Here is a 56,498-nt window from a genome sequence, read left to right as displayed (position 1 = left end):
GGCCGCCGAGGAAGTGCCCCCCGAGGTATCTGTCCACGCTGCACCCTGGCACGGTTCCCTCGAGGCCGTCGCGCGGGAATTGGCTGGCAGCAACCCCTTGGCCGAGTCCGAAGTTGCAGCACAGCTGCGGGGCGCCCGCCAGGCCTTCCTCCCGGCCGAAAGTACCCGCTACGCCCAGCTCAACGCGGACACGGCTGCAGTCCTGACGGATGTCCTCTCGCGTGCCACTCCCGGGACAACTGAGCTCGAAATCGCCGCCCAGCTTGCCAGCCGGATTGTGGCCATGGGCGCGGAACCCCTGGTGCTTCTCTGCAACGGGACCACCCGCAGCACATTCCGGCACCCTCTTCCCACCCACAACCCCCTGGGCCGCAGGGCAATGGCAGTGGTGTGCGCCCGCCGGAACGGCCTTGTTGCCAACGCCACCCGCTGGGTCAGGTTCGACGGCGGCACCCCCGCCGAGCTCGACGCCGAGTCCCGCCTTACGGCTGTTGAAGCGGATATCTTTGATGCGACAGTTCCCGGCGTCAGGCTCAACAGCATTTTCCGGGAGATCCAAAGATCGTACGCACGGAATGGCTTTGGGCCGGAGCAATGGACACTGCATCACCAGGGCGGCGTGGCCGGCTATGCGGGGCGCGACCCGCGGGCTACCGCAGCTACGGAGGACGAAGTAGTCCTGAACCAGACGTTTACGTGGAATCCCTCCGGGCCAAGCGTCAAGATCGAGGACACCGTGCAATTGACCGAATCAGGGATCGCCATCCTCAGTGTTGACCCGCGTTGGCCCACAACGTCAGTCAACGGGCTTCAACGGCCCCTGACGCTGGAACTGTAAGGAGGTTGCAGATTGAGGAACCTGTGCAGCCCTAAACGTAAACCCCTTCTACGCTGACGAGAACCAAACATGGTTTGGATCCATGTTTGGCTGCTCCACACGCTGGGGGCCGGCTGCCGCCTGGGCCTTCGGCGGATCAGACAGCACCACATCCAGCGCCTCAACGTCCAGGAGGCGCCGGGTTCCCGATGTGAGGTCTTCCATCCAAAAAAGCCCGGTGGACGGAAGCACCCTTGTCACCCGTCCGCGGTGAAATAGTCTTCCTTTATGCCACGCCTCGATGTCATCACCTGCTGAGAGCTCCGCGCAGTCCCGGACACGCACTTTCCCCTGCCCTGCCATGGTCATTCCTCCCCTGAAGCCGCATCACTAGGTTTCATCAGCATGGCGTACCGACGTTGCTGCTTCGTTTCCGCCACATGATTTTTCTGTGTCACCGTGACTGCAGTTTCGGCCGGGTCTCGGACGGCTGAGGGAGGTCTCGAACGCATAACAACCTTGTTATTTCCCATCAAAGGACCTGTTACGCGGCATTACAATATTGGTGTAAAAACCACACCGGGTAGAAGGAATCGGCAAGGAGCATGAGCAAGCCTGAAAAGGCGACACAGCGCTTCTGTGACTACTACTCCTTTATGTCCTATTCAGATTTCGCCGCCTGGGTGGATGCAGATGACGACTCGGATCCTGTGGTTGTGTACTGACCGCGCAAGTTCGCCACAGACGCGCTCCACTCCTGCGCGTAGACTGCGAACATGCCGGAAGACAATCCCGAGGTCCCGCTGCTGGGCTACGCAGAGATAGCAGCAGCCACGGGCCAGGACATCGGGCTGATCCGGGTCTGGATGAACCGAGGAAAACTTCCCAGCCCGGACTTCAGGCTAGGCCAATCGCCGGGCTGGCTTGAAGAAACCATCGATCCCTGGATCCGCGCGAACCGGAAATAAGGCCCACCAGAAGTCACCAGCAACTTCCCGCGCAACAATACACGTGCCGATGGAAGCTCTCCCGCCCCTCTTACGGGAGAACAAGACGTCCATCCACCCGCCGCGGAATGTTCAGTGGGTTGTCTTCCTTCAATGCCGGGTGCAGCACGGCCTCGGGAGCATCCTGATAGGCCACCGGCCGCTGGAAGCGGCGAACCGCCGTCGCCCCCACAGAGGTGAAAAGAGTTGTAGTGGCGGGGTACGGGCCGCCATGCTGTTGGGCCCAATTGACGGCGACCCCGGTGGGCCAACCAGCGAAAAGCACCCTGCCTGCAAGGGCGGACAACTGATCAACGAGTCCTGCAACGTCTTCCCCAGGCTCGGAATGCAGAGTGGCTGTGAGGCTGCCGGGCACCTTGGCCAGGACCGCCGCGAGCTCCTCACCGCTGCTGTACTCGATCAGCATGGTGGTGGGTCCGAAGCATTCTTCGAGCAATTCAGCGGGGTGATCCATAACGTTCGCAGCCGTCGTCGAGAAGACTACTGGCGCGGCGCCGTCGACCTCGGCATTCTGCTCCACAGCGCCGCTGATCACCGACACATCGGGTAGTTTCGCAACGCTGCGGAGGCCTTCAGGGTAGGCAGCGGCGATGCGTTCCGTCAGCATGGGGGAAGCCGGTGCGCCGGCAACGGCCTGAACAAGATCGGAGCCGAAATCGGTACCAGCCGGAATGAACACGAGTCCGGGCTTGGTGCAGAACTGCCCGGCGCCCATGGTGAAGGACGCAGCAAGTCCGCTGGCGAGCTGTCGGGACCGGGTTTCAAGGGCTTCGGCCGTGATGACAACGGGGTTCAGGCTTCCCAGTTCCCCGTAGAAGGGGATGGGGTCAGGCCTCGAGGTCGCGAGGTCGAATAACGCGCGGCCGCCCGGGATGGAGCCAGTAAAGCCAACGGCCTTGATCGCAGGATCCTGAACCAGCGCAGTACCCACTTCGCGTCCGCTGACCAGTGAAAAGAGGCCCTCGGGGGCGCCTGCAGCCTTCAAAGCATCTGCGACAATTTCAGCCGTCCGCAGCGATAACTTGAGGTGGCCGGAGTGGGCCTTGACGATCACAGAGCTGCCCACCGCCAGGGCCGAGGCAGTATCGCCGCCCGCCACCGAGAAAGCGAACGGGAAGTTGGACGCCGAGAACACTGCCACCGGACCGATGGGCTGCAGCATCCGGCGAAGATCAGGGCGGGGCGGAGTCGCGGTGGGATCGGCGTGGTCGATAACGGCTTCGAGATAGGAGCCCTCCGTGATCACCTTGGCGAAGAGCCGCAGCTGGCCCGAGGTCCGCGCAACCTCCCCCGTAAGCCTTGTTTCGCCGAGGTTTGTCTCCTCGTTCGCAATGGAAACCAGTTCAGCCGCGTTTTCATCAAGGGCAGCGGCGACGGCGTGGAGCCAGGACGCGCGCTCGGCATCACTCGCTCTCGAAGACTCTTTGGCGGCCCGGGTGGCCGCCGCCGTCAGTTCCGTTAAGTCAAGAGTTGCTGTTGTCACTGTTTGATCCTGTTCTGCGGTTGATGCGGTGCCGGCAAATACGAGGCGAACATGTGCCGGTTTACCGTGAAACGAAGCTGGGCTGGTCTGTGTTGCTGGGCTGTTCCGTAAACGTGAGGCCGAGCCCGGGCTGGTCCGTGGAGTTGAGGAGGCTGTTGCGGACGCGGACGGGCGACGGTCCGCCCAGCACTCCGAGCTGTTCAAAGGAGGCGTCCTCCACGTCCTCGACGAGGGTTGGCTCGGCCATGGTGAGCGCCAGTTGCCCGGACAATTCTGGAAGCAGGTGCGGCATCACCTTTATGCTGTTGGTCCTGGCCAATTCCACGATCCGCCGGAAGGGCGTTATGCCGCCAACCCTGACGATGTTGGGCTGGATAATATCCACAGCCTCCGCTTCGATGAAGTCACGGAAGCGGTAGATCGTGTGGAGGTTTTCTCCCAGTGCGATGGGTACGGGTGAGTGCTTTCGAAGCCGGCGGTAGGCCCACAGATCGTCCGCCCGAATGGGTTCTTCCAGCCATTCCAGCCCGTAGCCTGTCAACACATCAAGGGCCCGGAAGGTTGTGGGAAGATCCCATCGCTGATTGGCGTCAATCATGAGTTTCCGGTCCGGCCCCAGCACAGACCGGACCGCCGCCACTCGCTCTGCGTCCTCCTTGATATCCGGTTTCCCCACTTTGATCTTGACGGCCTTGTGGCCTGCCGCCACCCAGCGCTGGACCTGCCCGACCAGTTCGTCCAGGGTGTAGTGCAGGTTCACTCCGGAGCCATAGACCTCCACTGATTCCTGACGCTGGCCCAGAAGCCTTGTCACCGAAGATTCCGCGCGCCTTGCCTGCAGGTCCCACAGAGCCAGGTCCACGCCAGCCATCGCGATGGTGGTCAGGCCTCCGCCGCCGGCTTCATGCAGTCTCTTCCAGAGCTGGTCCCACACCAGCTCCGGGTTGGGCTCTAGCCCGGTGACGAACGGCGCGATGTCATACTCAAGCAGTGCCTTCACCGCCTGGGGGCCGATCGTGGGGGTCCACGAAAAGCCGTGCCCCACGCCGCCGTCGTCCGTCCTGATTTCCGTTACGATCACGTGGTTATCCGGGGCGTCCCCACCCCAGCTGCGCCGCAGCGGAACAGTCAGGAGCCGGGCCGAGAGCCCCGTGATCCTGGTGGTCATTGCCCTGCCAGCTCGTAGCCCTTGACCAGGATGGACTTCAGCTGCAGCAACTGATCCTCGCTGGGGTCCACGAGCGGCGGACGTACGGAACCCACTGGCAGCCCGCCCAGGCGCAGCCCGGCCTTGATCAGGGAAACGCCAAAACCGGGGGTCTGGTCCCGAAGCCGGACCAGCGGTGCGTAGAAACCTTCCAGCAGGGCGTTGCGCCGGACCTCGTCGCCGGACATGTAGGCGTCGTAGTATGCCTTGGCGATCTCCGGAGCCATGGCAAAGGCTGCAGAGGAATACAGCGGAATGCCGAGGCCGCGATAGGCACCCTGGCTCAGTTCGGCCGTCAGCAGGCCGTTGAACAGAGCGAAATCGCTGCGTCCGGTGGCTTTAATGGCGGAGACGATCTCCTGGGCGAGCCCCACATCCCCCAGCCCATCCTTGAAGCCGATCACTTTGGGGTTTGCCGCGAGGCGGGTCATGGATGCCGCCGTGTACTGGGCGTTTCCCCGATGGTAGACGATGACAGGCAGGCTGCTGGCCTCGGCCACTGCCTCAATGTAGGCAACCAATCCCGCGCTGGGGCCTGTGACGAGGTACGGCGGAAGAACCAGCAGGGCATCGGCTCCTGCTTCCTCTGCGGCCCGGGCAGCCGCCAGGGTATGGCCCAACGGTCCGCCCGCCCCCGCGACGACCGGCACTTGCCCCGCCACCGCTTCCACAGCGGCGGTAACTACAGTGCGGACTTCTTCGATGCTCAGGGCATGAAATTCCCCCGTGCCGCAAGCAGGAAAAACGCCGCCCGGTCCGAACGGGAGCCGGGAGGTGATGTGCTCCTTGAGGATGGCCACATCGACATCACCCTCGGGAGTGAAGGGTGTGACCGGGAAGAATAGAACGCCGTCGAATTTCACTTGTTCTCCTTGGATCCGGTCCCTGCCGTTATGAGGTCGGCGGCACCTTCTGTCTGTGTGGCAGCGGGTGGTTCAGCATTGCGGGGTGGTTCATCATTGACTGGTTCATCAACTGGTGATCTGTCGCTAAGGGCAGGGCTGAGCTCGGTCCGCCAAGTGCGTCGAGGCTCCCAGCCGAGCATCTCGCGCGCCTTGGCGATGGAGAACGCCGGGCTGGTCCCCGTCAGGCCACTTGCTGCTTCGCCGCTGCCTGGCAGGAATACCGGCATCAGCGTGGCGAGCGGCTCTGTGGCCAGCGCGTCCGCAGCCCCTACAAAGAACGTTTGGCCGTTGGGGATGGAATCCATCTTGCGCAGGAGAGCATCGAGGAAGTCGGCCACGTCCCGGGCATCCACGTAGTTGAACAAGGCTGGAGCGGACAGTGCAGGATCCTCCAGCCGCTCCCGGACCGTGTGGCCCTGCTGCGTTGGCGCTCCTTGCCATTCCTCGGGAGAAATGACGTAACAGGGCCGGAACGCCGCATACCGGATGTTCTCACCCTGCGCAGCGGCGAACATCTGGACGGTCTGCTCAGCGATCAGCTTGGACAATGCATAGGCATTCCAGGGCCGCGTCACCGTTTCCTCATCCACCGGGAACCGCTCAGGCAGCCAGCCGGCGGGAGAGCCGTAGCCCAGGACCGTGGGGCTGCTGGCTGTGACGATCTTGCGCACGCCCAGCTCAGTTGCGGCGCTTACAACGGCGAACGCGAGCCGGGTATTGGTGCTGAAGATAACCTCCTCAGGGGCGCTGAACGGTACGGCAATAGCCGCAAGGTGGACGACGGCGTCGGGCAGGGTTGCGCTGATGATCCGGCGCGCTTCCCCCGGAGCAAGGAGGTCGGCAGTTTCCTGCTCAACGCCGGATGGCAGCTGGGAGGAGGGAACGGCGTCGCGGTCCACCGAGATAATCCGGTGTCCGGCCGCGGCAAGGCCTGCGACGACGCTGCGGCCCAGCCTGCCCGAGCCACCTGTGACAAGTATCCTCATGGCTGACGCCGCAGATCGACGCCGAGGTCCAGATCCTCAATGCGGACCGGCAGTGTTGACTCAAGGGACCGATTTCCCGCAATGCCCACCGAGACCGAACGCAGGCCGTCCAGGTAACCGGACGGACGTCCCAGTGGATCTGCGCCCGGTCCATTGAACAGGTCTGACAGAAGCAGGATGTCTCCCCCGCCATGGCCTCCTTCACCGTTGATAATTGGCACTTCATACGCGGCTTCCCAGTGGCGCTGGATCACCAGGCGCTCACCGTTCCGGCGAACGGCGTCATCCTCCTCCACCGGGGTCGCGCTCGGATCGACTACGGTCTTTTTATCGGTGCTGCTTACGACGGCGGCACGCTCCACCACTTCCAGTTCCGCGCGGCCTTCGGTGCCGTTCACCGCCACGCGGTACCCTTCCCAAGGGCTGTGTGCGTTGAGTGAGTAGCTGAGCGTGGGGCCACCCTGGTAGTCGACGATCAGGGCGAGATTGTCCTCAATGGTAATCCCGGCCGTAAAGACGTCCTGGTCGCGGCGGTAGCCGTCGTGGTGCTCATTTTCGTAGTACAGCTCCCGCAATTTCTCGTCGTCGCGAAGATCCAGAACAAACGGATCCTTCGCTCCGCCGTCGGCAGGTGAAGCCTCCAGCGTGCCGCGTTCAGGACGCGCGCCCAGCCCGCGTTCGGCTGCGTTCTTGTCACCGTAAAATTTGAGCCCGCCCGAAGCGAATACGCGCTCGGGGACGTCGTCGATCCACCAGTTCACGAGGTCGAAGTGGTGGGACGCCTTGTGGATCAGCAGCCCGCCGGAGTTCTTCTTCTCGCGGTGCCAGCGGCGGAAGTAGTCAGCACCGTGAACCGTATCCAGCACCCAGCTGAAGTCGATGGATGTTATTTTTCCGATCACTCCGCTCTGGATAATTTCCTTCAGGGCGCTGTTGCGGGGGGAATAGCGGTAATTGAAGGTGACCACTACATTCCGTCCCGTTGCAGCCACCGCAGCGGTAATGCGGCGGCAACCATCGGCGTCGATCGTCAGGGGCTTTTCGACGACGACGTCGGCACCCGCCTCGAGCGCCTCCACGATGTAGCCGGCGTGGGTGTAGTCAGGGGTGGTGACGATGACACGGTCGATGCCGTTTTCCTTGATGAACGCCGTCAGCTGTGCAGGCTCAAAGGACCGGACAGGACCGGTTCCGCCCAGTTCTCCGATGAGCTTCTGGTAGTAGTCCACCCGTCCGGGGTTCACGTCGGACAGTGCGACGAGTTCTGCGGTGTCCGAGTGAGTGCCCAGGATGGCGCGGATATACATTTCCGAACGCCCGCCGGTGCCGATAAGGGCGATCCGGGCCCGCCTTTTCTGCTGCCCGTGCTCCTTGGCTGCCGCCCGTGATCCGGCCGGCTGCGAAGCCGGCGGTAAATCGGCGGTGTCAACGTTGACCATTGGGATGCGCCCCTTTCGAAAGGCAGGAAGCCTGGCCGCTTGACGGCCGATGATGATGCGGGAAGAATTATGAGAAAGCGTTTTCTCAGTCCGTTATAAACTTTGTACCAAGACTCCGGTGGTCACGTCAACCATCAGCCAGTACGGCCCGGATCTTAGATTCCCGGAAAGGGGCCCCATGGGCAGGAGATCCACCACACGGCGAATCGGAATAGCCGACGTCGCACTACTGGCTGGGGTTTCACATGCCACAGTTTCGCGTGTAATGAACGGCAACTTCACGGTGGATGCAACCATCGCGGAGCGGGTTCGTGCGGCTGCGGTTGAGCTGAACTACCAGCCGAATCCCGTGGGCCGCAGCCTCGCGCTGGGTAAGACCGACACCATCGGCATCGTGGTGCCGGACCTGTCCAACCCCACGTTCCAAGCCATCCTCCGGGGCCTCAGCATGGCCGCCGCCCAGGACGGTTATCGCGTGCTGATCGCCGACTCCTCGGAGGTCTCCAGCGAAGAAGCGATCCTGGCCGGAGAGGCCAGGCGTCGCTGTGATGGCCTGGTCCTGTGCGCCCCGCGCATGAGTGACGCAGAGCTGGAGGAGCTTGCCCCCTCGCTCCACCCCATGGTGCTCATCAACCGCAGCACTGAGTCAACGCAGGCACCTAGCCTCATGGTGGACTACGGCCAAGGGATCCAGGAGCTGGCAGAACATCTGGTCAGCCTGGGGCACACCCGGCTGGCATTCCTGGCCGGTCCTGCCCGCAGCGCTTCAAACGGCATGCGGCTCAATGGCCTGGAGAAGTTCTCCGCGGCCCATCCGGACATTGAGCTGCAGATGCTTGAAGGCGGCTCAAGCTTTGAAGCAGGCCATGAAGCGGCGGACAAAGTCATTGCAAGCGGAGCCACAGCCGTCCTTGCGTTCAACGACCTTGTAGCAATGGGACTTCTGAGCGGGCTGCACGAGAAGGGTGTGCGGGTTCCCGAAGATATCTCCGTGACAGGCTTCGACGATATTCCCTTCGCCCGCTACACCACGCCCCCATTGACCACTGCAGCAGTGCCCATTACCGAGCTTGGCCAGCAGGCATGGCACAGCATGCGGGCCCTGATCCAGCAGGCAGAGACTCCTGCGACGCCCAGCACATTCCAGCCGCAGCTGGAGGTCCGGGGCAGCACAGGGCCAGTGAAGGGGTAGGTCCCACCCACCTCCTCTGGCCTCCCCTGCCCCTCTGGCCTCTACCTCTCTGCCCTCGCTGCCTCCACCCCGCCCCTCTGCCCTCTACCTCTCTGCCCTCAAGCCCTCCCACCTCTCCCGCGAGATGACATTTCGCGGCAGTGTTGGCGACGGACACTGCCGTGAAGTGCCATCTCGCGTAGGGGGTGGTGTGCCGGCGGGAGGGGGTGCGCTGTGCCCGTTCCGGGTCAGCGTCCGGAGCCCAGGCCGGCTTCCTCGTAGTACCCCTGAATGTGGTCGGCAACCAGCTTGGCCGCAGCGGCGCCGTCGTTCTTGTTGATGGCGGCGAGAATCGACCGGTGCTCGCCCCGAAGCCGGTCGGCGGTGGCATCCCAATCCGGAAGATTCGCCGTCAGGCGGCCGGCATAGCTCTGGATGGCTTCGCGCAGGGAGCCCATCATGGCACTGACCACGGCGTTGCCCGCAGCTTCAGCCAAGGCGAGATGGAAGCGCACATCCAACGCCAGGAACTGGTCCGTTTCCGTGCTTTTTTCCATCTCGTCGAGCAGCGCCGCAGCCTCCGCCAACGCGGGCGAACCAGGGGTGGCCCGGGCCACGGCCCAGGACTCGAGGAGCACGCGGGTCTGGACAATGTCCGCCACAGGAAGGTGCGAGGTTGCAACATGAAGCCTCAAGGCCGAGCCAAGGGCTGTGGTGGGGTCTGCAATAACCACCGTGCCGGCATCGGGTCCGGAACCCACCCCCGCGCGGACCACCCCCATAGCTTCCAGGATCCGAATGGCCTCCCGCACGGAAGTACGCGAAACCCCGAGCTGTTCTGCAAGGGTCCGTTCAGCGGGAAGTCGCCCGCCCAATGCAAGGTGGCCGCCGAGGAGCTGGCTTTCGATCCACTGCAGGACAAGCTGGTGCGTGCGCATGGAGCCATGGTACTTGATGTGGTTGGACCACATGCCCTACAGTGTGGTTAGACCACAGCAGCTTTCCTTCGCCCAAACCCTGGCCGCGGATGATCTACCGCCCTTATCCCTTGACGAGGCACCACATGACGCAGACTGTTCAACCCACAAATCCAGAAGCACCCACCACTCCTGATGCCACCACACCCGGCGGAAGTGCGAACGCCGTCGAAACCTCCAGCTCAAGGGAGCGCGTCCCGGCGGCCCTCAAGCGACGGGTACCTAAATACTCAGACCTTGCTCCGCTCATGCAATTCAAGAAGCCTGAGTTCAGCCGGGAGGCCAAGCTCCGCCGGGCAAGCACCATCTGGGAGCTGCGGGATATCGCCAAGCGCCGCACCCCGCAAGCTCCGTTCGACTACACGGACGGCGCTGCCGAAGCCGAGATCACGTTGCGCCGGGCCCGGGAAGCGTTTCTGGATATTGAGTTCCGTCCGGGCATCCTGCGGAACGTTTCCAGCATCGATCTGAGCACCGACATTCTGGGCAAGTCATCCCGGCTGCCTGTCGGTATTGCTCCCACCGGCTTTACCCGGATGATGCAGTCCGAGGGCGAGTATGCCGGATCCCGGGCCGCCGAAGCCGCAGGTATTCCCTACACCCTCTCCACCATGGGCACCGCCTCCATCGAGGACGTGGCCGAGGCCGCCCCGAACGGCCGGAACTGGTTCCAGTTGTACCTGTGGACCGACCGTGACCGCTCACTTGAGCTCATCGAACGGGCCGCCAAAGCCGGGAACGATACGCTCATGGTCACGGTGGATACCGCCGTTGCTGGAGCCCGTCTCCGAGATGTCCGCAACGGCATGACTATCCCTCCGGCGCTCACACTCAAGACCGTCCTGGATGCCTCGTACAGGCCGGCGTGGTGGTTCAACTTCCTCACCCACGAGCCCCTGACCTTCGCCTCGCTCTCCCGCTACACCGGAACCGTCGCGGACCTGATCAACTCGATGTTCGATCCGACGCTCACATTCGAGGACCTGGACTGGCTGCGCGAAACCTGGAAGGGCAAGCTGGTGGTCAAGGGCATCCAGACCGTCGACGACGCCCGCAAGGTGGTGGACCACGGAGCCGACGGCGTGGTGCTCTCCAACCACGGAGGACGCCAACTGGACCGCGCACCGATCCCGTTCCATCTGCTGCCTGAGGTTTCCGCGGCATTCAAGGCTGACAACAGCGACGCCGCGATCATCCTCGACACTGGCATCATGAGCGGCGCCGACATCATCGCGGCCCTCGCCCTCGGCGCCGACTTCACGCTGATCGGCCGCGCATACCTTTACGGATTGATGGCTGGCGGCCGCGCCGGGGTGGACCGCGCCCTCCAGATCCTGGAAAAGGACATGACCCGCACGATGGCGCTCCTGGGCGTCACCAGGCTTTCGGAACTGACCCCGGACCACGTGCGGATCCTCGGCAAGTAACCGCTCTCGAAACCAGTCCCCCGCCGAGATGGCACTTCATCGCAGTGCCGATGCCGGACACTGCCGGTAAGTGCCATCTCGCGGGGTTGGACGGCAGGCTACTTCTTTCGGCCAAACTTGGGAAGGTTGGAGAGAAGGTCCGACGCCTTGGCGGCAGCACGCCCCACGGTACGGCCAATCTGTTGAGGCACAGTTCCGTCGGGACCCACGGCAACCGGAATCGCGACGGCGGGGCTCAGCTGACCCTGTGCCGAGCGGGGGGAGATCGATTGGGCCTCGGAACTTACGGCAGCCGCTAGGCCAGCCTCGGAACTTTCCCGCTGGCCAGCTGGCAGCGCCTCCGCCTCGGACAGGAGCGCAGCATCCGCCGCCGGTGACTTTCCGGCGGCAGCTGCATGTCCGACGTCGAAAGTCTCCAGCCAATTGGCGATACTGATCAGCGGTTGCGGGTTCAACGCGTAATAACGCTTCTGTCCCTGCGCCCGCATGGTGACCAGGTCAGCTTCCCGGAGAACTTTCAGGTGCTTGGAAATGGTGGGCTGGCTTGCCTCAAGCTCCTGGACCAGTTCACCCACTGCTTTGTCCCCTGCCCGAAGGGATACCAGAATGTCACGCCGGGTTGCCTCAGCAATGACGGCAAAAACGTCGTCTGTCACCATGGGTCCACCCTAGCGAACATATACCTGAGATGGCATCACTTGCTGTTCATCGAACCGTGAATTCAGTCGAACCAGGGATCCAGCCCGTGAAGTGGGAAGATTTCCTTCCGGGAGGCCATGACGCTCCGGTCTACAGCGTCATTGGGGTCGAAGCCCACTTCCCAGGAGCGCCACCACAGATCGACGTCGTCGCCCATCAGCTCAGGGGCGTGGATGCCATATTTGTCCTGCACGTAGGTGCGCCAATCGTCCGGAACGGGGGCCCGGAGCGGAACGGGGCGCCCGGCCGCGATGGCGATCAGGTGGCTCCAGGAGCGCGGCACAACATTGGTCACGCTGTAGCCGCCGCCCCCGGTAGCGATCCAGCGGTTGCCGCAATGGCGGGCCGCCAGGTTCCCGACGGCGGTGGCTGCCTCACGCTGGCCGTCAATGCTGATGTTGAGGTGCGTCAGCGGATCCAGACGGTGCGCATCACAGCCATGCTGGCTGACGATGACTTCGGGTTCAAAGGCGCCAACCAGTTGGGGAACGACGGCGTGGAAGGCACGCAGCCATCCGGCATCCCCCGTGCCGGCCGGCAAAGCGACGTTGACCGAGGTGCCCAAGGCGTTGGGTCCGCCGATCTCGTTGGCGAAACCCGTGCCGGGAAACAGCGTCATGCCGCTTTCATGCAGCGAAATGGTCATGACGCGGGGATCGTCCCAAAAAATGCTTTGCGTCCCGTCCCCATGGTGAGCGTCCACATCGATATACACAACACGGTTCACTCCGCCGTCGAGCAGTTTCTGGATGGCCAGGGCGGCATCGTTGTAAATACAGAACCCGCTGGCGCGTTCGCGGGAGGCATGGTGCATGCCTCCGCCGAAATTCACTGCATGCACCGCGCTGCCGTCCAGGATGGAGGTTGCGGCCAGCAGTGAACCCCCGGCGATCCTTGCGCTTGCCTCGTGCATACCCGCGAAGGCCGGATCATCTTCAGTGCCCAGGCCACGGTCGAGATCCGGCATGTTTGGGGCTTCGCTGACACGGCGAACGGCGGCAACAAATTCCGGACTGTGGACTGTGAGAAGCTCTTCGTCCCCGGCTACTTCCGGCGCGGCGACCGTGACGTGCTCCAGGTCCAGCAGTCCCAGGCTTCTGGCAAGCCGGGCGGTCAGCTCCATCCGCTCCGGAGCCATCGGATGCCCGAGGCCGAAGTTGTACGAGGTCATGGCAGAATCCCACACCACCGTCGTTGGCAGTGCGGGCAGGCTGAGTCCGGGCAGGAATGTCATCATGGACAGGCTACCCGAGCGTGGCGGGCAGACAGCCCCGCATTCGTGCGAAAATAAGTGGTTTACTACTCAAGGAAGCAGTTTCGACCGAGGAAAAGCCACACATGACGCAGATCCAGCCGAGGTCAACGAGCCCGGCCAACTGGCGCCCCGGCGCCCCGGAGAGCGAACGGCTGGGAGTCCTGGTAAGGCTTCGCGACTTTGTTGACAACATTGCGAATACATCACCAGCCCGCCTGGCTTTAACTGCCTTCGCCTCAGTCGTCCTGCTTTTCACAGGCCTGCTCTCCCTGCCGGCAGCATCGGCCAGCGGTGACGTCACACCGCTTCACCAGGCTTTGTTCACCGCCGTTTCCGCAGTCTGCGTGACCGGTCTAACCGTTGTTACTACTGCCACCCACTGGTCCTTTTTTGGTCAGCTGGTCATTCTGATCGGGATTTTCGTGGGTGGCCTGGGCACCTTGACACTGGCTTCCCTGCTGGCCCTGATGGTGGGCAAGAGGCTTGGTGTACGGGGAAAGATCATTGCTGCCCAGTCGATGAACAATGCTGGCCGATTGGGGGAGGTCGGCACCCTCCTGCGGATCGTTATCACCACGTCCGTGATTATCGAAGGCGTGCTGGCGCTGGCTCTGATCCCTCGATTCCTCATGCTCGGTGAGACATTCTGGCGTGCAGTGTGGCATGGGTTTTTTTATGCCATCTCGGCATTTAACAATGCTGGATTCACGGCACACGCTGAGGGCATCGTGCCCTTTGAGAATGACTTATGGATCCTTGTCCCCGTCATGGTTGGCGTATTCCTGGGCAGCCTCGGCTTTCCTGTGGTGATGGTCTTGCAACAGAACGGGCTCAATTGGAAGAAGTGGAACCTTCATACAAAGCTGACCATTGAGGTCTCCCTTATCCTCTTTGTTGCCGGCAGCCTGCTCTGGGCAGTCATGGAGTGGGATAACCCCAGGACAATCGGCGCACTTAGTTTCAATGACAAGCTGCTGCATTCGGTCTTCGCTTCAATCAACACCCGCTCCGGCGGGTTCAATCTCGTGGATCAAAACCAGATGGAATCCACCACCATGCTGCTGACTGATGCCCTGATGTTTGCGGGCGGTGGTTCCGCATCAACCGCCGGGGGTATCAAGGTCACCACAATTGCCGTGATGTTCCTCGCCATCTTCGCCGAAGCAAGAGGCGACAGGGACGTCAAAGTCCATGGCCGCACCATCCCTGAGGGAGCCATGCGAGTGGCCATCTCGGTGATTGTGGCGGGTGCCACATTGGTGTCCGTAGGAGCGTTCCTGCTCCTCTCCATCACCGGAGAACCACTGGACCGGGTGCTCTTCGAAGCAATCTCTGCCTTCGCCACTTGTGGCCTGAGTACGAACCTGAGCGCCGAAGCACCTCCTGCCGGCGCCTACGTCCTGACAGCCCTCATGTTTATGGGGCGCATCGGCACTGTAACCCTTGCCGCCGCTCTGGCGTTACGCCAGCGCAGCCAGCTGTACCACTACCCCGAAGAAAGGCCGATCATTGGCTAATTCGTCAGGCGCGACTAACCGCCCCGCCCACAATGCCCCAGTCCTGGTAATCGGTCTTGGGCGGTTTGGATCCGCTACAGCGGAGCAGCTCGTCAAGCAAGGCCGTGAAGTCCTGGCCATTGAGCGAGACCGCAACCTGGTCCAAAAATGGGCACCGGTGCTCACCCACGCCGTGGAAGCCGACGCCACCAACATTGACGCCCTTCGGCAGCTCGGGGCACAGGAATTCAGCTCCGCGGTGGTTGGCGTGGGAACGTCCATTGAATCTTCAGTTCTGATCACAGTGAACCTGGTGGACCTGGGGATCGAGCACCTTTGGGTCAAGGCCATCACGCCCTCGCACGGCAAAATCCTGACCCGGATTGGCGCCAACCACGTGATTTACCCGGAGGCCGACGCCGGTGTCCGGGCCGCCCACCTGGTCTCCGGGCGAATGTTGGACTTCATTGAGTTCGACGACGATTTCGCCATCGTGAAGATGTACCCGCCGCGGGAAACAGTGGGCTTCACCCTGGATGAGTCAAAGGTCAGGTCCAAGTACGGCGTAACCATTGTGGGCGTGAAATCTCCGGGCGAGGACTTCACCTATGCCCGGCCGGAGACAAAGGTTTCAGCCAGGGACATGCTCATTGTGTCGGGTCACGTGGACCTCCTGGAACGGTTCGCGTCCAGGCCCTGACGGCCTGCGGGCGGCGTCCGGCTCAGGCGAGCTGCTTGGTGATTTCCGCTGACCGATCGGCAGCGGCGCGGGCTGCATCCGCAATGATCGAGGGCAGGTCGCGCTCGTCGAAGGTTGCAATGGCACGCTCGGTGGTTCCTTTCGGACTGGTGACAGCCTTGCGGAGCTCGGTGGGGTTAGCCCCCGGCTCGGCCAGCATGAAGCCGGCACCGGCAACCGTCTCGGTAGCCAACAGAAGGGACAGCTCCGGGTCCAGGCCGAGCCTGACTCCGGCAGCGGCCATTGCCTCGGCAAGGTAGAAGGCGTAAGCGGGACCGGAACCGCTGATGGCTCCGAGCGCATCCACTTGATCTTCCGGGATCTCAACTACCCTGCCTGCCCCTCGGAGGACGTCCTTGGCCAGCTGCAACTGCTCCGAGGAACAGCTTGTGCCCGGTGACACTGAAACCACTCCCCTGCCAAGCTTCGCAGGCGTGTTGGGCATACTCCGGATGACCGGCTGGCCTGCGGGCAGGGCAGCCTCCAGCTGAGCGATGGACACTGCCGCGGCAACACTGATCACAATGGTGGAGGGAGAAATGGACGGGCTGATCTCCCGCGCCAAGCCTGCAATGCCCATCGGCTTCACACCCAGAATCACGACGGCGGAACCCCGCGCTGCGTCCTTGTTGTTGTCTGGCTCTTCCTCACCGGCGATCGCAGTGATGCCATGGTGGCGCTCGGCGAGTTCAGCCGCACGCTCGCCACGACGGACAGTGGCGACAATATCGGCAGGATCCGTTCCGGCCTCCAGGAGTCCGGTCAGGATGGCCTCGTTCATGGATCCACAGCCCAGGAAAGCAATTCGGTTACTCATTGCTCCATCATTGCAGTTCGCCGGGACGGACGCAGGAGATTACTCTGCCGTGACCGGACGCAGCCGGATGATGACCGCAACATAAAACCCGCATTCCCAGCTCATTCCCACCTTGAGCGCAGGCTCTACACAAGGTGGGCCCCTAACGTAGGAACTACCTCATTGAGGGTGCGAGTGATGCAGCAAGCATGGGGATGCTTGCCTTGGCACCGGTGATCCTGCAGCAGGTTTCCCCCCATTTTCCTGCAGCGGATCGCCGGTGCTTTCGCATTTAAAGCAGTCCCTGGGCAGGCCTAAACCCTTTAGTACGACGGTTAATGTGCTGCTTGGTTCAAGGGCGTGCCGACGACTACGATTCCCAGCCTACTCACAGGAAAATCTCCCCGAACCTCCAAAAAGGGCAAGTAGGTTTATAAGTGCCTGAAAAGGTGCGAGTGATGAAGCCGGTTCCCCCCGAACCGGCGAACGCGCCGGGTGGTTGTAGAAGCGTTCCCCCAACTTCTTCTGCGAAACCACCCGGCGCTTCTCTCGTTAAGGGGCTCTCGTTGCAACGGGAGCCTACGAGTCCTTGTCGGAAGCTCCTACCAGCGGAAGGCCCAGATGCTGGCGGGCAAACCGTAGCGTCTGCTCAAGCCGCTGCTGCCGTTCTCCGGCGGTCCGAACCCTGCGAGTGGAAATCTCCGCCACCACCACACCATCAAAGCCGGTGGCGGCAAGATACTGCAGTGCCTCTGCACAGGGCTGGTTGCCCGTACCCGGAACCAGATGCCCGTCCCGCCTGGATCCCAGCCCATCCGACAAATGCACGTGGCGAAGCCTGGGGCCGAGGCCCTTGATCGCATCAAGACTGTTGGAACCGGCAGTGGAGGCGTGCGAGAAGTCCCAAGTGACGTCGTCGTAATCCTGGTCCCGTGGGTCCCAATGGGGCGCATAGCCCACCGCTTCCCGGCCGCGTACCCTCCACGGGAACATGTTTTCGACGGCGATCCGGACCTGGTACATTTCCGCGAGCTCGCGGATTCCCGCAACAAACTTTCCGGCGTAGTTTCCTTGCCAGCGGAAAGGCGGGTGGACAACGACCGTACCGCAGCCGACTTCCCTGGCCATCCGGCAGGACATCTCGATCTTGTTCCACGCCGTGCCCCACACCTGCTGCGTCAAAAGCAGCGTGGGTGCGTGGATGGAGACAATCGGCTTCCGGTAGCGGTGGCTTAGCTCCAGAAGGGCGTGGGCGTTCTGGCTGGTGGCGTTATTGGTCACCATCACCTCGACGCCGTCATACCCCACTTCCTGGGCAGCAGCGAACGCATCATGAACGCTCAAGGGATAGACGGAAGCACTGGACAGCGCCACCGGAACGGCAGTGTCCTTTCCCTGCGACAGCTCTTCCATCTAGCCCCCGGCCCGGCTGCTGGCGGGCACCGTGGAAGCGGCCATCGTAGCGGACACCGCCTGCCTGGCTTCCACGTGCGGGGCGGGCCCAAGGGGGCCGTCCATGACCAATTGATCCAGCCGGCGAAGGATAAGGCCCTCCCGCAAAGCCCAAGGGCAGATCTCCATGCTGGGGAACTCGAAAAGCTCCAGGGCAGCCTCCGCTACAAGCGCACCAGCAAGCAATTGCGGCGCGCGGGCCTCCGAAACACCGGGCAGGTGCAGGCGGTCCTCCACCTTCATGGCCGAGATCCGTTGCGCCCACAAACCTAGGTCAGCCGCGAAAAGCTCACGTTTAACATAGGGCCCGGCACCACTGGGCGCTGCCCCGGCGATTCGTGCCAGGGACCGGAAGGTTTTGGACGTACCCGCCACCCGATTGGCCCTGCCGAGGGCTTCGAAGCTCCTGACGGCTGGCTTCAGCGTCGAGCGTATGTACCGGCGCAGCTCCTTGACGCTCTTCGCTGTGGGGGGATCCTCGTGCAGCCAATCACGGGTAAGGCGGCTCGCGCCCAGGGGGACTGACAAGGCCAGCTCGGGAAGTTCGTCATGCCCGATGGCCATTTCGAAGGAGCCGCCTCCGATGTCCAGATCGAGGATTGGCCCGGCGCCCCATCCGTACCAGCGCCGGACGGCAAAGAAGGTCATGGACGCTTCCTCGCTGCCGGTAAGTTCCTGCAGCGTCACGGTGGTTTCATGCTTCACCCGGGCCAGGACCTCGGCGCCATTGGTGGCTTCACGGATAGCGGAGGTACAAAAAGCCAGCAGGTCTTCGGCCCTGTGCTTGGCAGCGAATTCCCAGGCTTCCAGAACGAACTCAATCAGTTCATGCTGGCCGTCCTCGTTGATGTTGCCCTCCCCATCGAGGAACTGCACGAGGGACAGTGGCCGCTTATGGGAGGCAAAAGGTACCGGCCGGGCGCCCGCATGGGCATCCACCAGGAGTAGATGGACAGTATTGGAACCGATATCGAGGACGCCCAGACGCATTCTGCCATTATTGCCGGAGATCAGGCGGCAGACCCAACTGCGTCCCTTCGAAGTCTTCGACGCTTACTCCTCCGCGGCCTGGTCCTCCGCCGTCGGTTCGTCTTCCCGTTTGAAGTCGCGGCGGATGTTGGCCACACCTTCGGGATCGATCTCGAAGCCGAAGGCACTGCCGGGGTTGATCACCATGCCCAGCTCGTCGCCGAGATTGCCGATGATGGCAGCGCCCTGGGTGCCGAGAATGTTTGGTGCTGCGGCAAGATACTGCTCGTTTACCCTGCTGGGGTGCGAGAAGACAGCAAGAACAGGCTGGTCTTCCGCATTGGCCAGAACCAGCGGCTCAACCTGCGAATCGGGGCCTTCGACTGTGTCTGCGCTGATGATGTAGACCTCGTTGTTCAGGAAGGACAGGATGACGTCCACCGGGCTTGCGTCCGGCTGGTCCCCCTTTGCCAGCTTCTCCTCAAGGTCGTTCAGCGGCCGGGTATCCATAGGATCAGGCTGTTCAGTCATGTCTCTACTCGATCATGTTGACGAGTGACGCGCAATTCGTCTGATGGCCAGCCGGTCGATGTCCTGTCCCAGGGACAACCATCGGTACAGCATCGGGAGCCCGTGACCCTGTATTTCACTCCGGGATTGCCCGTATCATGCTTTCCATGCTTACGGGGGGAATATTCAGGGGCCGGAGTTTTCGGGCCTTCGGTGGTTACGCAATCGCTGGCGTGGTCCTGCTGCAGATCGCAGTTCCGTCCATCGCTTCCCTGTCACCTCCGTCCCGTTTCGGATTCCAAATGTACTCAGGCCTGGGTGGCCTCAGAGTGACGGGTGTTGATGACCGAGGCCAGGAGATACTGCTCAATGTAAGTGCTGAAGTTGCAGGCACTCCCAGACCGGACCTGGATTGGACAACTTCACTACCAGAGCGGATGTGCGCGGCCACTCCTTCCGTGGCGCAAGTCACAGTGGAACAGTCGGGGCGGCAGAGAACTGTTCGATGCGACTGACGGATATTCAGGCTGATGGCCGGCCCATAGCAGTAGCCCGTATTGGCTTAGGCATAGCCACGGTTTTTAACGCCGCCGAAATGTCCACGCTCCTGACAGAGATCGCAGGCGGCAAGCTGGCGATGCCCGTCCACACGCTCATACCTCCCCCGACGGTGCCGGCAGCCTCCGCTTACCTCCTCCTCGCCGTTCTCGCCGGGATTGCCCTCACCATCGGATGGCGTACGGCAAGCGCAGCCGTTGTCTCCACACTCTTGAATGTCCTCGTGTTCCTTTGGGATCAGCAGACCTACAGCAGTCACCGTTTCCTTGCGACCTCCTCGTGGCGTATCTGGTCTTCGCACGATCCGATGCCGCATGGTCAGTTTCGCGGCACGGGGGCACTGTTCCGTGGTGGCCACAGTTGCTCATGATGGCCCAGCTCTCGGTCTGTTACTTCTTCGCTGCCATCAGCAAGATAAACCTCCCCTTTATGTCCGGCTGGGCATTGTCGCAATGGGTCTGGGCGCCGCTGCCGGGCTGGATGTTCGCTCTTATGTCAGTCGGCACTATCGGGGTTGAACTCGTTTTGGCTCTTGGGCTTTGGTTCCGGCCTTCCAGGAGGGTCGCCATCGGGCTGGGACTTCTCCTGCACGGGTCCATCGTCGTGCTTATGAAAGAGCAGACCTTGCCGCTCATAGCGTTCGCGATCTCCTGCGTGTCCCTCTACGGACTGTTCATTTACCGGCCGGCATTTCAGCTTTTCCGGAAACCGGAGACAGTTGCCGAGGCGCGATCGTCTTAGCTGGCAGCTCCCGGTTGGAGGCGGAGCTTTCCAAACGTCGAAGTTGCAGGAAAAAGCCGGAAACGTGCGGGTTCGCCGGTAGTTTCCGGCGAACCCGCACGTTTCCGGCGAACTCGGCTGCAAAGGTTACTTTTTCGCGGCTGCCTTCCGCGCCGGAGCCTTCCGGGCGGTAGAGGTGCGCTTCACTGGTCCCTTGGCGCGCTTTTCAGCAAGAAGTTCGACGGCGCGTTCCCGTGTCAGCTCCTCGAGCGAGGTGGTCCGAGGCACGGTGATGTTGGTGACGCCGTCGGTGATGTAGGGCCCAAAGCGGCCTTCCTTAACCACGATGTTCTTTTCAGACACGGGGTCCGGCCCGAATTCGGCCAGGGGTGGAACTGCGGCCCGTGCCCCGCGCTGCTTCGGCTGGGAGTAGATCTCCAGTGCTTGTTCCAGCGTGATGGTGAAGATTTCCTCTTCGGAGCCGATGGAGCGCGAGTCCGTTCCCTTTTTCAGGTAAGGACCAAAGCGGCCGTTCTGCACCGTGATGACGTTCCCCTCGGCGTCCTCCCCCAGCACACGCGGCAGGCTCATGAGCTGAAGGGCCTCATCCAACGTGATGGTGTCAACGCTCATGGAGCTGAACAGCGAGCCGGTGCGCGGCTTGGCCTTTACAGGCTTCTTCGCCGGCTTCGGCTTCCCGTTCTTGTAGTACTCAACGGGCTGGTTGGCCAATTGCTCATCCGTCATCTCAGGAATGATCTCGGTGACGTAAGCGCCATAGCGGCCGTTCTTGGCGACGACGGTGTGGCCCGTGTGCGGATCAGCACCCAGCACGCGCTCCTCGGGAGCGGCGGTCTCCATCAGCTCAACAGCCTTCGAGGCAGTGAGCTCATCGGGCGCAAGGTCCTCGGGAACGTTGGCGCGCGCGGACTCAACCACTTCGCCGGTCTTCGGATCCACGGTGGGTATGGAGCTCTCCAGGTACGGGCCGAACTTGCCCACGCGCAGGGTGATGCCCTCAGCAATCGGCACCGAGTTGATCTCCCTGGCATCAATTTCGCCGAGGTTGTTCACGATGCTCAACAGTCCGGGATCGGAGTCTTCACCGTAGTAGAAGTGCTTCAACCAGGCGGAACCAACAGTTTGTCCGTTGGCGATCTTATCCAGGTCGCCTTCCATGTCAGCCGTGAACTCGTAGTCCACATAGTCCGTGAAATGCTGCTCCAGCAGCCGGATGACCGAGAAGGCGATCCAGCTGGGTACCAGGGCCGAGCCCTGTTTCCGGACGTATCCCCGGTCCTGGATGGTGGAGATGGTGGAGGCATAGGTGGACGGGCGGCCGATGCCCTTCTTCTCCAGCTCTGCGGTCAGGGACGCTTCCGTGTAGCGCGGCGGGGGCGAAGTCTCATGCCCGACGGCGACGAGGTCCGTCGCGGTGAGGGAATCGTCCTTGGCCACGTTCGGCAACCGGCGCGCTTCGTCGGATTCGTCATCCCCACGGCTCTCGTCCTTGCCTTCTTCATAGGCGGCGAGGAAGCCGGGGAAGGTGATGACCGTTCCGGATGCGGAAAATTCTGCGTCCCGGCCATCCGATGCCACAGCACCGAGGCGGATCGTGGCGGTTGAACCCTTGGCATCGGCCATCTGGGAAGCGACGGTGCGCTTCCAGATGAGCTCGTAGAGGCGGAACTCGTCGCCGGACAACTGCTTGGCAACCTGCGCCGGTGTGCGGAAGGAGTCACCGGCGGGCCTGATGGCCTCGTGGGCTTCCTGGGCATTTGCTGCCTTGCCGCTGTAGACCCGGGGTGATTGCGGAATGTATTCCGGACCGTAGAGCTCTGAAGCCTGCCGGCGGGCAGCAGTCACGGCCTCGTTGCTCAGTGCGGAGGAGTCCGTACGCATATAAGTGATGTAGCCGTTTTCATACAGGCGCTGGGCTACCTGCATGGTGCTCTTGGAGGAGAACCGCAACTTTCGTCCGGCTTCCTGCTGCAATGTCGAAGTGGTAAACGGAGCGGCGGGACGCCGCGTGTACGGCTTGGTGTCAACGGACCTGACCCGGAAGTCGGCATCCTGCAGCGCTGCTGCCAGGGACGTCGCAAGCTCCTCGTTGAGGTGCGCTGCATTGCGGGACGTAAGTTCGCCGTCGTCGTTGAAGTCACGGCCGCTGGCCACCTTGGCACCATCAACGGAGGCCAGCTTGGCCTTGAAGGAACCGGTGCCTGCGCCGAACTGTCCGGTCAGGTCCCAGTAGGAGGCTGCCTTGAACGCCATGCGTTCCCGTTCACGGTCCACCACCATTCGGGTGACAACTGACTGCACGCGGCCGGCCGAGAGTCCTCGGGCCACTTTGCGCCACAGCACAGGGGAAATCTCGTAGCCGTACAGGCGGTCAAGGACTCGGCGGGTTTCCTGGGCATCAACCAGAGCGGTGTCGACGTCGCGCAGGTTGTCCATGGCTCGGTGGATAGCTTCCTTGGTGATTTCTCCAAAGGTCATCCGGTATACGGGAACCTTGGGTTTGAGCACTTCCAGGAGGTGCCAGGCAATGGCCTCACCCTCCCGGTCCCCATCGGTTGCGAGATAAAGGGCGTCGGCGTCCTTGAGCTGGGCCTTGAGTTCGGCGACTTTTTTCTTCTTGTCGGGGGACACCACGTAGTACGGCTTGAAGCCATTTTCGATGTCGACGGCGAACTTGCCCACGGAGGTCTTCTTGAGTTCCGCGGGGAGCTCTGAAGGCTGCGGCAAGTCACGGATGTGACCGATGGAGGCCTCCACGATGAAGCCCTCGCCGAGGTACTTGGCGATGGTCTTGCTCTTGGCAGGAGACTCCACAATGACGAGTTTCTTGCCGGTTTTGGCCTTGCTTGGCACGGTGCTCCTACAGAAAAAGATTTGCTCGGGCAGATGAGCCCATATTGGCCTAGTTCACCATATTTTCCGGAATGATGCGCATTCATGTGGAAAACGCACGGCAAAAACCGCTGAATGGGAAGGCGTTATTCGACTCAGTCAACCCCGGTCTTCGCCCTGGGTGGCCGCGAAGGAGAGCATCAGGTGGCACGCGGGCGGTCATCAGGAATCATGGACCACAGCGTAGCTATCCGCTCCGCCTGTTCGGGGATGAGGCCCGGATCCTTCAACTCATAGTCCCTCAGTAATTCAAGGATCCTGCCATTCAGCTCCCTCCGCTGCTCCACGGTCAGGTACAGAAGATTGCTGGCCAGAACCACAGAGGTGGGGGCCGCCGGGCCCTCGATGCCTGCTGGCGGATCCTCAGGCTGGGGCTGGGACTGCGTGGACTCCACCTTGGACTTCGCGTAGGCGGTTGCCCGGCGGCGAAAGGCATCGAGTTCCAGGTCGAGAACTGCGAACTCCGGATGGGCCAGGCTGCCGCCCGAGTTGATCGTGACATCGCTTCCGGCTGCCCGCCATCGTCTTTCCCTGGCGTCTCCGGCCGTCTCCGCGGGCACCACTATCCCCCACTTCTGGAGGGCGCGCAGGTGGTAGCTCATGGCGCTTGGCGTCAGCCCGGTCTGGCCTGCAAGCTCAGTTGCTGTCCGGCTCACCTGGGTGGAATACAGTTCGGAGATCACCTCAAGCCGGGCGGCGTGGGCAAGTGCGCGGATGGCCTTGGGGTCGGTGATTTCCACCTTCTCACTGCCGGCCTGAGCCGCAAGTTCGGACCCCAACGCTGGTGTATTCACTGCTCCAGTCTATCCAGCAGCACCTAACCCTGAAATAACCGTTTGATATCTCCCGCTTGTCAGGCGGGCAGGAGGAATCCGTCCCGGACGAGGTTGCCCACTTCGGCCAGGAGCGTGCTTCGGAAGGTCCCGGCGTCGAATCCGTCTTCCCCGCCCAGCAAGGCAATCAATGCCCCGATAATCTGTTCCACACTGAGGTCACCGTCGCATGCCGAAACAAACCCGGCCAACTCCGTACTCAGTAAATTAGTGCGCCGGAGCCCGGCTCCTTGGCGAAGCAGGATCACCCCCGGGTGCTCTGCCCCCGGACGCTGGTGCCGTTCTTCGGTCACGTCGTCAGCCACCACAAGATGGGCAGCGGCAAGGTCATGGGCAACCAGCCAGTCGGAGCGTTCGACGGCGGAGCCAAGGTGGGGACCGACGGGCTGTTCTATCGGGTAAGTGATCTCCTCGAACCGTTCGATCGCCCTGCCGGCCTCTCCCGCCGGCCGACGCAGCCACACCATGCCGAAACCAATTCCGGACACATCGCGGGACGCAAAGTCCTCCAGATAAGCAGAGTAGGCCTCCTGGTACCTCCTGCGGTCCCGGCTTTCGGAGGCATCGCGAAGCCAGGTTTCCGCGTACTGATCTGGTCCCAACTGCTCACGCTGGATCATCCACACATCAGTGTCCGGGCTGACCCAGCTCTGCGGCCTCTCCTCCCAGGACGTACCCGCCGTGATTTCCCAGTTACCCAGCATCTGCGCTGTTCCTCCAGGCGCCAGGATTTTTGGCAACCCTCGGATCAGCGATGACACAATCTGGTCACCGGGAAGTCCGCCATCCCGGTAGGTGAACTGGTTGGGCGCCGAGAGGTCCAGACTCCGGGGCGTGATAACGAAGGGCGGGTTGGAGACCACCAGGTCAAACTCCTCGCCCGCCACAGGTTCCAGCAGGGATCCCAGCCGCAGCGTCACGCGCTCATCCAGGTTCAACGGATTAATGTGCAGCGGCCCGGCGTTGAGCAGCAGGTTGAAGCGGGTAAAAGCGAGCGCCCGCACGGAAATGTCAGTTGCCGTGACGTGCCTGACATGCTGCAGCAAATGGAAGGTTTGAATTCCACAGCCGGTCCCGAGGTCCAGAGCGCGGGAAACGGGACGACGGATGGTTGCCTGAACCAACGTGGTAGACGCCTGGCCGATACCAAGCACGTGATCGTGGCGCAGCACTCCGGGCCGCTGGTGGGCGGCAAGATCGCTCGCCACCCACAGTTCCACATCGTGGGTATCAACGCCGGCATGCCCGACGGAAACCTCCGCACCGCCCTCCCAACCGTACGGCCGCAGATCCACCATTGCGTTCACGCCGACGTCGCCGTGTTGGACCAATCCCAGCGTCACGAGACCTTCCGTCCGGAGAGTGGGGAACGCGGCGTCGAGCGTTGCCGGCTGCTGCGGCTGGGCCAGGAGAAATAAACGGACGACGGCGGCCAGCGTGGCTGTTGCATGCTCACCCTCGGCGGCGGATTCGGTGGCTATCAAAGCGGGGATGAGCTGGTCCCTGTTCAGCGCCTCCGAGGCTGATTCGCCCAGTAAGCGGGCTACACCATCCACGGTGTAGCCGAGGCTTTGCAGGTCGGCTGCAAGTGCCTCAAGAAGGCCAGGCATATCGCTGCGCGGAGCATCCGACGTATTTCCGGAAATGAACGATACGGGCGAAAGGGCAGTTGGTTCGGTCACGGGTGCAAGTCTATTCGCGGCCCTGACAACGCACGGAAACAAAAACGAGGCTCGGAGACAAGAAGGCACGGTCGGATGACCGGGCAGGAAGGGGCGCGCCCTTCCTGCCCGGTTGTGCTTACAGGTTCAGCTCGGCGTAGATCCGCAGCGAGTCCCGTACGAACATGGCACCCTCTGTGCCGCCGTAGTTGGCGCCAAAGCGGGGATCAGCGACGTACATGTCCCCCAGGCCCGTGACATAACCCTTGATGTCGCCACTGTTGACGCCGTTTTGGCCGTTGGCCGCTGCCGGAGTGCCCGGGATGTCCTGAAGCCACTCCACGTGGCGTTCTGCCAGTTCCTGGGCTGCCTCGCTGTCCGGAGCGATGCCGGCCTTAGCAGCAGCGATCCAGTCGCTGCCAAGCTTCTGAGCTCGCTGCTTCCATGCCTGCTTTTCGTCCTGGCCCATTCCCCGCCACCAGGCGTCGCCCATTGCGTAGGCGTCCTTACCCCATCGTTCTTCGACTTCGTCCTTGTAGCGCGTGTGGTCGAAGCCATCCAGTATTTCTTCTGCCATGAGATTTTCACCTCCTTCCACTGCTTTGATGGTCCGGCGGACCGATGCTATTTGCCGGCCCAACCTGTTCTGTTCCTGCTCAAGCCAGCCGAGATGCCCATGGAGGGCCTCCGCGGTGTCCTGTTCACGGTCAAGCACCTGGGCGATGACCGGCAATCCGAGCCCAAGCTCCCGGAGGAGCAGGATGCGCTGGAGCTGTACCAGGGCCGACTGGCTGTAATAGCGGTAGCCGTTGTGACCTGTACTGCTCGGCTTGAGAAGCCCGATGTCGTCATAGTGACGAAGCGTCCGGCTCGTGGTGCCGGCGATTTTGGCGATCTCCTGGATCGACCACTCCATAGCTGCTCCTTTCTGTGCGACGACCCGTACTTTCTCTTTGCGACGACCCGTACTTTCGACTGTAAAGGTTGACGTTACGTCAAGGTCAAGGTTTTTTAACCGGTGTCGGTTCCCCGCCTTTACAGCAAGAGGGTGTGCAGAAGGTCAGCAACGGTCAGTGAGGGACACCGGGTAAGTTGGGAGCATGTCCCGATCTGAAGTACTGCTGCGACGCGCCCTCGCAGCTGCAGCGCTGACCGCACTCATAGCAGGCAGCATTACGGCGTGCTCTTCGGCGGTCTCAATCGAAAATGCTGATGTCCCCGCGTGGAAAGCCACTGCATTGCCGTCTGCCACCGGCGCCGTGCTGGAGGACTCCGGGAAGATTCTGGATCGGCAGGCTTTGATGCAAGAAGCGACCGACGTTCAGGCAGGGGTCTACACGCTGACGATGACGTGCGAGGGCGGCGGCAAGGCCTTTTTCGCAGTCATGCAGCAGGGCCGGGAGATCGTCGATGCCGGAGCCGCCTGCAACGGAAGCCTCGAGCGGGCCAAGGTCTCTGTCCCTGAATCGGGGTTCCTGCAGATCAGCACGTCCAGCGTGGACGCACCCCTGATCTTCGCATATCAGCTGACCCCCGGGAGCTAGCCTGCTCCGGGCGACAGACCGCTCCGGAAGACAAAAGCTCAGCGCAGGTCCCGGCGCATCAGTACCCGCGGGAAGCCATTGATCAGCGAGTCGGTATCGGCGGCCTTGGTGAATCCGGCTGCTTCGAACAGCTTGCGGGTGCCCACGTACGCCATGGTGAGGTCAACGTGTTTGCCTTGGTTATCCACGGGGTAGCCTTCGATGGCGGGAGCGCCATAACTGCGGGCGAAATCCACGGCGCCTTCGAGAAGATGGTGGGAGATTCCCTTGCCCCGATAGCCCGGCCGGACGCGGATGCACCAGACTGACCAAACGTCGAGATCGTCCACGTGGGGAATCTTCCGATTGCGGGCAAAGCTTGTATCTGCACGGGGGTGGACGCCTGCCCACCCAACCACCTCGTCGCCGTCGTAAGCGAGCACCCCGGGCGGCGGCTCCTGCCCGACCAGTTGTTTGACCAGTTCTCCGCGTTCGGTGCCCCGCAGCTCCAGGTTCTGCTTTGAGGGGATGCGGTAGCTCAGGCACCAGCACACGTTCGCGTCAGGCCGTTTCGGACCGACCATCGTCTTCACGTCCTCGAACTGCTTTGCAGGACGAATCTCGATCGCCACTTGGTGGAGTCCTCTCGACTGGTTCCCCGGATCCGATGCTGAAGCCCGCTACTTTCGATTGCGTCTAGGCCCAACGATAGTGACCTCGTCCCGGAATCCAAGAGAGTCCGCTGCTGCATTTGAGGCGTTGACTAGTAGGCTCGTCGTCTACGGCAGCATTTGGGGGAAGGCAGCTCATGAACGAACGTATTTCTATTGCGTCTATGGCGGTGGCGATATCGCTCGCCGGCCGTTTACGTGCCTGCGCATATTCGTCAGGAGATAGCCGGGCGATCGGCGGTTCAGCTGACCAGCCATCCCACTCAACCCCGGCTCCGGTGAATCCAACAGGGATGCCTTGATGAGGGTTCCGGGCCCGCTGACTCCACCGGACTACCCTATGCGACCGGCCCGGAAGCGACCCTTGAGGCCAGCTCTCAGGATGCTGCGTCCGCCGCTTTCAGCGCTGTTGATGGCCGGAGTCCTTCTCCTCGGCTGCGGGGGCTGCGCATACGACGACGGAGCTCCCGTTCTTGCTTCCCCCACGAGCACAGATCCCAGTCTCCCGCCCTCTTTTACCGCATTTCCTACCCTTGATCCGGAGGAAGCAGCAGCTCAGGACAGGAACGCGGCGATCATGCGAAGGCACCTGGTGGCTGCGGCACCTGACTTCGTGGCTGCGGCGGACGGGACCGCGCGTGGCGTTTCCACCAGCACCAGGGCGCTACCGTCGGGCAAGTACATTGTGGCTTCAGAGTGCTTGGGCGCGTCCGAAGCCGAATTGGTTGTTGTGGGGGCAGAGGGTGCTGTGCTTCTCCAGACAACCTACATGTGCGGAGAACCAGTAGTGCACGAGCTGGAAGCGGCCGGGGATCTCTCAATCTCAACCAGGGTGACGGACGAGAATCCCGGGGAACAGGCGGGCGTGAGGGTGGGATTTCATCTCGCCAGAGCAACCGGGGCCCACTCCCGGCCCTGAGCCCAGACGGTTCTTGGAAGGGCAGGGATAGCGCTGGCGTCCCCCAGTACTACCTATGGATTAGCGACTTTTCCGGGCTTAAAGTCAGAGTATGCCCAGAGTGCGGGCACCGCGGGCGACGCTCAAGCGCCGGCCGGGCGCCGCCGTCGTTCTTTCCGTTGCCTTGGCAGCCGCGGCGATCACCAGCGGCTGCGAGTACGTGTACGACGACGGGCGGCCGCTCATCGCGACCCCCACACCGATCTTCACGGATGTAAGGCTCCCGCGGGACCCGAGGATGAATGAGCCTGTGTCGGGGGACGAACTGGAGCTATGGGTGGCGTCAGTCCTGCCTGACACGCAGGGGCAAGTGTTCCACACTGGCTTTGGTTCAATGGAGCGCCGGGCAACCCTGACCGAAAGCACAGCGCAGTTGCCCAGCGGCACCTATGCGCTGACGCTGGCATGCCGAAGCCACTACCGGATGAGCTTTATCATCCGCAACGGGGACGCTGAATTGATCAATCTGAGCCTGCGGTGCGGCACTGCGCGCGTCAATGTGATCCAGCTGACGAAGGACTCAGTGCTGACCGTCCAGATGGAAACAGTTCCCGCCGCAAACTACGCCTATATCGTGAGCCGGATCTGAACTGTCCCACGAGGGGAGTCAGGCGGCGCGGTCGTCAGTTTTCAGGCCGCGCAGCCGTCGGGGCAGCGGAGGGTCTCGGGACTTGCGGCGCACTCGGCGCAATACAAGGTCAGCGTACGGCAACTGAGGTTTGAGCAGTTTTCGAACTTGCTGGTGGGGGCCGAGCAGCGGGTGCACTGTCCGATCGTCTTGGCGTCCTCGCTGAATTCGAGGTGCATGCGCTTGTCAAAGACGTAGAGGGAGCCCTCCCAGAGCCCCTGATCCTTGAAGGTTTCGCCGTAGCGGACAATCCCTCCATCCAGCTGGTAAACCTCTTTGAAGCCGCGGTTGACCATGAGGCTCGAGAGGACTTCGCAACGGATGCCGCCCGTGCAGTAGGTCACGACGGGCTTGTCTTTCAGCGCATCGTATTTTCCGGAGTCCAGCTCCTTGATGAAATCGTGTGTCGTGGCGACGTCGGGGACTACAGCATCCTTGAATTTCCCGATCTGGGCCTCGAAGGCGTTCCGGCCGTCGAAAAACACCACGTCTTCGCCGCTCTGCTTTTTGGCGTCAACCAGGTGGTGCAGCTCTTCAGGCTTGAGGTGGGTGCCACCGCCCACAACGCCGTTTTCATTAACCTTCAGTTCGCCGGGTGCCCCGAACGACACGATCTCGTCGCGGACTTTCACGCTGAGCTTGGGGAAGTCCTCCGAACCGCCGTCGGACCACTTCACGTCGACGTCGTGGAAGCCCTTGTACTCCCGCGTGGTCTTGACGTACTGCTTCACTGCGCCGATCTCTCCGCCGACTGTGGCGTTGATGCCGTCCTTGGAGATGATGATGCGCCCGGTCAGTCCCAGCTTCTCGCACAAGGCACGCTGCCAGAGCCGGACGACGTCGGGGTCCGGGAGAGGGGTAAAGCCGTAGAAAAGTACAATTCGGTTCAAAGCCACGTATTTAAGGGTACTTGGTACGGGAAATCGTCGTTGGTGCGGTGCCCGGTTGTGCCGGTGTTCCGTTGTGCTGGGTGGGGGGCGCCTTGCCTCGGTCACAATTTCATAAGCAAGGCCTTTCTCCTCCGCCTACCCCTGTTGCTTGTGACAGCGCTGGAATACCCTCATCACATGACTCCGGACGCCATGGTTGAAGACATCACCCACTTGCTGGAAGTCTGGGTAGCCGGCTGGGCCGGCTGCCGGGGCTACGAGACCCGCAACGAGGGCCGCTTCCCGGCGGTCCTTAGAGCCGACGCCAACAGGGACTGGGTCTACTTCGCCCATGATCCCTCCCATGCCGAATTCGCCGAGTTGGTGTCCAAGGCAGCGGAATCCCCAACCAGGATCATCACGGTTTTCACCAACGACGCCGCCCGGTACAGTTTCCTGGCCCAGGAGCACGGGCTGAACGTCACCTCGGCGTCGCAGACCATGATGTTCGTTGACATGCAGACCCAGGACTCTGAGGATCCCTGGCTTGCCGATGATGACCTCAGGCTCGAGACCTCCCAAATGGACGGAGTGCACCATGCCGTGGTCTGGGGTGGCGACGACGTGGCTGCCAGCGGCCGCGTCTATGTGGTGGGTAATACCGCTGTATTTGACAGGATCGTCACCGAACCGGGCTACCAGCGCCGCGGTCTGGGAAGCTTCATCATGAAAGCGCTGGCCGCACAGGCCTTTGAGCACGACGTCGAAAATGGACTGTTGCTGGCGTCCCTGGACGGACAGAAGCTGTATTCGCACCTGGGCTGGAAAACCGTCTGCCATGTCCTGATGATCTCCGGCTCTGATGAGGGCGCAGACCTCTCCGTCGCCTAGTCTGAAGGCCTGGTGGAAGCCGGCGATTTGAGCCCGGGTGAAACAATGTTTAGGTGAACCCACATGACTCGCTGATCCCGCTTCTGGGCCGGGGCCCGGACCCCGAGCAGCTGCGTCATGTGCACACCATTCCTGCCCGACAAGCTATCCACGAAACTTGGCCGGAGTGGGCTCACCCTGACCTCATCGCTGCCTACGGCTCATTGGGAATCCATCAGCCTTACCGGCATCAGGTGCTCGCCGCCGACCTCGCCCACTCGGGGGAACACGTGGTGATAGCCACGGGGACGGCCTCAGGAAAGTCCTTGGCCTACCAGCTCCCGGCGCTCGACTCGATCCATCGCTCGGAGCTGGAAGTACTGTCCCAACCGGGAAAAATCCACGACGACGGCGCCGTGACACTGTACCTCTCCCCCACGAAGGCTCTGGCCGCTGACCAGCTCTCCGCTATTCGCGCTCTGAAGCTCCCGACAGTCCGGGCCGAGACGTACGACGGCGACACAGATCCGGCCTCAAGACGCTGGATTCGTGACCATGCCAACTTCATCCTCGCCAATCCCGACATGCTGCACTTCGGGATCCTGCCAAACCATGCCTGGTGGGCAAGCTTCTTCCGGCGGCTCCGCTACGTGATTGTGGATGAAGCGCACAGCTACCGCGGTGTCTTCGGTTCGCATGTGGCCAACCTGATGCGACGGCTGCGCCGGATCTGTGCCTACTACGCCGGAAACGGATCCCCTGGTCCCGTGTTTATTGCTGCCTCGGCCACGGCTTCCGAACCTGGCGAATCATTTGGACGGCTCATCGGCGCTCCGGTCCGGGCAGTAACCGAGGACTCCTCACCCCACGGTTCCACCACAGTGGCCTTCTGGGAACCGGCGCTGATGGAACTCCGTGGCGAAAACGGCGCCCCGGAGCGGCGGACCGCCGTAGCTGAAACTGCAGATCTCCTGGCCAATCTGGTTACCTCCCATGTCCGGACGATTGCTTTCATCAAGTCCCGCCGTGGGGCGGAAACCATTTCCTCCATAACAAAGCGGCTGCTTGATGAAGTGGATCCCAGCCTTCCGCAAAGAGTGGCAGCGTATCGCTCCGGGTATCTGCCAGAGGAGAGGCGTGCGTTGGAGAAGGCCCTCCGGTCCGGCGAGCTCTTGGGTGTCTCCAGCACCTCGGCCCTCGAGCTAGGTATCGATATTTCCGGTCTCGATGCGGTTCTGGTGGCAGGCTGGCCCGGTACTCGAGCCTCTCTGTTCCAGCAGATCGGCCGTGCCGGACGGACGGGTCAGGACGCCATCGCAGCCTTCGTAGCCAGCGACGATCCGCTGGACACCTACCTGGTGAATCATCCCGAAGCCATCTTTGACCTCTCGGTTGAGGCGACCGTCTTTGACCCCTCCAATCCCTATGTCCTTGGTCCGCATCTCTGCGCGGCAGCGGCCGAACTCCCTCTCGGCCACGGCGAGCTGGAACTTTTCGGCGATACATCTGAGAAGCTGCTGGACCAGCTGGTGACCCAGGGATACCTGCGGAAACGTCCGGCAGGATGGTTCTGGACGCATTCCCAAAGTGCTGCGGCCATGGTGAACCTTCGAGCCGACGGCGGCGGGCCGGTGAGCATCGTGGACGCCGACACCGGCTCCCTCCTCGGGACAATGGATTCGCCGCAGACTCATTACCAGGCCCATACCGGGGCCGTGTACGTTCATCAGGGCGAGAGCTACGTGGTGGAGGACCTGAACGAGGACGACCATTGCGTCGTGGTACGGCGGGCGAATCCGGACTACTACACAACGGCCAGGGATGTAACGCAGATCGAGGTCCTGGAGAGTCAGCGTCACGTTCTGTGGGGCGACATTGGGGTGCATTTCGGCGATGTAAAGGTAACCACCCAGGTTGTCTCCTTCCAGCGTAAGGCACTGATTTCCAACGAGATCCTGGGCGAGGAGCCGCTGGAGCTCGGCGCCAGGGAGCTCTTTACCAAGGCGGTGTGGTTTGAGGTGGACAACCGCTCACTCACTGCCGCGGGCCTCATCGAAGCACAGTTCCCCGGTGCGCTGCATGCCGCTGAACACGCCGCGATCGGACTTTTACCCCTTGTGGCATCGAGTGACCGCTGGGACATCGGCGGCGTTTCCACTGCCCTCCATGCCGATACCGGGATGCCCACCATTTTTGTGTACGACGGGCACCCCGGTGGCGCCGGATTCGCGGAACGTGGTTTCGACAAGGCCAAAGTGTGGTTGTCAGCCACCCGCGAAGCCATCAAAGCGTGCGAATGCGAGTCTGGTTGCCCGTCCTGTGTGCAATCGCCCAAATGCGGCAACAAGAACAACCCTTTGGACAAGGCGGCCGCAGTCATCCTGCTCGACGTATTGCTTCGGGATGCCGCCGAGGCCCCTCGTTTGGAGACGCTTCAGACCACCCCGGATCGCAGTTAGTAGGGCGAACCTCACTTTAGGGCGGCGGGCCGGCTAGGGCATGACCTGTGGCTGCCCCAACAACAGTCCGGGCCTCCAGCTCGGTGCGGACCTCGACCGTCTGGCCTGTTCCTTCTGCACAGGCTGTCACTCTTGCGTTGTGGCGGGCCGCAACAGCCGCTGCAACGGCACAGGGTTCCCCTACGGTCAGTCCCCGCGCCGCATCGGCCGCGGCTAGAGCTGCAAGGTCGGCGGCCGATGCGGCCCTGGATGCCATGACTGCTGACTGCGCGAGCAGCAGCACAAGTACCATCGCCGTAATGACTACAAGGCCCAGGGCCGCGGCCAGAACGGTGCCGGAACCACGCTCGGGGTGGGAATCAGGGTGCACTGCCGGACTCTCCCTTGGCCGTTGCCTTCGCCGACAAAGTCCACGGGACCAGCGAACCCACTGGCCCGCCACTCCTGCCTGACACGATGACGCTCAGCCATTCCCCGTCTGTGCTGGTGGCAGCCGAAGCGGAGCTGCCTGCCACTTGCCTGACAATGCCCTCGACGGCTCCGGGATCCTCACCTCTTGCAAGCGCCCTGGCCCCTGCCCTTGCTGCCTCCTCCAGCCTGAGCTGGGTCAGGCCAGCGGCGGAACCGGCCAGCAACATGGCCAACAGCAACAACACGGCGGGCAAGGCGACTGCGAATTCAGCCGTTACAGCACCCCGGCACTTCCCCGCGCCAGGGACTGGGAGCAGTTCCAAGACGGGCGTCATGGCAAGGCCAGAGCCGTACGGATGAGGTTGAGCAGAAAACCCCTGACCTCCTCACTGCGGAGAATAAAGACCAACAGGCCGGCGAAACCCACGGCAGCCAATGTAGCGATGGCATATTCCGCCGTCGCCATGCCCGCTTCCGAACTCCATGAGGTGTCACGGCGAAGCCTGTACCGTCGAAAACCAAGCCGGCGGATGCGACCATGCCGGTTGCGAAGGCCAGCCACGTTGTTCCGGACCTGAGGAGCAGCGCTTGCCCCCGGGTAAATTTCACTGACCTTGGCTTCAGATTGCTCCGCCCGGGCATGCTCTGGCTTTTCGAGGGGATGTGCTGTGGTCGACATGATGTGTCCTTCCGTAGGTAGGGTGCCGGCTGTAGCACCGGCTGCTTCGACTCTTCCGGCTTGATCTCCGGCAGATAAGTGACCATGACGGCTAAGTGGATAACCGCGGAATTCCATCGCTGTGGAGGAAAACTGGAGTACGCCTCTAGCCCGCTGACGGAATCATCGCGAGAAGAACGGGAACAACACCAAGACAGACAAAGGCAGGCAATGAGCACAGCCCCAGAGGGATGACAAGCCTCACGCCCAATGCAGCCGCTCGTTTTTCGGCCGCCCTGAACCGCTCCCTCCGCATCCGGGAGGCCTGGGCATAGAGGATCGAGGATGAAGGGGCGCCAGTGAGCGCCGCGAAGCCCAAGGCATCACGGAGTTCAAGTATTTCCCGGGTCTGAACGGCTGAACTGCGCCACGCCGTATCCCAATCCGCACCGATCGCAAGCGCTGAAACAACCGGCCGCAGGGACAGCGCGTGCTTGGCCGATGAGCAGTCCGCCACAAGTTGAAGTGAGCGCCCCACTCCGGCGCCGGCATCGAGCATCGCGCCAATAAGTTCAAGCATCATCGCGGTGTCTGCCAGGCCGTCCCCTTCGGAGGTGGCGGCACCACCTGCCGGCGGCCCCCGCTTCCCCAATAAGTCAGCGCTGTTTCCCGTCAGATCCCGGCCATTTCCCGCGTGCCTGTATCGACTGTCGTCCTCAAGGGCGGAGCGCTCTTCGCTAAGTGCAAGTAGCCGGGCGAGCCGTCTCCGCACCCTCTCCGGGCCTGCCAAGGCCAACAAAGCAGCCATGGCAACCAGCGCTGCAACCGCAACAGCAGGGAGCAAGGCAACCGTCATGGCGTCCCTGCCGCGTGCTGGACGAGGCGGGCCGACCAAGCTCGTCCTGCCACAGTCAGCAAGATGCCGGCAACGAGGGCGGCGATTCCGTACGGTGTTCCCAGAAGGATCTTTAGCGGATCCACTCCCAGGGCCGTGCCAAGAGCCAATCCCAGGAAGGGCAGCCAAGTCAGCAGCTTCACGGTGGCCTTTGGCCCTGCCAGCGCCGTTTGCCGGGCTGCTTCGGCGTCGTCCTCGGCTTCCAGCTGGGCTGCGAATCGGGTGAGGATATCGGCCAATGGACATCCACTGGCTTCCGCGATGTCAAAGCAAGCGGCGAGTTCGCCCCAAATCCGGCGGTTCCGCGACCTGCCCGGGTAGGCGCTCGTTGTCGCTGACCGGATAGCGTCCGAGACAGGTGACCCCCGAAGCGAAGCCGCCCTGGCTGCGGCCAGGACGAGTTGAAAAGCAGCCCCCGAGACTTCTGCCTTAGTCCGGCCGGCGCCTTCAGGAGCAGCCCGACCAGCAGGAGCAGTCTGGCTACCATGAGGGACCCGGTCAGCACGAGGAGCCCGGCCTGTGGTGAGTTCGGACGATCCTGCCGGGTAAAGAGTAACGAGCTCGTCCCATAACCGGGAGGGAGTTCGGCCGCCCTTCAACAGGGCGGCGAGCTGTTGAACTACCACCGTCATGTGGCGGGACTCCTGGCTGCGGTTCCGGTTCCGAAAGCGGACACTTAAGCCAGGAGCCACTCCATCTGCAGATCGTCCGGGAGACCCTGGAACGGCCGCCCCAGCCCGTCTGCCGGCAGCAGGAAGGGTAAGTCGGAGGCGGTATGCGGAGGTTCGCCCAGGACGAATGAGGAGCCAGAGTGCAGCTCCAAGGGCAACCGCCATCGCGAAACTCACGCCGGTTCCCTACCGTACCCAAACCCAAACCCGCGCCCTTCCAGTCCCAGGCGTTTCGCCAATCCGGACCACGCCGGCCCCGGGCCCAGCTCACTGCCACGGATTTCCAGTGCTGCGGAAACGGTCAACCCGTCCGCCCCATCCTCAATAAGGCCGATGCATGCCAGCTGCCTGCCATGGACTGATCTTTCAACATGGACCACGACGTCCAAGGCGCTGGCAGCCTGCAGACGCACCGCATTCTGGCTTAGTCCCGCCAGCGCACCCAGCGCCGTAAGCCGCGCAGGAACGGCTGCCGCCGCGTTGGCATGAATGGTGCCGCCTCCTCCGGTATGGCCCGTGTTCATTGCTGTCAGAAGCTCACGTACCTCCGCCCCGCGGCACTCACCTACCACCAGCCGGTCCGGCCGCATCCTCAGTGCCTGCCGGACCAGTTCGCCCAGATCGATGGCGCCTCCGCCTTCCAGGTTCCCGTGCCTCGATTCCAGGCAGATCACGTGGGGATGCACGGGATTCAGCTCCGATGCATCCTCGATCAGGACCAGCCTCTCACTGGGATGGCACAAGCCCAGCAGTGTTGAAAGGAGCGTGGTTTTCCCGGATCCTGTGGCCCCGCTGATCAGAAAACTCAACCGGTGCGTCACCATCCGTTCAAGCACCTGCTGGCCAAGGGGCCCGAACATTCCGCCTTGCCTGAGTTCGTCGAGCGAAAACACCTGATCCCGCCGGATCCGCACCGATAAAAGTGTTCCCCTGGTAGAGATTGGAGGAAGAACGGCATGGACGCGATAACCGCCATCGAGTCTGACGTCCACGCACGGAGAACCGTCATCCAGCCGGCGCCCTCCGGCAGCTACGAGCCGCGCGGCAAGGGCACGTACCTGGGCCTCGTTGGAAAAGGTGACCGGAGCCCGCTCGAGGCCCTTGCCGCGGTCCAGCCAGACGGAGTCCGGAGCATTCACGAAGATGTCAGTCACTGCCTGGTCCCGGACCAACGCCTGCAGCGGCCCGAGTCCGTTGAGCTCAGCGCTGATGCTTTCCACGGCCGCCAAGGAACCTGCTGTTCCGAGCAGCCGCCCCGAAGCCTGGACTGCCGATGCCACCCGCAAAGGGGTGACGGGTCCGGAATCGGCCATGACAGATTCACGGACGGATTCAAGCAGCCGGGCATCGACCAACCGGCTTTGCCTGCGACGACTGAGGCCACCATCCGAAATGATGGGGGCAGAAGGAAAACCGGGCTGGTTTCGGCGGGGGGTCATGCCCCCTCCTCGTCGAAAAGCTCCAGGACCGATGCCACAAACCGGCGGACATTCCTCCGCTGCCCGACTTCCAGTAACCGACCCTGTTCAGTAGCCCCCGCAGTCCCCCTCACCTCAGGCAAGATGGCTTGGAGGGGCAACCCCACCGAATCCGCTATCAGGCCGGCGTCCAGTGCTGCCCCCGCCTTTCCCCGCACAACCAACGACGTTTCCACCGGCGGAAGCTCCTGCACGATCCTTGCTGTAGCGACGGTGGCCTTCAGCTGGGCAGGCACGACGAGCAGAAGCCGATCGCAATCCCAAGCGAAGTTCCGGAGCGGTTCTGCACCCCGTCCGATATCCACGACCACAAGTTCATAGCCGCGTCTGGCGGCGTCGAGGACTCCTGCGACCGTGCCGGGCTCCACCACTGCGGAGCGGTCCCGGCTGCCGGGCCAGGAAAGAAACGAAAAACCTCCCGCCACAGGCAAAGCATCGCTCAGCTGCTCGGGATTTATGCTCCCGCGTGCATCCGAAAGGTCGGGCCAGCGCAATCCCGCCGATTCCTCGGCTGCGAGTGCCAATTCAAGGCCGCCTCCCCAGGAATCCCCGTCCACCAGGAGCACCCGGGCTCCGAGCCCCGCCGCCGCCTGGGCTATCCAGATAGCTGCGGTGGTGGCACCGGCCCCGCCACAACCCCCGGTCAGCCCCACCACCAAACCTCCTGCTTCCGGTGAACCGGCCCCGCTCAGGTACTCAGCGAGCCATGTTGCCGCATCCGGCAGGACAGCCACACGCTCTGCTCCCAGGGCTGCCGCCAGGTGCCACAGGCTGTCGCCTTCTCCACTGAGGCCTACCAGGACAGCAGGCCCGCGGCGCCTTGGAGGAAGCTCCCGCACATCACTTCCTACCAACACTGCCGCGGCCGAATCCCAGAAGGGCGCGGCCTCGGTGGCGTCGCCTACTACTCGCAGTTGCCCGCCTGTTGCCGCCACAATGCGCTCCACCTCGGATCTGAGCACATCAAACCGGGTGACGAGCAACGTCTCCGATCCCTCGTCAGGAAGCCAGGGAGCCCCCGCGGTGTATGGCCTCCGCGTTCCTTGACGAAACAGTGCTTCCCTTTCCGTTCGGCCGGACACCGCACTGGATAGCACTGTCGGGGCGGCTGGTGCTGCGGGGGCGGCGATGGCGGCGCGACCCGTTAAATCTGCCTGAGCGGCTGGTGATGCCGCGCCGGACGATGGATCACTGTGGGGAGGGTGCTTGAGGTGGTGCCTGCTCATATCGCTACCCTGCCGGGGCGGGAGACTGCCCGTAAGACGAAATCGAGGCTATGTGGACAAGTCACAGTCAGGGCGGATACCCCAAAGTGCTGGACAAAGGCGAAGCAAGCTCCAGCCCGTAAGCCCGGAACAGATCCAATCAAGGGGTCCGATACAGGTAAAGAACAAAGAGTCCCCGGACCGCAGCAAATGCATCCGGACACAGAACGTCCTCAATAGAACCGGTTCTGTCAGGGACGTCCCGCACCACAAGGCAGAATTGATGCATGTATCTGCTGCTTGCCGCCCACGCCGACGGCGCAGCCCTTCAGCAACTCACTCCCGCAGGCGAACCGGCAGCAGCCCATGCGGAACCGCAACTGATAGCCCTCGGCGAGCTCCCCGACGTCGTGCGTGAATTTGAGAAGCGCCGGCCCCGCTGGATCTGGAACCGGACACAGGACTGGTACCCGCGTTTGCTGCGTTCCGGCATTGAGCTGGAGCGGTGCCACGACCTCAGTCTGTGCGGAGCGATCCTGGCCCACTCGGAGTTCACCGCCCATACTGAGTATGCCTGTACGGCGGAGAAGCTTATCCAGGACGACGATCTTCAAGGGCCACCCGCCGGGCTCCGTCCGCCTCCGCCGCCCAAGGAACAGGGGGCCCTGTTCGAACATCTTGGCCCTGCCACCACCGCGCAGCACTCAATTGAGCACCTCCGCAGGGAGTTCGCAGCGCAGCAAAACGCTCTCAACGGCGCGAGTACCGAGGGGAACAGGAGGCAGCGCCTCCAACTGCTCCTCGCCGCCGAGTCCGCCGGGTCCATGATTGCGGCAGAGATGCAGCATACCGGCGTGCCTTGGCGGGTAGAACTCCACGAGAAAATCCTGGTGGACTATCTTGGACCGCGTCCTGCGAATGGCCAGCGCCCAGCGAAACTCGAAGCCCTCACCGCCGAGCTCAGAAATCTGCTCAACTCACCGTCCCTGAACCCGGATTCGCCTCAGGACCTTATGCGTTCGCTGCACCGCAACGGGATTGAGGTCAAAACCACCAGGCAATGGGAGCTGAAGCAGTCCGGTCATCCGGCCATCGGCCCGCTTCTTGAGTACAAAAAACTCTCCCGCCTCCACACGGCTAATGGTTGGGCCTGGTTGGATGCCTGGGTGGACGGCGGCCGCTTCCGGCCTGAGTATGTGGTGGGCGGAGTGGTTTCCGGCCGCTGGGCATCGCGTGGCGGCGGTGCGCTGCAGATTCCGCACCAGATCCGCGGAGCTGTGCATGCAGATCCCGGCCATAAGCTCATCGTGGCGGACGCCTCACAGTTGGAGCCGCGGGTATTGGTGGCCCTTTCCCAGGACACGGTGATGGCCGAGGCCGCGAAGGATAAGGATCTGTACGCCGGGGTTGCAGCACAGGGTTTTGGCGGCGACCGGGCAAAGGCGAAAATTGCCATGCTTGGCGCCATGTACGGTGCGACATCGGGTGAATCAGGGCGGCTCATGCCGCAGCTCACTAAGACGTATCCCCGTGCCGTGGGCCTCGTTGAACGCGCCGCCCGCGATGGCGAGGCAGGAAAAACGGTGACTTCCCGGTTGGGCCGGAGCAGCCCGCCACCCTCAGAAAGGTGGCTCCTAAGCCAGCAGACTGCGACAGCCGATGAACAGCGCAGTGCGGACTCGATAGCCAGATCCCGCGGTCGATTCACTCGAAATTTTGTGGTCCAGGGCTCCGCGGCGGACTGGGCTGCGTGCTGGCTGGCCGAATTACGACGGCGGCTGCGCACCTTGCGCTCCGACGGCTCACCTGCCGGGGAACTCGTGTTCTTCCTCCACGACGAGGTGATGGTCCACAGCCCCGATAATGCAGTGGAGGCAAGCATCGCTGCCATTGAAGAGGCGGCAAGCGCAGCCAAGGAATTGCTTTTCGGAAGGATCCCCGTCGAATTCCCTGTCAGCATTGCTGTGACCGACTCCTATGACAAAGCGAAGTAGTCGCGAGACACTCTTTGTCACTTACCCGCCAGTAGCATTGAATAGCCCGTTACAGCAACGGAACTGTCGACTGTGGTCAGTTTGCCGTAAGAGCTCAGCCGACCAGCACCATGCGATACAAGGGGGAGCATTTGCCAGGGGGAAATAACAGCCATGGCTGGAAGATTTGAAATAGAGGGACACGAGGCATTCCACTTCCGGCTCACTGCAGAGGACGGATCAGTGGTTGCACTGTCGCCGGCTTTCAAAACACTCAAAGGAGTGGCTGCGGGGATTATGGCCGTCAGGGAGAACGCAGCAACGGGGCTGATTGTTGATTGCTCCGCCCCGAAGGTCTCCGGCTAGGAAAGGGTTTCCGGCTGAAACTCATGGCTGGAACTGCTGACTGGCCGAAGGGGGACGTTGGCTTTCAGGGTTCTACGGTTCTATCGGGATCAGCCGGGACCTGTCCCAAGGTACTGACCATCCCAGCTGATCAAACAGTTGGTTCAGGATAAGTCCTGTAAAGCCCCAGACAACCACCCCGTTGACAGTGAACGCCGGGCTGTGGAAAGTTTCGCCCCGCCTGGTCACCGTGGCCATTCGCCGGTTTTCGGGATCGAGCAGATCCCTGACCGGGATCCGGAAGACCTGAGATGATTCCGCATAGTCCACTACCCGCACCGGGGACGGTGATGCCCACCAGGCCAGGACCGGCGTCACCAGGAAGTTCCCGCGCGGAAGTGCGAGTTCCGGCATGACGCCCAGGACTTCCACGCCGGCGCTGTCCAGCCCCGTCTCTTCCTCGGCTTCACGGAGGGCGGCCTCCACCGGGGTCTCACCGGGATCAATGCCGCCCCCTGGAAACGCGACCTGGCCTGGGTGGTCCACCAGCGTGTTGGCGCGTTGCAACAGCAGGACATCAAGATGAGCCGGAGCCAGCTTCTTTTCCGAGGCCGCGGGAACCTTGTCCAGGACACCGAAAAGCATCAGGACCGCGGCTTTGCGCACCACCGCCGGGTCCACCGAAAGCTCACGCCACCGCGGATCCGGGGCAGGTCCGGCCCCGGATTCGATGGCCGCGACGAGGTCAAGAAGATCCTGCCGGGCTGTCACTGCGGCCTCTTCTGGGATTCCATCCGGATCTCGGCCGCACGGTGGGTTTCCGCCTGCAGACGGGCCAGCAACTCCTCGTTTCCGGGAGCAAGTTCGTACTTCAGCAGCTTGGCTGCCTTCTGCGGATCTTTCTCGCCCATGCCATAGCTGGGGCACCAGTCAGCCACCGCGCACGCACCGCACGCTGGTCTCTTAGCGTGGCAAACACGTCGGCCGTGGAACACCACACGGTGGGACAGCATGGTCCAGTCCCTTGGCTCGAAAAGCTCGGCGACATCCGATTCGACCTTCACCGGGTCATCGGATGTGGTCCAGCCGAAACGGCGGGCCAGTCGCCCGAAATGGGTATCCACCGTGATCCCGGGGATACCAAACGCATTGCCAAGCACCACATTGGCCGTCTTCCGCCCCACTCCAGGGAGCGTGACCAGATCTTCAAGGCGGCCGGGCACAACGCCGTCGTACTCATCAACGAGCCGGGTGGACAATGCAAGGAGGCTCCGCGTCTTGGCGCGGAAGAACCCTGTGGGCTTGATGAGAGTTTCGAGCTCCTCCATCGGTGCCTCGGCCATGCTGCGAGCATCAGGGTAACGGGCGAACAGGACTGGGGTGACCTGGTTGACGGTGACATCTGTGGTCTGGGCGGAGAGGACAGTTGCCACCAACAGCTCAAACGGGTTGCGGAAGTCCAGCTCTGCATGGGCGTAGGGGTAAACCTTCGCCAGCTCCCGGTTAATCCTGCGGGCACGCCGCTTTTGGGCCAACATGGATTCGACCGGCCTCACTGACGTTGCGCCACGGCGCGGCCTGGCCCCCTGCTTTTCCTCCGCAGGGAGCTCAGCTTCTGGCTGCTGGCCGGAATCCAGGTCCACGGTGTCCGCTAGCCGCGTTCGATGTTGCTGAGATCCCGCAAGACGCCAAGCCGGCCGTCCGTGTGCTGAACGAGGAACTCGTTGCCGCGGTCCTCAAGTGCAAGCACCCAACCGCCAGGCTCGATGATGAAGGCGGGCGCCCCGGTTGCTTCGTCAAAGGCAGTGCGGGGCTGAGCCACAGCGAACCAGAAAGCCTCCTGCACGGGCTGGTCTTCATCTTGTTCAGGCCGGTGAGCCGGATCCACGGTGGCGCCGATGGGCTCCTGGGACCTTACCTGGGGAGTCACCGTCGTCGCGGGCGTGGCCGCTGCAGGTCCGGGAACAGCGGTTGCACCAGCGGTGGAGCGGGTGGTGGGCAGCGCCGAGGTCCTGGTCTCCTCCGCTGCGGAGGAAGGAACGACGGCGGCCGCTTGGGTCTGCTCCGCCTCAGTCGGACGGGAGGTAGCAGCCGTACCTTGTCGACCTGCCTCTGCGACTCCGGCACCCGGTCCGCCCCCTGCCGGTCCGCCTACAGCTGGTCCGCCGACAGCGGTTGCGCCGGCCGTTCCAGCGCGGGCAGCGGACGGCCGCGCTGACGGACTGTCCGGCGTCGTGCGGGCTCCCCTGCCGGGCAGGATTCTGGCCAGCGCTTCTTTGACCTGCTTTGGTTCCCTGGCGGGTTTAGGTGCTCTGGCCGCATGCGGCTTCCGTACGGGAGCGACGGATTCCCTCGCCATCACATGGGCCGGCTCTTCCCGCCGGTCCAGGAAGTCACCCGCGAAATAGGGGATAAACCGTGCCAGCACTGTTGCGGAGAAAAGTCCCACGGAGCCGATCAGCCCCACCAGAAGGCTGGGCGCGAAGTCGTCCGCGACGGCCAGGAAAAAGAAGGCGAGGGCGAAAGAAGCTGTGACGGAGGCGAACTGGTCCACGGACAGCGAACCGATCCGGACCTTGGAACCGGGTGTGAGACGTCGGGCCACAAAGAGTGCGGTGACAATCAACGGGAGAATGACCCCAAGACCCAGGAAGAAGAGGCTTCCCATGTTCCAGAGGTTGTAACGCCCGGCGAACATGGGAATGAGCGATGCCACGAACAGGGTCAACGTCGAAGCGAAAACAGTAAGGTCCCGGATGGTGAAATGGCCCAGAACTGCCTCGTTTTTAGCAACGGGCTTCTTTTCGCCCGGTGTCGATGCACCCGGCGTTGCTGTACCGGGCGTGGCAGCGGTGTTAGCCGCCTGGCTTCCTGAAGCTGCGCTTCCTGAAGCTGCACTTCCTGAAACAGGGCTGCCGGCGGCTGGCTCCGCCGTCGTGCTGCGGGGATCAGAATCCAGTGGCTGGGAAGTATTCGTTGGCGAGTAGTTCGTTGGGGAGGCGCTGGGCTGGGAGATATTGGTTTGGGACGTGCCGGTCCGGGAATCCTCGGCAGACTGCGGGACCCGGTTCTCTGGGGCGGCGTCCTGCTGGCCACGTTGCTCATTCATTTTTGTTCTCCTTCGCATGACGGCACTCTGGACAGGGCCGTCTGATAGTGCCGCCTGGATAGTGCTGCCTGCGGCAGACACAAGCTGGACCGCTATCGGCCCAATGCTCCCTCGGATGGCTCCCTCGGATGTCACGATTCCATCTCAGCCTAGCCAAGTGCCCCGCCGATCACTAGCTGACTGGCCGGGAGCGCAGGGGCCTTGTGACCCGGGACAGCACCGTTCAGCGCTTAATAAATGCCGCTCGTGGCGGACTTTGTGAGCCGCGCCACTCACAGTCGTGAGCAAGCGTTAGTGTGTATTTCGGAACAGCTCTTTGCGGAATTTCCATGGCGGGCCGCTGTCCTCGGTCTACGACCGGACGGACGGCCGCGCAGGAGTTCCGCTCAGCAAAGATCGATGAATGATGAGGTTCACCATGTCCCAGGAAACGCCAAGCTCTGCTGCTATCGCCGCCCCCGCAGAGTCCGGAGGAACAGAAGCGGACGCCGCAGCCGTCCGGGCTTCGTCCGACCAGCCTGCCCGGCAGGGGGACGCATTTGAGAACCTGCTGCATGAGGATCGCCGCTTCCCGCCGTCGGAGGAGTTCGCTGCCAATGCTGTGGTGACGGAGGCGGATTACGCAGAGGCCGACGCCGACCGCCCCGCCTTTTGGTCCAGGCAGGCCCGGGAGTTGCTGACCTGGGATCAGGACTTCACCCAGGCGCTGGACTGGTCCACACCGCCGTTCGCGAAATGGTTCGTGGGCGGTAAGGTCAACGCCGCGTACAACGCCCTGGACCGGCACGTCGAGAACGGACTTGGGGACCGGGTGGCCATTCACTTCGAGGGCGAACCCGGCGATACCCGCACCTACACCTACGCCCAACTCACGGACGAGGTCAAAAAAGCCGCGAACGCTTTCGAGTCCCTGGGCGTGGCCAAGGGCGACCGGGTTGCCGTGTACCTGCCCATGATCCCCGAGGCCGTCATCACCCTGCTGGCCTGCGCCCGGATCGGCGCCGTGCACTCAGTGGTGTTCGGTGGCTTCTCAGCCGACGCGTTGCGCTCCCGGATCGAGGACGCCGAAGCCAAACTCGTCGTCACCGCGGACGGCACCTACCGGCGCGGCAAGCCCAGCGCCCTCAAACCCGCCGTCGACGACGCGTTGTCTCAAGAGGGAAGCGGAGCCGGGCACACCGTCCGGAACGTCATCGTGGTCAAACGCAACGGCCAGGGCGTGGACTGGCACGAGGGCCGGGACCACTGGTGGGAAGACACCGTCGGCGCCGCCTCAACCCAGCACACCGCGGTAGGGCACGACGCCGAACACCCGCTGTTCATCCTCTACACCTCCGGAACGACAGGTAAGCCAAAAGGCATCCTGCACACCACCGGCGGCTACCTCACCCAGACCGCCTACACCCACAGGGCCGTCTTCGACCTGCACCCCGAGACAGATGTGTACTGGTGCACCGCGGACGTCGGCTGGGTCACCGGGCACTCCTACGTCGCCTATGCACCGCTGATCAACGGTGCCACCCAGGTGATGTACGAAGGTACCCCGGACTCCCCGCACCAGGGCCGGTGGTGGGAAATCATCGAAAAATACAAAGTCTCCATCCTCTACACCGCCCCCACCGCCATCAGGACCTTCATGAAATGGGGCAAGGACATCCCCGCCAAGTACGATCTCTCCTCCATTCGTGTCCTTGGATCAGTCGGGGAACCCATCAACCCCGAGGCGTGGATGTGGTACCGCGACGTCATCGGCGGAAACAGGGCGCCCATCGTTGATACCTGGTGGCAGACCGAAACCGGGGCACAAATGATCGCACCCCTGCCAGGGGTCACCGCCACGAAACCGGGCTCCGCCCAAACACCGCTGCCCGGCATCGCCGTGGATGTTGTGGACGAGCAAGGCGAGTCAGTACCCAACGGCTCGGGCGGTTACCTCGTCATCCGCGAACCCTGGCCCGCGATGCTCCGCGGGATCTGGGGTGACCCCCAGCGGTTCAAGGAAACGTACTGGTCGCGGTTCGAAAACATGTACTTTGCCGGCGACGGCGCCAAAAAGGACGACGACGGCGATATCTGGCTCCTGGGGCGGGTTGATGACGTCATGAACATCTCGGGGCACCGCCTCTCGACCACCGAAATTGAATCGGCCCTCGTCTCCCACCCCGCCGTTGCCGAGGCTGCCGTGGTCGGCGCCACGGATCCCACCACCGGGCAGGCAATCGTCGCGTTCGTCATCCTCCGTGGGGACGCCGTTGACACCGGGGACGCCATGGTCCAGGAACTCCGCAACCACGTCGGCCAGGAAATCGGCCCCATAGCCAAACCCAAAACAATCCTTATCGTGCCGGAACTGCCCAAAACCCGCTCAGGAAAAATCATGCGCCGCCTTCTCAAAGACGTCGCCGAAGGCCGCGACGTCGGAGACGCCACCACGCTGGCCGACAACACTGTCATGCAGCAAATCGCGGCGTCCCTCAAAAAGTAAGGAAAGGCGGGGGCATTCAGCGGGGTTTCCAAGCAGCGCAGAGGGGTTGCGGGCTACTATTGCGGGTTCACGAGTGGGAGTTATCCGGCATCGTCCTCATGGGCCCACGCCGTCAGGGCTCCCTTGCCGAGCTTGCGAGGCAAGGGGAAGGCGGGGACGGAACGAGCAGCACGCGGAGGATGACCCCCTCGCGTCATCGTGATGCCTAGACTGGGACCAGCCTTGTTCCCTGCCTTAAGGATTCCGCTGAGATGCTCGCCGCAGCACGTCACCAAGCCATCGTGGATGCAGTCCAGCGCGATCGGATAGTGCGGGTCTCCGAGCTCGCCCAGCAACTGGGTGTCTCCCTGATGACCGTTCGCAGGGACATCGATCTCCTGGAAGAAGCTGGGCAGGTGGAACGGATCCATGGCGGCGCGAAACTTCCGGGCGATGCCAGTACCCACGAGCCGGGCTTCGAACTGAAGTCCACCCAGCTGACGGCGGAGAAGAGCGCCATCGCTTTGGAGGCCGCGTCCCTGGTTCAGGAAGGAATGGCCGTAGGGCTAAGCGCCGGGACCACAACGTGGGCGCTGGCGCGCGAACTCGCCGCTGGCCCACGAATCACCGTAGTCACCAACTCGGTTCGCATCGCCGATCTTTTCTACACGGATGTACCGGCCGGGTCCAACCGTGCACGCTCCACCGTGATCCTCATCGGCGGTGAGCGCACGCCGTCGGACGCGCTTGTGGGGCCAATTGCCACGGCGGCACTCCGGCAGCTGCACCTGGACATCCTGTTCCTGGGCGTCCACGGGATGGACGCAGAGGCGGGGTTCACTACGCCAAACCTGCAGGAAGCTGAAACCAACAGGGCATTTATGGAATCGGCCAGGAAAGTGGTGGTTCTGGCTGACCATACCAAGTGGGGCACTCTGGGAATCAGCACCATCGCCAGACTTGACGAGGCCGATGAAGTCATCAGCGATTCAGGGCTGGGCGCCGACGCCCAACGCAGCCTTCAGGAGCAGGTCAGCAGGCTGCGGATTGCCGAACTGGCTCCGGCTCAGGCGTAAGAACCCAGGCCTAAGAGCACAGGCCCGGGCGCCGGAGCGCAGGCTCTAGGGCACCGTCCTGCTGCACCCGCAGGACTGGCGTACCAGCAACTTCGTGGGAAACAGCTGGTGCCCGGCCGGCTTACCTCGATCGGCCCCGATCAAGGCACTGACTGCGGCTTCCGCCATGGCCTTGACCGGCTGCTCCACGGTGGTGAGGGCCGGCCAGCTGTACTCCGCTTCAACGGAGCCGTCGAAAGAAGCCACCGCGATGTCCCCGGGGACAGAGACCCCGGCCTCGTGGATCGCCCGGAGAATTCCGATGGCCTGCATGTCTGAGCTGGCAAAAATCGCCGTCGGCCTGTTCGCGGACGCCAGCAGCCGCTGACCGGCAGCATAGCCGCCCGCCCGCGAAAAGGGTCCGCGGACGATCGGCCCCTCCAGCAGCCCGGCATCCGAGAGCGCCTGCAGCCATCCCTTTTCACGGCCGTCCACGTCATTGGCGGTGTTGGTCCCCATGGCCAAGCCAATATTGGTGTGCCCATGGCCGACCAGATGCTCAACGGCGATCCGCGCTCCCTCAGCCAGGTCGACGCCGACGCTGCTGAAGCCCGGGGCCGCATCCCCATGGTTCAGGAGTACCGCCGGGATATCGGCGTCGTCCAGTTCCACGAGGTCCGGCTCAAAAAGCACACTGGCCAGCACAACGCCGTCCACCTGGCGGGCAGCCAGGTTTCGGATATGACGGCGCTCCTTGGCGACGCTTCCGTCAGAATTTGTCAGGACCAGGGCATATCCGCACTCCGCGGCAGCATCTTCCACGGCGTGGGAGAGCAAGGAGAAGAACGGGTTGCTGTTATCCGGGATCACCAGGCCGATGGTTTCACTGGAACCCAGCTTCAGTGCACGCGCGGCAGCGTTGGGACGGTAGCCGAGTACCCGGATGGCATCCTGCACTTTGGCTTCCGTCGCCGGGGCCACTTTCTTAGGACCACCATTCACGACATAACTGACGACGGCGGTGCTTACGCCTGCGTACCGGGCAACATCCTTCCGGGTTACCGGGCCGCGAGGAGCCTGCAATGTGGGAGTCGTCATGACTTAGATCCTAGCTAGAGAGTCGGCGGAGCATCGCCAAAGTCCCGGATGGGAAGGCGCTCACCGCCGTTGAGGGCAGACTCATGGGCCACGATCCCCGGCAGGGTGAACCGGGCCGCCACCCATGCGTTCACCGGCGGCAGGCTGCGGTTGTTGACGGCTGTGACGAAGTCGTCAACCAGGAAATGATGGCTTCCCTCATGGCCGTTGGGGGCACCGCGGAATTCTTCCGGAAGCCGGCCGGGATCGTGCACGGGTGCCAGGCCCGAAACGAAAGCGTCGCGCAGTTCCGGGGCAACGTTGGCAAGCGAGGGGTCATCCAGCGGAATACTGGGCCGGGTCTCCATCAGGGCGGAGATGTCCTGGACGTCCTTCTTGTCCTGCCACACAGTAACGTGGGCCAACTGCTCCAGGCTTGCCTCTGTGCCGAAGAACCTGAAGCGCGATTCACGGATATGCGAGGGGTAGCCCACACGTCGCATTTCGTTGGTCCGCATCACTCCGCCGTCGTTCAGTTCAAATAGGGCCGTGGCATTGGAGAAGTCGTTGCCGAACATGCTGACACCCTTGTCGAAAACACCGTCACCGCGGTCATCACTTACTCCGACGCAGCTCACGCTGACAGCATGGGAAGGAACGGCCCCCAAAACCCCTCCGATGGCATGCGTCGGGTAAAGCATGGGCGGGTAGCTCGCAGTCTCTTTCCAGCTTTCGCCGCCGCTGTAGCGGTAGGCATCGTAAAAGCCGAGGTCCATGTCGTGGACGTAGTCCCCCTCGGAGTAGAAGACGCGGCCAAAGCGCCCGGCGGCATGCTGCTCCCGTGCGTAGACGGTGGCCGGGTTGTAGTAACTCGTTTCGCCCATCATGTAGACGTTCCCGGTCTCGCGGACGGCGTCGATGATCCGCGAGATCTCCTCTTCGGAGACAGCCATCGGAACAGCCGAATAGACGTCTTTGCCGGCGCGCAGTGCCCGCTCCACCAAGGGTCCGTGCGTCCAACGCTGGGTAAAGACCGCAACGGCTTCGACGTCGGATGCCAGGAGATCCTCGAAACTGTCCAGAACGCCGTCGAGGCCCCACTGCTTACACGCGGACGCAGCCCTTTCCGGAAGTTCGTCCACTACAACCACGCTGCTCACGCCGGGGTGAAGCCTGAAAAGGTGGGAAAACTGCCCCCCGAATTGCCCCGCCCCTACGACCCCCAACGAAAACGCCATTGTTCCTCCATGAATGGTTTCAATCCGGCTGCCCGGGCGGGCAGCAACTGGTTCCCAGTGTTACATCGGCATCTACTCGAGTCAACAGACATGCAGCCAATGACAACTTCTTCATGGAAATAAAAGAAATTGCTCTTGCCACCCTCTTTCTACTCGTGTAGATTCACTCCCAGCTGTTATCCATGTCACACCTACGGAAGGTCGACGATGACCACCATCACTAAACTTCCTGACCCGCCAGCGGGCGGAACGAAGAAGGCCGGGACTAGTGCTCCGGTCCGCAATGGGCGCGGCATCGGTGACCTCAAAATGGCACTGGTGTTCATATTCCCGGCGATGATCGGCTTCGTCGTCTTCTTCCTGATCCCCACCATCCGCGGGATCTACCTCAGCTTCACCGAGTACAGCATCCTCGGTGACCCCACCTGGATCGGTCTCGAGAACTACACCTCAATTTTTACCGACGAGCTCTTCTGGAACTCTATGGCGGTGACCGTTCAGTACGTGGCAATCAACATCGGATTCCAGACAGTCATTGCCCTGGGCCTGGCCCTCCTCATGCACCGTGTTGCGAAGTCAACTTTCATCCGCGGCGCCCTCTTGTTGCCGTTCCTCGTGGCCAACGTGATCGTTGCGCTCCTGTGGTTCTGGATGCTCGACTACCAGCTGGGTATCGTGAACGAGATCATCAGCTGGACCGGGCTCCCCCGCATCGCGTTCTTCGGTAGCGAGCAATGGGCCATCCCGACCATCGCGGCTGTCAACGTCTGGCGCCACATGGGTTACACCGCCCTGCTGATCTTTGCCGGACTCCAGGCCATTCCACAGCACGTCTACGAAGTAGCCTCCCTGGATGGCGCTTCGCCGGCCAGAACCTTCTGGGGCATCACCATCCCGCTCCTGCGCCCCGTCCTGGTACTCGTCCTGGTAGTCACCGTGATCGGATCGTTCCAGGTCTTCGATACAGTGGCCGTCACCACAGCCGGCGGCCCCATCAACGCCTCGCGGGTGATCCAGATGTACATCTACCAGAAGGCCTTCACCGAATCTGACTTCGGGTACGCCTCTGCACTGTCCGTCATTCTCTTCGTCATCCTCGCCCTGGTGGCCTTCATCCAAATGAAGTTCCTCAAGGGCAATGAATCGGATCTGGACTAAGGAACCCCGCAATGACTACTACGTCTCCTTCCCGTCAAGATGCAGGGCAGCCCTCCGCCCGCCACAATGCTGATTCGTCGATCCGACCCGTCATAAAGCCGCGCAAGCCCATCAACTGGGGCCGAGCCGGAGCCTGGGCCCTGGTTGTCATCGCGCTGATCGTCACCATTGCACCGTTCCTGTGGATGCTTCGAACCGCACTTTCCAGCAACCACTCCCTCGCTGGCAACGCAGGCAACCTCCTGCCGGCTGACTTCAGCTGGGGCGCCTTCAAACGCGTTCTTGGCCTGCAGTCCCCGGAGGAAGCCATAGCTGAGGGCGGCTCCGGCGCCGCCATCAACTTCTGGTGGTACCTCCGAAACTCGATCATCGTGTCCACACTGGTCACTGCCGGCCAGGTTTTCTTCAGCGCCATGGCCGCCTATGCCTTTTCCCGGCTGCGCTGGCCAGGCAGAGAGAAAGTGTTCGCGCTGTTCCTGGCCACCATGATGGTGCCGCCGATCTTCACGGCCCTGCCCAACTTCCTGATGATCAAGAACCTGGGCCTCCTGAACACCTACGCCGGCATCATCCTGCCCTTCCTGTTCATGACACCGTTCGCCATCTTCTTCCTGCGCCAGTTCTTCATGAGTATGTCCCGGGAAGTCGAAGAAGCGGCCATGCTGGACGGCGCCAAAAAATTCCGCATCTTCTTCCAGATCGTGCTGCCCAACGCCGCCGCTCCACTGGCCACGCTGGCTTTGCTGACATTCATCGGCACCTGGAATGAGTACTTCTGGCCGCTTCTGGTTGGCCAGGAAGAGAACGTCCGGGTACTCACCGTAGGCCTGGGTGTCTTCAAGTCCCAGTCGCCACAGGGCGCCCCGGACTGGAGCGGCCTCATGGCGGCCACCCTTATCGCCGCCCTTCCGGTCCTCCTGCTCTTCATCGCCTTCGGCAAGAAGGTGGTCAACTCCATCGGCTTCTCCGGCGTCAAATAGTCCCACCCTTCACTCTCACCCCCAACCGCACACTGCTTCGAAGTCAATAACGAAAGGTCCATCATGAAGAAATCCATCGGCGCCGTCGCTGCCGCCGCAGCCATCGCGCTATCCCTGTCCGCCTGCGGAGGCTCTGCACCGGCATCCACCGAAGCCAAGGGCGAAATCAACTACTGGCTGTGGGACGCAAACCAGCTTCCGGCCTACCAGCAGTGTGCTGACGATTTCACCAAGGCCAATCCCGACATCAAGGTAAAGGTCACCCAGCGCGGCTGGGACGATTACTGGACCACCCTGACCAACGGTTTTGTGGCAGGAACGGCCCCTGACGTCTTCACAAACCACCTGGCAAAGTACCCGGAATTCGCCACCAAGAAGCAACTTCTGGCTTTGGACGATGCCGTCAAGAACGACAAGCTGGACCTTGAGATCTACAACAAGGGCCTCACGGATCTCTGGGTCACTGAAGATGGCAAGCGCTACGGCCTCCCGAAGGACTGGGACACCATCGCTCTGTTCTACAACAAGAAGCTGATCGCCGACGCCGGGTACACCGAGGAGCAGCTCAAGGGCCTGGACTGGAACCCCCAGGACGGCGGCAGCTACGAAAAGGCCATCGCCCACCTGACAGTGGACAAGAACGGCAAGCGCGGCGACGAGGCAGGCTTCGACAAGAACAACGTTGCTGTCTACGGTCTTGGCCTGGAAAACTCCGGTGGCGGAGATGGCCAGACGCAGTGGAGCTTCCTCAGCGCCACCTTGGGCTGGACGCACACGGACAAGAACCCGTGGGGCAAGGAATTCAACTATGACGATCCCAAGTTCCAGGAAACCATCGCCTGGTGGTCCGGCCTTGCGGACAAGGGCTACATGCCCAAGCTTGAAACCACAGTGGGAGCCAGCGTGGCTGACAACTTTGGTGCAGGCAAGGCTGCCATCAACACCAATGGTTCATGGATGATCGGACAGTACACCAGCTACAAGGGTGTCGAAACCGGTATAGCTCCCACCCCCAAGGGACCGGACGGCAAGCGCGCCAGCATGTTCAACGGCCTGGCTGACTCCATCTGGGCCGGCACCAAGAACCCTGCCGCCTCGGTCAAATGGGTGGAGTACCTCTCTTCCACAGCTTGCCAGGACGTCGTTGCCTCCAAGGCAGTGGTATTCCCCGCTATCAGCACTTCCTCCGAGAAAGCAGCAAAGGCATTTGCCGATAAGGGCATCGACGTCAGTGCCTTCACCACCCACGTGAAAGACGAGACCACGTTCCTGTTCCCGATCGCTGACAACTCCGCCAAGGTCACAGGCATCATGAAGCCTGCCATGGACGCCGTCCTGTCGGGCAAGAAGCCGGCCAGCTCGTTGAGCCAGGCCAACGACCAGGTCAACGCGCTCTTCAAGTAAAAAATCAGCTAGCAGTTCCGGGGCCCGCTTTGCGCGCTTGTGTTTCGAGCACGCAGGGCGGGCCCTGCAATGATCATGTTTTGTAAAGAAAGAGACTTATCAATGGATCCTTTGCACCTCCGTTCCACCGGCACCAGCCTGGTGATGAGCTTCGACAACGGGGAGGCTGAGGTCATTCATTGGGGGGCTGATCTTGGCCCCACACTGCCGGACCTCTCCATCCTCGGTGAGCCCATTCCCCCGTCGGCCGTGGATGCGACCGTTCCCGCAGGCCTGATTCCCCAGGCCTCCTCCAGCTGGCGCGGACGCCCCGCCCTTCGCGGCCACAGGATTTCCGACGGCGTCTCCGGCCTCGACTTCTCGGTTCGGCTGCGGGTAGTGAAAGCCTCCATGGTCGCCACGGGTGACGTTCCCGGGAAAGGTGCTTCCGCCGTCGTCGTCCAAGCTGACGAAGAAGCCGGAATTATGGTGGAATCCTCCCTCACCCTGCACGACGGCGGTCTGCTGGAGCTGCGGCACACCGTCACCAACACCGGATCATCTCCGTTCCAGCTCGACGAGCTGGCCACCGTCCTCCCCGTAGGACCTGACGCCGTCGAACTCCTGGACCTGACGGGCCGCTGGTGCCGCGAACGCCATCCCCAGCGCCGGTCCATCCAGCAAGGGACGTGGGTGCGGACCGGACGCCACGGCCGCACAGGCCACGATTCCTCATTGCTCTTCGCTGCCGGGAGCGCGGGCTTCGGCAACCGCCACGGCAAGGTCTGGGCAACCCACCTGGCCTGGAGCGGCAACCACGAACAGTTCGCCGACACCATTGCTGACGGCCGCACCATGATCGGCGGCTCGGAACTCCTCGGTTCAGCCGAAGTGATCCTCGAGCCCGGAACCGGTTACACCACCCCCGCACTGTTCGCGGCATATTCTGACCGAGGCCTGGATGGCATCAGCACGGCCTTCTACGACTGGTTCCGTGCCCGTCCCCACCACGTTCTGCCGGCGGCCGGTGGCGGAAAACCCCGGCCCGTCGTCCTCAATGTCTGGGAGGCCGTTTACTTCGACCACCGCCTTGACACCCTGATCGAACTCGCCGATTCCGCCGCTGATCTCGGAGTTGAACGCTTTGTGCTCGACGACGGCTGGTTCCTTGGGCGTCGTAACGACCAGGCAGGCCTCGGCGACTGGTACGTTGACGATGCCCTGTGGCCTGACGGACTCCATCCGCTCATCGATGCCGTCAATTCCCGGGGCATGGAGTTCGGGCTCTGGGTGGAGCCGGAAATGGTCAACCTGGACTCGGACACGGCCAGGGCACACCCGGACTGGATTGTGGGCCCGGCAAGCTCCTCTTATAAGGACGGCGGCAGGCTGGCGTTGCCGTGGCGGTCCCAGCACATCATTGACCTCGTCAATCCTGACGCCTGGCAGTTCATTTTCGACCGGATCGACTCCCTTCTCCGCGAATACAAGATCAGCTACCTTAAGTGGGACCAGAACCGTGACCTGATGGAGCACGGCCATGCAGGCCGCGCCTCTGTCCACGAACAGACGCTTGCCGCCTACCGGTTGTTCGATGAGCTCCGCAAGGCGCATCCCGGCGTCGAAATCGAGAGCTGCTCTTCAGGGGGTGCCCGGGTGGACCTAGGCATCCTCGAGCGCACCGACCGGATCTGGGCATCGGACTGCAACGACGCCCTGGAACGGCAGACGATCCAGCGCTGGACCGGGCTGGTGGTACCGCCGGAGCTGGTCGGCGGCCATGTGGGTCCCACGAAATCCCACACCACAGCCCGGACCCATGATCTGTCCTTCCGTGCGATCACCGCCCTGTTCGGTCATTTCGGGATGGAATGGGACGTCCGCGAAGTCCAGGGTCCGGAGCGTGAAGAACTTCAGCGCTTCATCGCTTTGTACAAGGAGTACCGCGGCCTGATCCACTCCGGCCAGATGATCAGGGCGGACGTGCCCAGCGATTCCCTGATGCTCCACGGAGTTATACCCGCTTCTTTGCCGGAGCCGGGTGAAACCGGTGGATTGTTTGCGGTGGTGAGCACAGGGACAGGTTTCGCCGAACAACCCGGAAGACTTGCCGTTCCTGGCCTCGTTTCCGGCCAGTCCTACCGGGTGGAAGCCATCTTCCCGGCTCCTGGCGACGCTGATTATGGACACACCTTCACCCAGACGCAGGCGCCTTCCTGGCTTAGTTCAGGAGCCGAAGCCACCGGACGGTTCCTCGCGGAGGTCGGCCTGCCGATGCCAATCCTCAACCCTGAGCATGCCTTGGTGCTGAAGTTCACCACGCTGTAGCACGCGCCTTGTAACGCGCACGTTCGCAAATGAGCCGTGGCGGGGCGGCGCGGAGGCCCAGCGGCCAGTAAA

The 56,498-nt window shown here is 62.5% G+C and carries 52 protein-coding genes (1 of these 52 running past the window's edge); 21 read left to right on the top strand and 31 right to left on the bottom strand.

Annotated features, from left to right (window positions below; translation table 11 throughout):
- Nucleotides 1–838: the 3' portion of a M24 family metallopeptidase gene (locus tag RIN13_RS07795; protein ID WP_375164742.1), read on the top strand. It extends 170 nt beyond the left edge of the window; only the last 838 of its 1,008 coding nucleotides appear in the window; the start codon falls outside the window, past its left edge; it ends in the stop codon at nt 836–838.
- Nucleotides 839–886: 48 nt separating this feature from the next.
- On the opposite strand, the gene RIN13_RS07790 is transcribed toward RIN13_RS07795, so the two are convergent.
- Nucleotides 887–1,180 carry a hypothetical protein gene (locus RIN13_RS07790; protein ID WP_309106760.1) on the bottom strand — a complete coding sequence of 98 codons (294 nt, stop codon included), beginning with the start codon at nt 1,178–1,180 and terminating at the stop codon, nt 887–889.
- Nucleotides 1,181–1,593: 413 nt separating this feature from the next.
- On the opposite strand from RIN13_RS07790, the gene RIN13_RS07785 reads away from it, so the two are divergent.
- The gene (locus RIN13_RS07785; protein ID WP_309106759.1) at nt 1,594–1,785 is read left to right on the top strand and encodes a hypothetical protein; all 192 of its coding nucleotides are present in this window, start codon (nt 1,594–1,596) and stop codon (nt 1,783–1,785) included.
- Between the two features lie 70 nt (nt 1,786–1,855).
- Here the strand turns inward: RIN13_RS07785 and RIN13_RS07780 are convergent, their stop codons facing one another.
- The 5 genes from RIN13_RS07780 to RIN13_RS07760 form a co-directional block, all read right to left on the bottom strand.
- Nucleotides 1,856–3,307: an aldehyde dehydrogenase (NADP(+)) gene (locus tag RIN13_RS07780; protein WP_309106758.1), complete on the bottom strand. Its 1,452-nt coding sequence runs from the start codon at nt 3,305–3,307 to the stop codon at nt 1,856–1,858.
- A gap of 61 nt (nt 3,308–3,368) precedes the next feature.
- Nucleotides 3,369–4,475 carry a mandelate racemase/muconate lactonizing enzyme family protein gene (locus tag RIN13_RS07775; RefSeq protein ID WP_309106757.1) on the bottom strand — a complete coding sequence of 369 codons (1,107 nt, stop codon included), beginning with the start codon at nt 4,473–4,475 and terminating at the stop codon, nt 3,369–3,371.
- Nucleotides 4,472–5,377, bottom strand: a complete 906-nt coding sequence (locus RIN13_RS07770; protein ID WP_309106756.1) for a 5-dehydro-4-deoxyglucarate dehydratase — start codon at nt 5,375–5,377, stop codon at nt 4,472–4,474. Before RIN13_RS07770 ends, RIN13_RS07775 begins: the two co-directional genes overlap by 4 nt.
- On the bottom strand, nt 5,374–6,405 hold the full coding sequence (locus RIN13_RS07765) for an NAD(P)-dependent oxidoreductase (protein WP_309106755.1): 1,032 nt from the start codon (nt 6,403–6,405) through the stop codon (nt 5,374–5,376). The genes RIN13_RS07770 and RIN13_RS07765 overlap by 4 nt, the downstream gene beginning before the upstream one ends.
- Nucleotides 6,402–7,844 carry a Gfo/Idh/MocA family oxidoreductase gene (locus RIN13_RS07760; RefSeq protein WP_309106754.1) on the bottom strand — a complete coding sequence of 481 codons (1,443 nt, stop codon included), beginning with the start codon at nt 7,842–7,844 and terminating at the stop codon, nt 6,402–6,404. The genes RIN13_RS07765 and RIN13_RS07760 overlap by 4 nt, the downstream gene beginning before the upstream one ends.
- A gap of 178 nt (nt 7,845–8,022) precedes the next feature.
- Here RIN13_RS07760 and RIN13_RS07755 point away from each other — a divergent pair, with 178 nt between their 5' ends.
- Nucleotides 8,023–9,036 carry a LacI family DNA-binding transcriptional regulator gene (locus tag RIN13_RS07755; protein WP_309106753.1) on the top strand — a complete coding sequence of 338 codons (1,014 nt, stop codon included), beginning with the start codon at nt 8,023–8,025 and terminating at the stop codon, nt 9,034–9,036.
- Nucleotides 9,037–9,263: 227 nt separating this feature from the next.
- Here the strand turns inward: RIN13_RS07755 and RIN13_RS07750 are convergent, their stop codons facing one another.
- Nucleotides 9,264–9,953: an FCD domain-containing protein gene (locus RIN13_RS07750; protein ID WP_309106752.1), complete on the bottom strand. Its 690-nt coding sequence runs from the start codon at nt 9,951–9,953 to the stop codon at nt 9,264–9,266.
- Between the two features lie 125 nt (nt 9,954–10,078).
- Here RIN13_RS07750 and RIN13_RS07745 point away from each other — a divergent pair, with 125 nt between their 5' ends.
- A complete protein-coding gene (locus RIN13_RS07745) occupies nt 10,079–11,419 on the top strand; it encodes an alpha-hydroxy acid oxidase (RefSeq protein WP_309106751.1) in 1,341 nt (446 codons plus the stop codon).
- 98 nt (nt 11,420–11,517) lie between these two features.
- Here RIN13_RS07745 and RIN13_RS07740 read toward each other — a convergent pair whose 3' ends face one another.
- Both RIN13_RS07740 and RIN13_RS07735 read right to left on the bottom strand, forming a co-directional pair.
- Nucleotides 11,518–12,078, bottom strand: coding sequence for a metalloregulator ArsR/SmtB family transcription factor (locus RIN13_RS07740; protein ID WP_309106750.1), 561 nt, complete (start codon nt 12,076–12,078; stop codon nt 11,518–11,520).
- Nucleotides 12,079–12,140: 62 nt separating this feature from the next.
- Nucleotides 12,141–13,352 (bottom strand): acetoin utilization protein AcuC, encoded by a 1,212-nt coding sequence (locus RIN13_RS07735; RefSeq protein WP_309106775.1) that lies wholly within the window; start codon nt 13,350–13,352, stop codon nt 12,141–12,143.
- A 104-nt stretch (nt 13,353–13,456) separates the two neighbouring features.
- Here RIN13_RS07735 and RIN13_RS07730 point away from each other — a divergent pair, with 104 nt between their 5' ends.
- Both RIN13_RS07730 and RIN13_RS07725 read left to right on the top strand, forming a co-directional pair.
- A complete protein-coding gene (locus tag RIN13_RS07730) occupies nt 13,457–14,890 on the top strand; it encodes a potassium transporter TrkG (RefSeq protein ID WP_309106749.1) in 1,434 nt (477 codons plus the stop codon).
- Nucleotides 14,883–15,569: a TrkA family potassium uptake protein gene (locus tag RIN13_RS07725; RefSeq protein WP_309106748.1), complete on the top strand. Its 687-nt coding sequence runs from the start codon at nt 14,883–14,885 to the stop codon at nt 15,567–15,569. The genes RIN13_RS07730 and RIN13_RS07725 overlap by 8 nt, the downstream gene beginning before the upstream one ends.
- 22 nt (nt 15,570–15,591) lie before the next feature.
- Here RIN13_RS07725 and proC read toward each other — a convergent pair whose 3' ends face one another.
- The 4 genes from proC to RIN13_RS07705 all read right to left on the bottom strand — a co-directional run bounded on the left by proC (nt 15,592) and on the right by RIN13_RS07705 (nt 19,356).
- Nucleotides 15,592–16,425 carry a pyrroline-5-carboxylate reductase gene (proC, locus tag RIN13_RS07720; protein ID WP_309106747.1) on the bottom strand — a complete coding sequence of 278 codons (834 nt, stop codon included), beginning with the start codon at nt 16,423–16,425 and terminating at the stop codon, nt 15,592–15,594.
- A gap of 558 nt (nt 16,426–16,983) precedes the next feature.
- The gene (locus RIN13_RS07715; protein ID WP_309106746.1) at nt 16,984–17,817 is read right to left on the bottom strand and encodes a sugar phosphate isomerase/epimerase; all 834 of its coding nucleotides are present in this window, start codon (nt 17,815–17,817) and stop codon (nt 16,984–16,986) included.
- Nucleotides 17,818–18,846 carry a Ppx/GppA phosphatase family protein gene (locus tag RIN13_RS07710; protein WP_309106745.1) on the bottom strand — a complete coding sequence of 343 codons (1,029 nt, stop codon included), beginning with the start codon at nt 18,844–18,846 and terminating at the stop codon, nt 17,818–17,820.
- A gap of 63 nt (nt 18,847–18,909) precedes the next feature.
- Nucleotides 18,910–19,356: an SseB family protein gene (locus RIN13_RS07705; protein ID WP_309106744.1), complete on the bottom strand. Its 447-nt coding sequence runs from the start codon at nt 19,354–19,356 to the stop codon at nt 18,910–18,912.
- Nucleotides 19,357–19,840: 484 nt separating this feature from the next.
- On the opposite strand from RIN13_RS07705, the gene RIN13_RS07700 reads away from it, so the two are divergent.
- Both RIN13_RS07700 and RIN13_RS07695 read left to right on the top strand, forming a co-directional pair.
- Nucleotides 19,841–20,263 (top strand): hypothetical protein, encoded by a 423-nt coding sequence (locus tag RIN13_RS07700; protein WP_309106743.1) that lies wholly within the window; start codon nt 19,841–19,843, stop codon nt 20,261–20,263.
- Entirely contained in the window at nt 20,260–20,634 is a 375-nt protein-coding gene (locus RIN13_RS07695) for a hypothetical protein (protein ID WP_309106742.1), read from the top strand. The genes RIN13_RS07700 and RIN13_RS07695 overlap by 4 nt, the downstream gene beginning before the upstream one ends.
- A gap of 126 nt (nt 20,635–20,760) precedes the next feature.
- Here RIN13_RS07695 and topA read toward each other — a convergent pair whose 3' ends face one another.
- The 4 genes from topA to RIN13_RS07675 all read right to left on the bottom strand — a co-directional run bounded on the left by topA (nt 20,761) and on the right by RIN13_RS07675 (nt 26,936).
- Nucleotides 20,761–23,487, bottom strand: coding sequence for a type I DNA topoisomerase (gene topA / locus RIN13_RS07690; RefSeq protein ID WP_309106741.1), 2,727 nt, complete (start codon nt 23,485–23,487; stop codon nt 20,761–20,763).
- A gap of 179 nt (nt 23,488–23,666) precedes the next feature.
- A complete protein-coding gene (locus RIN13_RS07685) occupies nt 23,667–24,320 on the bottom strand; it encodes a winged helix-turn-helix domain-containing protein (RefSeq protein WP_309106740.1) in 654 nt (217 codons plus the stop codon).
- 59 nt (nt 24,321–24,379) lie between these two features.
- A complete protein-coding gene (locus RIN13_RS07680; protein WP_309106774.1) occupies nt 24,380–25,969 on the bottom strand; it encodes a methyltransferase in 1,590 nt (529 codons plus the stop codon).
- Nucleotides 25,970–26,159: 190 nt separating this feature from the next.
- Nucleotides 26,160–26,936, bottom strand: coding sequence for a MerR family transcriptional regulator (locus tag RIN13_RS07675; protein ID WP_309106739.1), 777 nt, complete (start codon nt 26,934–26,936; stop codon nt 26,160–26,162).
- 184 nt (nt 26,937–27,120) lie between these two features.
- On the opposite strand from RIN13_RS07675, the gene RIN13_RS07670 reads away from it, so the two are divergent.
- Nucleotides 27,121–27,564, top strand: a complete 444-nt coding sequence (locus RIN13_RS07670; RefSeq protein ID WP_309106738.1) for a hypothetical protein — start codon at nt 27,121–27,123, stop codon at nt 27,562–27,564.
- Between the two features lie 38 nt (nt 27,565–27,602).
- Here the strand turns inward: RIN13_RS07670 and RIN13_RS07665 are convergent, their stop codons facing one another.
- Nucleotides 27,603–28,175, bottom strand: coding sequence for a GNAT family N-acetyltransferase (locus tag RIN13_RS07665; RefSeq protein ID WP_309106737.1), 573 nt, complete (start codon nt 28,173–28,175; stop codon nt 27,603–27,605).
- A 616-nt stretch (nt 28,176–28,791) separates the two neighbouring features.
- On the opposite strand from RIN13_RS07665, the gene RIN13_RS07660 reads away from it, so the two are divergent.
- Nucleotides 28,792–29,133 (top strand): hypothetical protein, encoded by a 342-nt coding sequence (locus tag RIN13_RS07660; RefSeq protein ID WP_309106736.1) that lies wholly within the window; start codon nt 28,792–28,794, stop codon nt 29,131–29,133.
- 91 nt (nt 29,134–29,224) lie between these two features.
- Nucleotides 29,225–29,761 (top strand): hypothetical protein, encoded by a 537-nt coding sequence (locus RIN13_RS07655; RefSeq protein ID WP_309106735.1) that lies wholly within the window; start codon nt 29,225–29,227, stop codon nt 29,759–29,761.
- Nucleotides 29,762–29,802: 41 nt separating this feature from the next.
- On the opposite strand, the gene RIN13_RS07650 is transcribed toward RIN13_RS07655, so the two are convergent.
- The gene (locus RIN13_RS07650; RefSeq protein WP_309106734.1) at nt 29,803–30,696 is read right to left on the bottom strand and encodes a rhodanese-related sulfurtransferase; all 894 of its coding nucleotides are present in this window, start codon (nt 30,694–30,696) and stop codon (nt 29,803–29,805) included.
- A 171-nt stretch (nt 30,697–30,867) separates the two neighbouring features.
- On the opposite strand from RIN13_RS07650, the gene RIN13_RS07645 reads away from it, so the two are divergent.
- On the top strand, nt 30,868–31,560 hold the full coding sequence (locus tag RIN13_RS07645; protein ID WP_309106733.1) for a GNAT family N-acetyltransferase: 693 nt from the start codon (nt 30,868–30,870) through the stop codon (nt 31,558–31,560).
- A 53-nt stretch (nt 31,561–31,613) separates the two neighbouring features.
- Nucleotides 31,614–33,998 carry a DEAD/DEAH box helicase gene (locus tag RIN13_RS07640; protein WP_309106732.1) on the top strand — a complete coding sequence of 795 codons (2,385 nt, stop codon included), beginning with the start codon at nt 31,614–31,616 and terminating at the stop codon, nt 33,996–33,998.
- Between the two features lie 16 nt (nt 33,999–34,014).
- Here RIN13_RS07640 and RIN13_RS07635 read toward each other — a convergent pair whose 3' ends face one another.
- The 7 genes from RIN13_RS07635 to ssd all read right to left on the bottom strand — a co-directional run bounded on the left by RIN13_RS07635 (nt 34,015) and on the right by ssd (nt 39,337).
- On the bottom strand, nt 34,015–34,368 hold the full coding sequence (locus RIN13_RS07635) for an Rv3654c family TadE-like protein (protein ID WP_309106731.1): 354 nt from the start codon (nt 34,366–34,368) through the stop codon (nt 34,015–34,017).
- The gene (locus RIN13_RS07630; RefSeq protein ID WP_309106730.1) at nt 34,358–34,744 is read right to left on the bottom strand and encodes a TadE family type IV pilus minor pilin; all 387 of its coding nucleotides are present in this window, start codon (nt 34,742–34,744) and stop codon (nt 34,358–34,360) included. The genes RIN13_RS07635 and RIN13_RS07630 overlap by 11 nt, the downstream gene beginning before the upstream one ends.
- Nucleotides 34,741–35,088: a DUF4244 domain-containing protein gene (locus tag RIN13_RS07625; RefSeq protein WP_309106729.1), complete on the bottom strand. Its 348-nt coding sequence runs from the start codon at nt 35,086–35,088 to the stop codon at nt 34,741–34,743. Before RIN13_RS07625 ends, RIN13_RS07630 begins: the two co-directional genes overlap by 4 nt.
- A 145-nt stretch (nt 35,089–35,233) precedes the next feature.
- Nucleotides 35,234–35,923 (bottom strand): type II secretion system F family protein, encoded by a 690-nt coding sequence (locus RIN13_RS07620; RefSeq protein WP_309106728.1) that lies wholly within the window; start codon nt 35,921–35,923, stop codon nt 35,234–35,236.
- Entirely contained in the window at nt 35,920–36,594 is a 675-nt protein-coding gene (locus RIN13_RS07615; protein ID WP_309106727.1) for a hypothetical protein, read from the bottom strand. The genes RIN13_RS07620 and RIN13_RS07615 overlap by 4 nt, the downstream gene beginning before the upstream one ends.
- Before the next feature lie 212 nt (nt 36,595–36,806).
- A complete protein-coding gene (locus RIN13_RS07610; protein WP_309106726.1) occupies nt 36,807–38,072 on the bottom strand; it encodes a TadA family conjugal transfer-associated ATPase in 1,266 nt (421 codons plus the stop codon).
- The gene (ssd, locus tag RIN13_RS07605) at nt 38,069–39,337 is read right to left on the bottom strand and encodes a septum site-determining protein Ssd (protein ID WP_309106725.1); all 1,269 of its coding nucleotides are present in this window, start codon (nt 39,335–39,337) and stop codon (nt 38,069–38,071) included. The genes RIN13_RS07610 and ssd overlap by 4 nt, the downstream gene beginning before the upstream one ends.
- A gap of 266 nt (nt 39,338–39,603) precedes the next feature.
- On the opposite strand from ssd, the gene RIN13_RS07600 reads away from it, so the two are divergent.
- Nucleotides 39,604–41,310, top strand: a complete 1,707-nt coding sequence (locus tag RIN13_RS07600; protein ID WP_309106724.1) for a bifunctional 3'-5' exonuclease/DNA polymerase — start codon at nt 39,604–39,606, stop codon at nt 41,308–41,310.
- Between the two features lie 153 nt (nt 41,311–41,463).
- Entirely contained in the window at nt 41,464–41,655 is a 192-nt protein-coding gene (locus RIN13_RS07595; protein WP_309106723.1) for a YegP family protein, read from the top strand.
- A gap of 72 nt (nt 41,656–41,727) precedes the next feature.
- Here RIN13_RS07595 and RIN13_RS07590 read toward each other — a convergent pair whose 3' ends face one another.
- From RIN13_RS07590 to RIN13_RS07580, 3 genes are all read right to left on the bottom strand, one after another.
- Entirely contained in the window at nt 41,728–42,405 is a 678-nt protein-coding gene (locus RIN13_RS07590) for a CoA pyrophosphatase (RefSeq protein WP_309106722.1), read from the bottom strand.
- Nucleotides 42,402–43,172: an endonuclease III gene (gene nth / locus RIN13_RS07585; RefSeq protein WP_309106721.1), complete on the bottom strand. Its 771-nt coding sequence runs from the start codon at nt 43,170–43,172 to the stop codon at nt 42,402–42,404. Before nth ends, RIN13_RS07590 begins: the two co-directional genes overlap by 4 nt.
- A gap of 113 nt (nt 43,173–43,285) precedes the next feature.
- Nucleotides 43,286–44,743: a hypothetical protein gene (locus tag RIN13_RS07580; RefSeq protein WP_309106720.1), complete on the bottom strand. Its 1,458-nt coding sequence runs from the start codon at nt 44,741–44,743 to the stop codon at nt 43,286–43,288.
- Between the two features lie 418 nt (nt 44,744–45,161).
- Here RIN13_RS07580 and acs point away from each other — a divergent pair, with 418 nt between their 5' ends.
- Together acs and RIN13_RS07570 are read left to right on the top strand one after the other, a co-directional pair.
- The gene (gene acs, locus RIN13_RS07575; RefSeq protein WP_309106773.1) at nt 45,162–47,228 is read left to right on the top strand and encodes an acetate--CoA ligase; all 2,067 of its coding nucleotides are present in this window, start codon (nt 45,162–45,164) and stop codon (nt 47,226–47,228) included.
- 251 nt (nt 47,229–47,479) lie between these two features.
- Nucleotides 47,480–48,283 carry a DeoR/GlpR family DNA-binding transcription regulator gene (locus RIN13_RS07570; protein ID WP_309106719.1) on the top strand — a complete coding sequence of 268 codons (804 nt, stop codon included), beginning with the start codon at nt 47,480–47,482 and terminating at the stop codon, nt 48,281–48,283.
- Between the two features lie 45 nt (nt 48,284–48,328).
- Here RIN13_RS07570 and RIN13_RS07565 read toward each other — a convergent pair whose 3' ends face one another.
- The gene (locus tag RIN13_RS07565; protein ID WP_309106718.1) at nt 48,329–49,360 is read right to left on the bottom strand and encodes a LacI family DNA-binding transcriptional regulator; all 1,032 of its coding nucleotides are present in this window, start codon (nt 49,358–49,360) and stop codon (nt 48,329–48,331) included.
- A gap of 14 nt (nt 49,361–49,374) precedes the next feature.
- Complete coding sequence (locus tag RIN13_RS07560; RefSeq protein ID WP_309106717.1) at nt 49,375–50,577, bottom strand: Gfo/Idh/MocA family oxidoreductase; 1,203 nt, start codon at nt 50,575–50,577, stop codon at nt 49,375–49,377.
- A gap of 207 nt (nt 50,578–50,784) precedes the next feature.
- Here RIN13_RS07560 and RIN13_RS07555 point away from each other — a divergent pair, with 207 nt between their 5' ends.
- The 4 genes from RIN13_RS07555 (at nt 50,785) to RIN13_RS07540 (ending at nt 56,426) form a co-directional block, all read left to right on the top strand.
- Nucleotides 50,785–51,735: a carbohydrate ABC transporter permease gene (locus tag RIN13_RS07555; RefSeq protein ID WP_375164741.1), complete on the top strand. Its 951-nt coding sequence runs from the start codon at nt 50,785–50,787 to the stop codon at nt 51,733–51,735.
- An 11-nt stretch (nt 51,736–51,746) separates the two neighbouring features.
- On the top strand, nt 51,747–52,715 hold the full coding sequence (locus tag RIN13_RS07550) for a carbohydrate ABC transporter permease (RefSeq protein WP_309106716.1): 969 nt from the start codon (nt 51,747–51,749) through the stop codon (nt 52,713–52,715).
- Nucleotides 52,716–52,778: 63 nt separating this feature from the next.
- Entirely contained in the window at nt 52,779–54,119 is a 1,341-nt protein-coding gene (locus tag RIN13_RS07545; protein ID WP_309106715.1) for a sugar ABC transporter substrate-binding protein, read from the top strand.
- A 102-nt stretch (nt 54,120–54,221) separates the two neighbouring features.
- Entirely contained in the window at nt 54,222–56,426 is a 2,205-nt protein-coding gene (locus tag RIN13_RS07540) for an alpha-galactosidase (RefSeq protein ID WP_309106714.1), read from the top strand.
- Nucleotides 56,427–56,498 lie beyond the last annotated feature (72 nt).

The sequence above is a fragment of the Arthrobacter sp. genome (genome assembly GCF_031179985.1).
Taxonomy (GTDB): Bacteria; Actinomycetota; Actinomycetes; order Actinomycetales; family Micrococcaceae; genus Arthrobacter.
Note: the sequence above shows the minus strand (reverse complement) of the source record. Positions and strands in the feature narration are given on the sequence as shown.

What these genes read in the sequence shown, in the direction of transcription:
- RIN13_RS07790 (WP_309106760.1), bottom strand. Translation starts at nt 1,180, where the DNA reads ATGGCAGGGCAGGGGAAAGTGCGTGTCCGGGACTGCGCGGAGCTCTCA.
- RIN13_RS07785 (WP_309106759.1), top strand. Translation starts at nt 1,594, where the DNA reads ATGCCGGAAGACAATCCCGAGGTCCCGCTGCTGGGCTACGCAGAGATA.
- RIN13_RS07775 (WP_309106757.1), bottom strand. Translation starts at nt 4,475, where the DNA reads ATGACCACCAGGATCACGGGGCTCTCGGCCCGGCTCCTGACTGTTCCG.
- RIN13_RS07765 (WP_309106755.1), bottom strand. Translation starts at nt 6,405, where the DNA reads ATGAGGATACTTGTCACAGGTGGCTCGGGCAGGCTGGGCCGCAGCGTC.
- RIN13_RS07760 (WP_309106754.1), bottom strand. Translation starts at nt 7,844, where the DNA reads ATGGTCAACGTTGACACCGCCGATTTACCGCCGGCTTCGCAGCCGGCC.
- RIN13_RS07755 (WP_309106753.1), top strand. Translation starts at nt 8,023, where the DNA reads ATGGGCAGGAGATCCACCACACGGCGAATCGGAATAGCCGACGTCGCA.
- RIN13_RS07750 (WP_309106752.1), bottom strand. Translation starts at nt 9,953, where the DNA reads ATGCGCACGCACCAGCTTGTCCTGCAGTGGATCGAAAGCCAGCTCCTC.
- RIN13_RS07745 (WP_309106751.1), top strand. Translation starts at nt 10,079, where the DNA reads ATGACGCAGACTGTTCAACCCACAAATCCAGAAGCACCCACCACTCCT.
- RIN13_RS07740 (WP_309106750.1), bottom strand. Translation starts at nt 12,078, where the DNA reads ATGGTGACAGACGACGTTTTTGCCGTCATTGCTGAGGCAACCCGGCGT.
- RIN13_RS07735 (WP_309106775.1), bottom strand. Translation starts at nt 13,352, where the DNA reads ATGACATTCCTGCCCGGACTCAGCCTGCCCGCACTGCCAACGACGGTG.
- RIN13_RS07730 (WP_309106749.1), top strand. Translation starts at nt 13,457, where the DNA reads ATGACGCAGATCCAGCCGAGGTCAACGAGCCCGGCCAACTGGCGCCCC.
- proC (WP_309106747.1), bottom strand. Translation starts at nt 16,425, where the DNA reads ATGAGTAACCGAATTGCTTTCCTGGGCTGTGGATCCATGAACGAGGCC.
- RIN13_RS07715 (WP_309106746.1), bottom strand. Translation starts at nt 17,817, where the DNA reads ATGGAAGAGCTGTCGCAGGGAAAGGACACTGCCGTTCCGGTGGCGCTG.
- RIN13_RS07710 (WP_309106745.1), bottom strand. Translation starts at nt 18,846, where the DNA reads ATGCGTCTGGGCGTCCTCGATATCGGTTCCAATACTGTCCATCTACTC.
- RIN13_RS07705 (WP_309106744.1), bottom strand. Translation starts at nt 19,356, where the DNA reads ATGACTGAACAGCCTGATCCTATGGATACCCGGCCGCTGAACGACCTT.
- RIN13_RS07700 (WP_309106743.1), top strand. Translation starts at nt 19,841, where the DNA reads ATGCGACTGACGGATATTCAGGCTGATGGCCGGCCCATAGCAGTAGCC.
- RIN13_RS07695 (WP_309106742.1), top strand. Translation starts at nt 20,260, where the DNA reads ATGATGGCCCAGCTCTCGGTCTGTTACTTCTTCGCTGCCATCAGCAAG.
- RIN13_RS07680 (WP_309106774.1), bottom strand. Translation starts at nt 25,969, where the DNA reads ATGCCTGGCCTTCTTGAGGCACTTGCAGCCGACCTGCAAAGCCTCGGC.
- RIN13_RS07675 (WP_309106739.1), bottom strand. Translation starts at nt 26,936, where the DNA reads ATGGAGTGGTCGATCCAGGAGATCGCCAAAATCGCCGGCACCACGAGC.
- RIN13_RS07670 (WP_309106738.1), top strand. Translation starts at nt 27,121, where the DNA reads ATGTCCCGATCTGAAGTACTGCTGCGACGCGCCCTCGCAGCTGCAGCG.
- RIN13_RS07660 (WP_309106736.1), top strand. Translation starts at nt 28,792, where the DNA reads ATGCGAAGGCACCTGGTGGCTGCGGCACCTGACTTCGTGGCTGCGGCG.
- RIN13_RS07655 (WP_309106735.1), top strand. Translation starts at nt 29,225, where the DNA reads ATGCCCAGAGTGCGGGCACCGCGGGCGACGCTCAAGCGCCGGCCGGGC.
- RIN13_RS07645 (WP_309106733.1), top strand. Translation starts at nt 30,868, where the DNA reads ATGACTCCGGACGCCATGGTTGAAGACATCACCCACTTGCTGGAAGTC.
- RIN13_RS07630 (WP_309106730.1), bottom strand. Translation starts at nt 34,744, where the DNA reads ATGACGCCCGTCTTGGAACTGCTCCCAGTCCCTGGCGCGGGGAAGTGC.
- RIN13_RS07625 (WP_309106729.1), bottom strand. Translation starts at nt 35,088, where the DNA reads ATGTCGACCACAGCACATCCCCTCGAAAAGCCAGAGCATGCCCGGGCG.
- RIN13_RS07620 (WP_309106728.1), bottom strand. Translation starts at nt 35,923, where the DNA reads ATGACGGTTGCCTTGCTCCCTGCTGTTGCGGTTGCAGCGCTGGTTGCC.
- RIN13_RS07615 (WP_309106727.1), bottom strand. Translation starts at nt 36,594, where the DNA reads ATGACGGTGGTAGTTCAACAGCTCGCCGCCCTGTTGAAGGGCGGCCGA.
- RIN13_RS07610 (WP_309106726.1), bottom strand. Translation starts at nt 38,072, where the DNA reads ATGACCCCCCGCCGAAACCAGCCCGGTTTTCCTTCTGCCCCCATCATT.
- ssd (WP_309106725.1), bottom strand. Translation starts at nt 39,337, where the DNA reads ATGAGCAGGCACCACCTCAAGCACCCTCCCCACAGTGATCCATCGTCC.
- RIN13_RS07600 (WP_309106724.1), top strand. Translation starts at nt 39,604, where the DNA reads ATGTATCTGCTGCTTGCCGCCCACGCCGACGGCGCAGCCCTTCAGCAA.
- RIN13_RS07595 (WP_309106723.1), top strand. Translation starts at nt 41,464, where the DNA reads ATGGCTGGAAGATTTGAAATAGAGGGACACGAGGCATTCCACTTCCGG.
- nth (WP_309106721.1), bottom strand. Translation starts at nt 43,172, where the DNA reads ATGTTGGCCCAAAAGCGGCGTGCCCGCAGGATTAACCGGGAGCTGGCG.
- RIN13_RS07580 (WP_309106720.1), bottom strand. Translation starts at nt 44,743, where the DNA reads ATGAATGAGCAACGTGGCCAGCAGGACGCCGCCCCAGAGAACCGGGTC.
- acs (WP_309106773.1), top strand. Translation starts at nt 45,162, where the DNA reads ATGTCCCAGGAAACGCCAAGCTCTGCTGCTATCGCCGCCCCCGCAGAG.
- RIN13_RS07570 (WP_309106719.1), top strand. Translation starts at nt 47,480, where the DNA reads ATGCTCGCCGCAGCACGTCACCAAGCCATCGTGGATGCAGTCCAGCGC.
- RIN13_RS07565 (WP_309106718.1), bottom strand. Translation starts at nt 49,360, where the DNA reads ATGACGACTCCCACATTGCAGGCTCCTCGCGGCCCGGTAACCCGGAAG.
- RIN13_RS07560 (WP_309106717.1), bottom strand. Translation starts at nt 50,577, where the DNA reads ATGGCGTTTTCGTTGGGGGTCGTAGGGGCGGGGCAATTCGGGGGGCAG.
- RIN13_RS07555 (WP_375164741.1), top strand. Translation starts at nt 50,785, where the DNA reads ATGACCACCATCACTAAACTTCCTGACCCGCCAGCGGGCGGAACGAAG.
- RIN13_RS07550 (WP_309106716.1), top strand. Translation starts at nt 51,747, where the DNA reads ATGACTACTACGTCTCCTTCCCGTCAAGATGCAGGGCAGCCCTCCGCC.
- RIN13_RS07545 (WP_309106715.1), top strand. Translation starts at nt 52,779, where the DNA reads ATGAAGAAATCCATCGGCGCCGTCGCTGCCGCCGCAGCCATCGCGCTA.
- RIN13_RS07540 (WP_309106714.1), top strand. Translation starts at nt 54,222, where the DNA reads ATGGATCCTTTGCACCTCCGTTCCACCGGCACCAGCCTGGTGATGAGC.